This is a genomic window from Aeromonas sp. 603607, assembly GCF_049171595.1.
Classification (GTDB): domain Bacteria; phylum Pseudomonadota; class Gammaproteobacteria; order Enterobacterales; family Aeromonadaceae; genus Aeromonas; species Aeromonas veronii.
In genome coordinates, this window is record NZ_JAAKOV010000020.1 from 1 (window position 1) to 57,671 (window position 57,671).

Consider the following 57,671-nt stretch of genomic DNA (forward strand, 5'->3'; position numbering starts at 1 on the left):
GGGTATCCATGATGGTAGACCTCAAGGTGATGGCCTACTTCAAGATTAGCCTTTCAACACGTAATTGGGACAGAGCCAATAAAAAAGGGGAACCCGGAGGTTCCCCTTTTTCGCGAAATCTGATGGTCGATTAACGACGCAGACCCAGCTTGGCGATCAGAGCAGCATAACGCTCGGAATCTTTACGCTTCAGGTAGTCCAGCAGCTTACGACGCTGGGAAACCATGCGCAGCAGACCGCGACGACCGTGGTGATCCTTGGAGTGCTCCTTGAAGTGACCTTGCAGATGGTTGATCTGGGCAGTCAGCAGGGCAACTTGCACTTCGGGGGAGCCAGTGTCGTTGGCGCAACGAGCGTTGTCAGCAACGATTTGAGCTTTGATCTCAGCATTTAGAGACATGGTAATACTCCAGTAGAGTGTTTAAAGGTTCACAGCCAATCTCTAATTCAGCCGTGAAATGAGGGCGGTATAATAATCGTCCCCGTCCCTTTTCGCAATGATAAAGAGGCGAAACGGGAAAGAGATACCCTATACCGCCAGAGGATCACTCCTCGTCGTGATAACGCACCAGTCGCTTGGGCGCGACACGGCCATCATCATCAATCTCGCCGACACCGATGAACTCGCGCTCCGGGCCGACAGTCATGCGAACCTGACCGCTTTGCGGCGCACCTGCCACCTGCACGGCCTGGCCCTGATTCACATAGGCAGCCACAACAGCCAGCATGTTCACCTCGGGCAGGGATGCCACAGCGGTATCCATCGGCAGCAACAAAGGATCCAGCTGCTCGCGCGGCGGGATGCTCTCGGCCTTGGCCTGCTCGAAGATGCACTCGAGTTGCTCCAGGGTCAGCATCCGCTCGTACGGATAACTGGCCACCTGGGTACGACGCAACTGGGTCACGTGGGCGCCACAGCCCAGCACTTCACCCAGATCATCTACCAGAGAGCGGATATAGGTGCCTTTGCTGCAGTGCACTTCAAGGCGCACTTCATCACCTTCGAAGCTCAGCAGTTTGAGCTCAAATACGGTGATGGGACGGGCTTCACGCTCAATCTCGATACCTTCGCGGGCATATTCATAGAGCGGACGGCCGTTGTGCTTGAGCGCGGAGTACATGGAGGGCACCTGCATGATGGGGCCGCGGAACTGGTCCAGCGCCTCGATCAGGGTACCGACAGCCACGTTCACCGGACGGGTGGAGACCACCTCACCATCGGAGTCGCTGGTGTTGGTGCGCTCGCCCAGTTTGGCGGTCACCTCATAGCGTTTGTCCGCTTCCAGCAGATACTGGGAGAACTTGGTGGCCTCGCCAAGGCAGATCGGCAGCATGCCGGTCGCCAGCGGATCCAGTGCGCCGGTGTGACCGGCCTTGGCGGCATTGTAGATGCGCTTGACCTTCTGCAACACATCGTTGGAGGTCAGGCCGGTCGGCTTGTCCAGCAGCAGAATGCCGTGCACATCACGGCCCTTGAAACGACGTCTTCGGGTCATCTCAGGCTTTATCCTCAGTCGTGTCATCCGGTGCGGATTCAGCTTCTTCGTCACGGCCGGATTCGGCCATGCGGCGCTTGTCTTCACGCACAGTGTTGGTCACCAGGTTGGAGAGACGCATCCCCTCGACCAGGGTCTGGTCGTAGTAGAAACGCAGCTCGGGCACCACGCGCAGACGCATGGCACTGCCCAGCAGACTACGGATATATCCGGCTGCTTCGGTCAGACCCAGCAAGCCTTCCTTGATGCGCTCGGCATCATTTTCCAGCTGCAAGAAGGTGACGTAAATTTTGGCATAGTTGAGGTCACGGGACACTTCCACATCGGAAACGGTCACCATGCCGATGCGCGGGTCTTTCACCTCGCGCTGCAGGATCAGCGCAATTTCACGCTGGATCTGCTGTCCGACCCGACGGGTCCGGCTGAATTCTCTGGCCATATTCTATCCTGCGATAAAAGGGGGCCGCGGCCCCCTATTTTGTCTAACTCTCGGCTTACAGAGTCCGTTGGATTTCAACAGTCTCGTAAACTTCGATCTGGTCGCCTTCGCGCACGTCGTTGTAGTTCTTGACCGCGATACCACACTCGTAGCCGTTGCGAACTTCGTTGACGTCATCCTTGAAGCGGCGCAGGGATTCCAGCTCGCCTTCATAGATAACCACGTTGTCACGCAGAACGCGGATACGGTTGGAACGCTTGACCACACCTTCGGTAACCATACAGCCGGCAACGGCGCCGAACTTCGGAGACTTGAAGACACTACGCACTTCAGCCAGACCGATGATTTCCTGACGATACTCAGGGGCCAGCTTGCCGCTCATGGCCTGCTTCACTTCGTCGATCAGGTCATAGATGACGGAGTAGTAACGCAGATCCAGGCTCTCGGATTCGATGACCTTGCGCGCAGATGCGTCGGCACGGACGTTGAAACCAACCAGGATGGCGCTGGAAGCAGCAGCCAGGGTCGCGTCGGTTTCGGTGATACCACCTACGCCGGAACCCACGATCTTCACCTTCACTTCGTCGGTGGAGAGTTTGACCAGCGCATCGCAGATCGCTTCCACAGAACCTTGTACGTCGGCCTTGATCACCACGTTCACTTCGGACACTTCGCCCTCGGTCATGTTGGCGAACATGTTTTCCAGCTTGGCCTTCTGCTGGCGAGCCAGCTTGACTTCGCGGAACTTGCCCTGACGATAGAGCGCCACTTCACGGGCTTTCTTCTCGTCACGGACAACGGTGGCTTCGTCACCGGCAGAGGGAACACCGGAGAGACCCAGGATTTCCACCGGCAGGGACGGCCCCGCTTCCTTGATCTCGCGACCCAGTTCGTCACGCATGGCGCGAACACGGCCGTACTCGAGACCACACAGAACGATGTCGCCCTGACGCAGAGTACCTTCTTGTACCAGTACGGTAGCAACCGGACCACGACCTTTATCCAGGAAGGATTCGATCACGACGCCGTTGGCCATGCCATCAACCACCGCTTTCAGCTCCAGTACTTCGGCCTGGATCAGGATGGCTTCCAGCAGGTCGTCGATGCCTTCGCCGGACTTGGCGGACACGTGCACGAACTGGCAGTCTCCACCCCAATCTTCGGACATGACGTTGTAACGGGCCAGTTCGGTCTTGACGCGATCCGGATCCGCTTCCGGCTTGTCGATCTTGTTGACTGCCACAACCAGCGGCACACCGGCAGCCTTGGCGTGCTGGATAGCTTCGATGGTTTGCGGCATCACGCCGTCGTCAGCAGCAACGACCAGAACAACGATGTCGGTCGCCTTGGCACCGCGAGCACGCATGGAGGTAAACGCCGCGTGACCCGGAGTATCCAGGAAGGTGATCATGCCGCTATCGGTCTGAACGTGGTAAGCACCGATATGCTGGGTAATACCACCGGCCTCGCCAGCAGCAACCTTGGCTTTACGAATGTAGTCGAGCAGCGAGGTCTTGCCGTGGTCAACGTGACCCATGATGGTCACGACCGGTGCACGGGGCTTGGCTTCGGAGGTCTCGTCACGATCGGACAGTACCGCCTCTTCCAGCTCGTTCTCGCGGCGCAGCACAACCTTGTGACCCATCTCCTCAGCGACCAGCTGAGCGGTCTCTTGGTCGATCACCTGGTTGATGGTGGCCATGGCCCCCATCTTCATCATCGCCTTGATGACTTCAACGCCCTTGACGGCCATCTTGTTGGCCAGCTCGGCCACCGTGATGGTCTCACCGATGACAACGTCGCGGTTCACCACGGCAGCCGGCTTGTTGAAGCCGTGCTTCATGGCGTTCGGGGTAGCGACCTTGCCACGTTTGCCTTTACGGGCACGCGGATCACGGGAGTTGCGATCATTGCGATCATCATCGCGACGACCCGCCTTTTTCGGGGCCTTGACAGCGGCAGCGGCAGTACGACGGCTGGTCTCTTCTTTGCGATCCAGCTCGTCTTCTGCAGCTTGCGCATGCTTGTTGGTTGTCAGGTGATAATCGCTGCTCTCTTTGGCACGAGCGGCTTCTTCTTCAGCCCAGCGGGCTGCGTTCTGTTCCGCCATGATGCGAGCCTCTTCGGCTTTCTTCGCGGCGAGTTCTTCAGCTTTTTTCAAAGCTGTCTGTTCCTGTTGGCGCTTCAGTTCTTCTGCTTCGCGCTTGGCCATCTTTTCTGCCTCTTGCTGAGCTGTGCTACTGGCTGCTTTGGCGGGCTGTTGAGCCTGTCGAGCCTTTTGTTGTGCCTCGATCCGCGCCTTTTCCTCAGCTTCACGACGAGCCTGCTCAGCCTCACGGCGAGCCTTCTCTTCAGCGTCGAGGCGAGCCTTCTCTTCGGCTTCACGACGAGCTTTTTCTTCTGCTTCCAAACGCGCTTTTTCCTCGGCTTCCGCCTGACGCTGTTCTTCTTCCAGCGCCGAGCGTCTTACATAGGTGCGAGATTTGCGAACTTCCACCTGCACTTCTTTGTTCTTGCCGCCGGTTCCCTGAACACTGATGGTGCTCTTGGTCTTGCGCTGCAAAGTCATGCGGGCAGGAGCGGCGACCTCGTCACCTCCATGCTGTTTCTTCAGGTGTGCCAGCAGAGTCTGCTTTTCAGACTCGCTGACCATGTCGTCGGCCTTGCTCTTGCTGATACCGGCATCGACAAACTGCTGGAGAAGACGATCAACCGGTGTGTCGATGTCAGTGGCAAGTTGTTTGACTGATACTTCTGCCATTCATTTTCCTCCGTTTGATCTTACTTAAGACTGCTCTTCTCCGAACCAACAGATATTGCGAGCAGCCATAATGAGCTCACCCGCCTTCTCGGCAGTCAGCCCTTCAATACCAGCAAGGTCATCAATACCTTGCTCAGCCAAATCTTCCAGGGTGCCCACGCCGCGGCCCGCCAGAGCGTATGCCAGTTCACGACTCAGACCGTTCAGATTGAGCAGCTCTTCGGACGGCTCGACGCCATCAAAGGACTCCTCTTTGGCCAGCGCCTGGGTAGTCAGGGCATCTTTGGCACGCTTGCGCAGCTCTTCGACCATGTCTTCATCCAGACCGTCAATAGCCAGCAACTCGTTGACCGGTACGAAGGCGATCTCTTCTAGGGTCGAGAAGCCCTCTTCCATCAGCAGACCGGCGAAATCGTCATCGATATCCAGGGTGCTGGTGAACAGGTTCATGATGCGGTCGTTCTCGGCCTGGTGCTTGGCACGCATGTCCTCAACGGTCATCACGTTCAGCTCCCAACCGGTCAGCTGGGAGGCCAGACGCACGTTCTGACCATTGCGACCGATGGCCTGGGCCAGGTTGGCAGCTTCCACAGCGATATCCATGGTGTGGTTGTCTTCATCAACGATGATGGAGGCCACATCGGCAGGTGCCATGGCATTGATCACGTACTGGGCCGGGTTGTCATCGTACAGCACGATGTCTGCACGCTCACCGCTCAGCTCTGCGGAGACAGCTTGCACACGGGCACCACGCATACCGATACAGGCACCGATCGGGTCGATACGACGATCGTTGGTCTTCACCGCGATCTTGGCGCGGGAACCCGGGTCACGGGCAGCACCCATGATTTCGATCATCTCTTCGCCGATCTCCGGTACTTCAATACGGAACAGCTCTTTCAGGAAGTCCGGGCTGGAACGGCTGACAAACAGCTGGGAACCACGGGCTTCTGGACGTACTGCGTAGAGCAGGCCACGGACACGGTCGCCCGGGCGGAAGGTTTCACGCGGCAGCATGTCATCACGGAAGATCACGGCTTCAGCATTGCTGCCCAGATCCAGAATGACGTTGTCGCGGTTACTCTTCTTGACCACACCACTGATGATGGTGCCTTCTTTATCTTTAAACTGATCAACTACTTGTGAACGCTCGGCTTCGCGCACTTTCTGCACGATAACCTGCTTGGCGGTCTGGGTAGTGATACGGTCGAAGGTCACAGAGTCGATCTGGTCTTCAACATACTCACCGATCTGGATTTCCGGCTGATCAATTTGTGCCGCTTCCAGGGTGATTTCAGCATAGGGGTTCTCCATCGCGGCTTGATCCGCAATGACTACCCAGCGGCGATAAGTGTCGTAGTCACCGGTCTTGCGATCGATTTCGACCCGAACTTCAATCTCGCCTTCATATTTCTTCTTGGTCGCAGTCGCCAGCGCGGTTTCCAGAGCCTGGAAGATCTTCTCGCGGGGTACCGCTTTCTCGTTGGATACTGCGTCAACGACCAGCAAAATCTCTTTATTCATATCCGATAGCCTCGTTAACCAAAGTTCGGCACTATGTTCGCTTTTTGGATATTGGTGAAAGCCAACACGTCGTCCTTACCATCTACTGTCAGGGTGATCATGTCGCCTTGCACAGCTTTGATTACGCCTTTGAACTTGCGGCGGTTGTTTGTTGCCATCCGAAGCGTTACCGCCGCCTCTTGGCCAACGTATTTTTCGAAATGGGCAACCTTGAACAGGGGACGATCCAGGCCGGGGGAGGATACCTCGAGGTAATACTCCTCGGTGATGGGATCTTCGACGTCCATGATGGCGCCAACCTGATGGCTGACCTCAGCACAGTTCTCGACAGTCACACCCTGCTCGCCGTCGATATAGACACGCAAGGTGGAGTGTTTACCCGCGCGGATAAACTCAATACCCCAAAGTTCAAAACCCAAGGCAACGACCGGAGCCTCGAGCAGATCGGTCAAACGTTGTTCCAACGTAGCCAAAGTCACCCTCCGAAAAACAAAAAAAGGGCATAAAGCCCAGATAGAGATCGATTCAGAGTAAATTGCACATAACAAAAAGCCCCGATGTCAAATCGGGGCTTGGCGCTTTACCCTGATTGTCGCCTCGCAGCGACCGCCTTCCTGAGCGTAGGAAATGCGTGAAATTTGGTTGCGGGGGCCGGATTTGAACCGACGACCTTCGGGTTATGAGCCCGACGAGCTACCATGCTGCTCCACCCCGCGTCCGAAATCGTGCGAGATTATAGCCACTTCACTCTCTCGATACAAGACTGACTGGCTATAATACACTCGGTTTCCCGAGCTCACTGCTTAATTGGTGCCGTGGGCGGGACTCGAACCCGCACACCCTAGAGCACTACCCCCTCAAGATAGCGTGTCTACCAATTCCACCACCACGGCAAAACTCTTACTCGGGAACGTCAGTATCTTTCTTCACTGGCGCTTTGGTCTGCTCAACCTGTTGAGTTTGTTGCAGATTTTCCCACTCACTACCCTGCTTGACCTTGTTGCTGGACATAGATCCGAGCACCAGGCTGATAACGAAAAACAGAGTAGCCAAAATTGCTGTTGTTCGGGTCAGGAAACTGCCTGAACCACCGGAGCCGAATACTGTGTTCGATGCCCCTGCGCCGAAGGAGGCGCCCATATCAGCCCCTTTACCTTGCTGAATCATCACCAGACCAATCAGAGCCAGTGAAACCAGCAGATAAACGACTAAAAGAATCTCGTACATTTAACTTGCACCCTTTGCCGCTTCAACAATTCCTAAAAACGCATCGCTATCGAGGCTTGCTCCGCCAATCAGTCCGCCATCAATGTCGGGCTGTGCAAACAAATCTCTCGCGTTGCTCGGCGTTACGCTCCCACCATAGATGATTCTAACTTTCTCACCTATTACCGGAGTATCCTCCGCCAAGCGACCACGTATAAAGGAATGAACCTCTTGTGCCTGCTCGGGTGTGGCGCATTTACCTGTACCTACAGCCCAAATCGGCTCGTAGGCGATGATAGCATTATCGAAAGCCATCGCGCCATTTTTCTCTATGACTATATCCAGCTCTTCAGCGATCACCTCGAAGGCTCTTCTCGCCTGCCTCGCCGCACCTGATTCACCTAAACAGAGGATGGGAATCAAGCCTGCCGCTCTGGCTGCCGCAAACTTCTCTGCGACGATAAAACTGGTCTCACCAAAAAGACGCCTGCGCTCGGAGTGCCCTACCAATACGTAACGACACCCTGCCTCAACCAGCATCTGACACGAGATTTCTCCAGTGTAAGCGCCAGTAGCGTGCTGACTCACATTCTGAGCCCCCAACCTTATTACTTTCTGCTCATTGAGCAGTGAAGCGCTAAAGTCGAGATGCACATGGGAAGGACAGAGAACCACATCTACTTTTCCGTCAACGCCGTTTAGGCACTGACTCGTAAACTGCTCTAACTGCGACCTACTACCGTGCAACTTCCAGTTGGCTGCTACAAACGGCTTGCAATGTCCCATCGGCAACTCCCTTGCGAAAGCGGGGCTGATAATATCCAGAGGATGCTCAGCTGACAAGTGCTATTTTTAAATTTTTGAATCGTTTGAACAAGATACAACCAGGGCGGCTAAAAAGCCGCCCTGGTTGTTCATTAAAACGCCGATTCAACCTGCTTGGCGATGCGCTGAGCCATGTCACGTACCTGCTGTTCATGCTCCCCTTCGACCATGACCCGGATCAGCGGTTCGGTACCTGATTTACGCAACAGTACGCGACCACGACCAGCCAGCTCCTGTTCCACCTTGGCAACCTCAGCCATGACAGCATCCGCGGCCAGCGGATCCTTGCCTTCGGCAAAGCGAACATTCACCAGCACCTGCGGGAACTTGCTCATGCCGGAGCGCAGCTTGGCCAGCGGCATCTCGGCACTGCGCATGGCGGTAAGCACCTGCAAGGCGGCTACGATGCCATCACCCGTAGTGGTCTGATCCAGACAGATAATGTGGCCGGAGTTCTCGCCACCGATGCGCCAGCCCTTCTCTTCCATCATCTCCAGCACATAGCGGTCACCCACCTTGGCACGGGCAAAAGGAATACCCAGGGTTTGCAGCGCCAGCTCCAGACCCATGTTGGCCATTAGGGTGCCGACGACACCGCCTTTGAGGCGACCATTGCGCAGGGCATCGCGCGCGATGATATAGAGCACTTCATCACCGTCGATGAGATAGCCGGTATGGTCAACCATGATCAGACGATCACCATCACCATCAAAGGCAACCCCCAGATCGGCCTTGCACTCCAGCACCTTGGCAACCAGAGCGTCAGGTGCAGTCGAACCGACACCATCGTTGATATTGAGGCCATCCGGAGCACAGCCCATGGTGATCACTTCGGCGCCCAGCTCGCGGAAAACCGACGGCGCAATGTGGTAAGTGGCGCCATGGCCACAGTCGACCACCATTTTCACCCCATCCAGATTCATGTGGGAGGGGAAGGTGCTCTTGCAGAATTCGATATAGCGACCGGCGGCATCATCAATGCGGACCGCTTTGCCAAGTTCGGCAGACTCGACACACTTGAGCTCGTGATCCAGCTCGGCTTCGATAGCCAGCTCGACATCATCGGGCAGCTTGGTGCCATCGGCGGAGAAGAACTTGATGCCGTTGTCGTAGAAGGGGTTGTGGGAAGCGCTGATGACGATGCCAGCTTCGGCACGGAAAGTGCGAGTCAGGTAGGCAACCGCCGGCGTGGGCATGGGCCCCATCAGAATGGCCTTGAGGCCTGCCGCAGAGAGCCCCGCTTCCAGCGCGGATTCCAGCATGTAACCGGAGATGCGGGTATCTTTGCCAATCAGCACCTTTTTGGTGCCCTTCTTGGAGAGCACCTTGCCAGCAGCCCAACCCAACTTCATTACAAAATCAGGGGTGATCGGGTATTCGCCAACCTTGCCGCGCACACCATCGGTACCGAAATACTTTCTTGCCATTGTCTGTTCTCTTTTTTATCTGGAAATGAAATCTTGTCCCGTCATGGCCTGCCAGCCAACCCGCAACGCATCCATGGTCTCCCGCACATCGTGAACCCTGATGATCCTGGCTCCGTGCTGCATGCCGATAAGGGCACAAGCCAGACTGCCAGCAAGACGTTCACCCACAGGGCAGTTCAGCAGGTTGCCTATCATAGACTTTCGCGACATTCCCACCAAGAGCGGAAGACCGTAGTCAAGCAACGCTCGCTGGGCGGCCAGCAGCTGATAGTTGTGTGCCAGCGTCTTGCCAAAACCGTAGCCCGGATCCAGCAGCAGCTGCTCACGGGCTATTCCAGCGGCCAGGCAGGCTGCGATCCGTTCGTCAAAGAAGACTTTCACCTCCCCGACCAAGTCATCATAGTGCGGCTCGACCTGCATGGTTCTCGGCTGCCCCTGCATATGCATCAGGCAAACTGGAACGCGCGCTTCAGCGGCAGCATCAAGCGCTCCCGGCTCCAGCAGCGCCCTCACATCGTTGATCAAATGAGCCCCAGCCTTGCAGCCTTCTCTCATTACTACCGCCTTGGAGGTGTCAAGCGAGAGCATCACATCACATTCGCTCACCAGTCGTTCAACAACCGGGATAACCCTGTCCAGCTCCTCCTGCTCACTCACATCCGGCGCTCCAGGACGGGTTGACTCGCCGCCGATATCGATAAGGGTCGCCCCATCCGCCACCATTTGACGGGCATGGGTCACTGCCCGTTCAATCTGGTTGAAATGGCCGCCATCGGAGAAGGAGTCGGGAGTCACATTGAGGATCCCCATCACATGGGGACGTTCGAGAGAGAGGCTAAGCCCCTTGCTAATCAGCTGCATCTTCACTTCCATTCGCAAAATAAAAACCCCGGGCAAGCCCGGGGTTTTCAACAACAGGATTTATTTAGCCGGGATGTCGTTGGCCTTGTCGATATTAGCATCCGCAACCGGAGCACTCTCGCCCGCAGCCGCCGACTTGGGCTCGGCGGCAACGGTTGATCCGCCTTGTGGCGTATCTCCGTGCTCATCGTGCCAGTTGCTAGGGGCACGAACCTCGCGACGGGCCATCAGATCATCGATCTGCTTGGCATCGATGGTTTCGTACTTCATCAGCGCATCTTTCATGCTGTGCAGTACATCCATGTTATCCAGCAGGATCTGCTTGGCGCGGTCGTAGTTGCGATCAATAACCTGCTTCACCTCGGCATCAATGATGCGAGCAGTGTCGTCTGACATGTGCTTGGCCTTGGCCATACTGCGACCGAGGAACACCTCGCCATCTTCTTCCGCGTAAAGCATCGGGCCGAGACGCTCGGACATACCCCACTGGGTCACCATCTTGCGTGCGATGTCGGTAGCACGCTCGATATCGTTGGAGGCGCCGGTCGATACCTTTTCGGCACCGTAGATCAGCTCTTCCGCCAGACGACCGCCATACAGGCTGGAGATCATGGACTCCAGATGCTGCTTGGAGTGGCTCCAGCGATCCTGCTCAGGCAGGTACATGGTCACACCCAGCGCACGACCGCGCGGAATGATGGAAACCTTGTAGACAGGGTCATGATCCGGCACCACGCGACCGATAATGGCGTGACCCGCTTCGTGATAGGCCGTCATCTCCTTCTCGGACTCTTTCATCACCATGGAGCGACGTTCTGCGCCCATCATGATCTTGTCCTTCGCCTTCTCGAACTCAGCCATGGAGACCACACGGCGACTTTCGCGAGCGGAGAAGAGCGCAGCTTCGTTGACCAGGTTAGCAAGGTCAGCGCCGGAGAAGCCGGGCGTGCCGCGGGCAATCAGCGCCGGGTTGACATCATCTGCCAACGGAACCTTGCGCATGTGTACTTTCAGGATCTGCTCGCGACCACGGACATCCGGCAGACCGACCACAACCTGACGGTCGAAACGGCCCGGACGCAGCAGTGCCGGATCCAGTACGTCAGGACGGTTGGTGGCAGCGATGACGATGATGCCTTCATTGCCTTCAAAGCCATCCATCTCGACCAGCATCTGGTTAAGGGTCTGCTCACGCTCATCGTGACCACCGCCCAGACCGGCGCCACGCTGGCGACCGACCGCATCAATTTCATCGATGAAGATGATGCAGGGGGAGGATTTCTTGGCCTGCTCGAACATGTCACGTACCCGGGAGGCACCGACACCCACGAACATCTCCACGAAATCAGAACCCGAGATGGTGAAGAAGGGCACCTTGGCCTCACCCGCAATGGCCTTGGCCAGCAGGGTTTTACCGGTACCGGGAGGACCTACCAGCAGTACGCCAGTCGGGATCTTGCCACCCAGTTTCTGGAATTTGCTCGGGTCGCGCAGATAGTCGACCAGCTCCTTCACCTCTTCCTTGGCTTCATCGCAACCAGCTACATCGGCAAAGGTAGTCTTGATCTGATCTTCACTCATCAGGCGAGCCTTGCTCTTGCCAAACGACATGGCGCCTTTGCCACCGCCGCCCTGCATCTGACGCATGAAGAAGACCCAGACACCGATCAGCAGCAACATCGGGAACCAGGAGATGAAGATAGAGGTCAGCAAAGACGGCTCTTCCGGCTTCTCGCCCATCACCTTGACGTTGTGATTGAGCATATCGTTGAGCAGCTGGGGATCCGGCGCCGGGATGATGGTGGTGAATCGTTCACCAGTACGCTTGACGCCATTAATGACCTTACCGTCCATCCGCACTTCACGGATCTGATCTTGGGTCACCTCTTTAACGAAGCTGGAATAGTCCAGCTGGCGACTGGTGGTATCGCTGGGGCTGAAGCTATTGAACACCGACATCAATACGACGGCGATGACCAGCCACAGGATTAAGTTTTTCGCCATGTCACTCAAATCAGTAACCTCGCAGACTGACAGTTAACGATGAAGGTTAGGGTACTACAGTTTAAAACCGGTAGCCACAATGTAGACTTCCCGTGATCTGGCGCGGGATGAGTCTGGTTTACGAATTTTAACGGCGGAGAAAAGTTTCCGAATTTCATTCAGATAGGCATCAAAGCCCTCCCCCTGAAACACCTTCACCACAAAACTGCCGTCACTGCGCAATACCTGATGACACATGTCCAGAGCCAACTCGACCAGATACATGGCACGAGCCTGATCCACCTGCTGGGTGCCGCTCATGTTGGGGGCCATGTCGGACATCACGACATCGACCTTGTCGGGTCCGACTCGCTCCAGCAAGGCACCGAGTACAGTTTCCTCCCGAAAGTCCCCCTGCAGGAAATCGACACCGGCAATGGGATCCATAGGCAGAATATCGCAGGCGATGACCCGACCCGATTCGCCAACCTGCTCGACCGCGAATTGGGACCAGCCGCCGGGGGCAGCCCCCAAATCCACTACCGTCATGCCATTTTTCAACAGGCGGTCTTTGCCCTGGATCTCGTCGATCTTGAAAACAGCACGGGAACGCAGCCCCAATTTCTGGGCTTTTTTGACGTATTGATCGTCGAAATGTTCTTTTAACCAGCGGGTGGAGCTGGCGGAACGTTTTTTCTGGGTCATGATAATCGGCTTTAAAAAACCACAAGGGTTATTAGTATTAAGGGCTAAGTGGGGGTAGAATACGCCCCTTTCAACCCTGACTTATGAAGAAATTGCGATGATTCTCAACAATAAACAGAAACAGTACCTCAAGGGCCTTGCCCACAGCCTCAAGCCTGTCGTCCTGCTGGGTCAGCACGGTCTGACCGAAGGTGTACTGGCGGAGATCGATCTGGCGCTGAACCATCACGAGCTGATCAAGGTTAAGGTTGCCTCTGAAGATCGCGAGATGAAACAACTGGTTATGGATGCCATCGTCCGTGAAACAGGCTCTGTAAAAGTACAGAGCATGGGTCATGTGCTGACCATCTATCGTCAGGCCAACGAACCCAAAATCCAGCTGCCTCGCAAGTAAAAGGAAAGAGCATTGCTCTTTCCTTATTTCACTTCTTCCCGAGTCGCTTGCCACAGTAGTCGCCAAGCCCTTAACCTGCGATGAATAGTTTCGGACACGCGCCATGGCTCACCATCCTATTCTGACCGACGATGAACTGACCATGTTGCGGGAGCTGGGATGCTCGGAGGCGACCCACCTTCTGAGCGGACATCTCGACAACCCCATGCTTGGCTTGCTGCAAAAAGCCGAACAGCTGGTATTGGAAGCCCGCTATGCAGGCCATCAGTTGCGATTCCCCCTCACCTTTATCCAGAGAGAAGATGGCTTTGTCGAGCCTCGGCTCGCTGCGCCAGTGATCCGGGAGCTGGGGTTTGCCCAGCCAAGAGCTTGGAGACTTGCCCAGAAAGCGACACTGCAAACAGCTCATGGAGTACTCCAAGTGCTGAGCCTTTCGCTCAATGGCCTCATCGTGGAAGATCTGCCCACAGATATGATGGCGGATACTACCTTGCAGGGAACTCTGCAGATCGCCACAGAGGCGCCATTTCCCTTGCAGGCCAGGCTGGTGAGACGGGTCAAATCTAATGCAGACCGTGCAACCTGGGCACTCAGTTTCCAGATGAGCGAGGCAAACATAGAGCGACTTCGTCACTGGCTGTTTCAGCGCCATCAGGACACCTTCAACGACGCTTACCAACCAGCCTGAAGCGCAACAAACAGGGGAGCAAGTGCTCCCCCGTCTCATCCCGCATTAACTACATCAGATGTAGGCAACGTCCAGGATTTCGTACTCCACATCACCTGCGGGCGTCTTGACGAGCGCCACATCGTCCACTTCCTTGCCAATCAGAGCGCGGGCAATCGGAGAGTTGACAGAGATAAGGTTCTGCTTGATGTCAGCCTCATCGTCACCCACGATGCGGTAGATAACCTCTTCCTCTGTTTCGCTCTTGAGCAGGGTCACGGTGGCACCAAAGATGATGCGACCATTGTTGGTCATCTTGGTGACATCGATCACCTGGGCATTGGAGAGCTTGGCTTCAATTTCCTGAATGCGGCCTTCACAGAACCCCTGCTGCTCACGGGCGGCATGGTATTCGGCATTCTCTTTCAGATCACCGTGCTCACGGGCTTCAGCAATCGCTTCGATAATCTGGGGACGAAGCTCGGTCTTGAGATATTCGAGCTCTTCGCGCAGCTTCTCAGCGCCGCGAACAGTCATCGGAGTATGATTCATAGTCGAAACCTGGGTTGCTTGAAAATAGAAGCTGCGGCTATCTGTCAGGACGCCGCAGCACTCGGTTCGGATGGCGCATCTTAATATGAAGCCAACACAAAATCCATGTCGGCCCCCTGATGCAGATCCCGCTTTATCTGTTGCTCCAAGAAATATTACTTTCCTTCCGGTACCGAAATAGGAGAGGAAATGGTCGGTTTGCCCTGCATGATAGCGATCTCTACCCGTCGGTTCATCCGGCGATTCTCGGGAGTATTGTTGGGCACCAATGGTTGGGAATCGGCCATCCCCTGCACAATCAAGCGTCCCTGATCAAATCCTGGGACCTTGATCATCTGGTGTGCCACAGCCACTGCTCGCTGGGACGAAAGCTCCCAGTTGGACTGAAACAGCTCGTCCTCGGTCGCCACGTTGTCGGTGTGGCCGGATATGGTGATTTCACCCGGTACATCCTTGAGCAGGGTCGCGACCTTGCGAATAACCGGCCAGAACTGGGGTTGCAGAAACGCCGAGCCAGCCGGGAAGGAGGCTTTTTCCCTGATCCGGATAATAATCTGCTGTCCCAACGCCTCGATTTCGATGGCACCATCCTGGATCTGATCTTTCATCTGCTCGGCCAGCGCCTTTGCCAGGGTATTGGACTGCTGCTGCGCCTTCTGAGCATCCTGAGCTGTGTCCCCCCCCGTCTGCTTGCCATCACTCTTGTCCTGACCACCTGCCTGCTCGGCCTCACCGGGCAAAAAATCCAGCTCGGTCTGGGTCATGTCGATAGTCTGCTGCATCACGGTATCAATCGGGGTTGGCTCTGGGCGGCCAGGACGGAACTCCTGGGCAATGACAGAAGTTCCCTTCGGAATATCTTTCACCTCAAGGATATTCTGGACCCCGAATGCCTTCTCCATGGACCCCGCAATCTGCTTGAACTTCTGCACATCCATCTCGGCAAAGGAGAGCAACAACACGAAAAAGCACATCAGCAGCGACATGAGGTCGGCGAAGGTCCCCATATAACCGGGCAGGCCGGGAGGCGGGCATTTGCAATCAGACATAGGGCTCCCTACTCACTGCCGTTGTTGCGTTTGGACTGGTTCAGATAGTTCTGCAGCATGGACTGGATCACCCGCGGGTTTTGGCCATCCTGGATCCCCATGATGGCATCGAGGATCAGCGAACGGCTAAGGCGCTCTTCGCCGCTTCGCAGTTCCAGCTTGTCGGCTATCGGGATGGCCAGCATGTTGGCTTCGATCGCACCATACAGAGTGGTCAAGAGGGCTACAGCCATGGCAGGACCGATAGATTTGGGATCGCTCATATTGGCCAACATGGCCACCAGACCCACCAGCGTACCGATCATCCCCATCGCCGGGCCAAGATCCCCAAGGGTACGGAACACCTTGATCGCAATGACGTGACGTTCGGCAGTCAACTCGATATCCTTTTCCATCACTGCGCGCACTACATCGGCATCATGGCCATCCACCAGCATATCGATCCCTTTTTTCATGAAGGGATTGGGAATCTCGGCCGCTTCAAGCGCCAGAAATCCGCCTTTACGGGCGGCATCGGCAAGCTCAACGGCTTTAACTATGAGGTCTTCCAGCTTGTCGCCCTTGTACATAAAAGCTTTACCAGCGACCTTAAACGCCATCAGAAACTGGCCTAGGTTGAACTTCATCATGGCGATGAAGATGGAGCCCAATACGGTGATGTAGACCGATGGCATGTCGACGTACATGCTCATGGGGCCCCCCAGCAGCATGCCGTACACCACCACCCCGAAACCCAGCACTATCCCTATCAGACTGCCTAGATCCACGTCCCTACTCCTGTCACCGGTTCTTATGCCCAATTATAGTTTGTTGAATTTTCTGCTATTGCGACCCAAGCGGCAAGCATGCATCCACTGAGAATCATGGTTCATTATCGGCCAGTTTATCGAGAGTTTGAGGAGGCAGCGTTTTTCAGCCTCCCCCCGGTGGGCGGTCGATGTTAATATAAGCCGTTTTTTCAATTCCCGAGGATGGACATGGCCAGTAAAAAAATCGACCGTCTGAGTTTTGACGCCACTCTCGAAGAGCTGGAAACCATCGTTCATCAGCTGGAGCAAGGTTCCCTACCGCTGGAGGAGGCCCTCAAACAGTTCGAGCAGGGAATCCATCTGGTGCGGGCTGGCCAACAAAAGCTGGAGCAAGCCGAGCAGAAGATCCAGATCCTGCTGAGCAAGGCCGATGGCAGCGACCAGCTCGCCCCCTTCCAGCCAGAACAAGGAGACGAGTGAGTGGCACTGGTCCATTTTTCCCGTCAGCATCGCCAGCGTATTGATGACTGCCTGTTGGCAAAACTTGAAGCTTTGCCACCCATGGCGCCTCGTCTGCGTGATGCCATGAAATATGGCCTGCTGCTGGGCGGCAAGCGGGTTCGCCCGTTTCTGGTCTACGCAGTCGGCGAAATGCTGGGCGTAAAGAGCGACCTGCTGGACGGCCCTGCGGCTGCCGTGGAGTGCATCCATGCCTACTCCCTGCTGCACGATGACCTGCCAGCCATGGATGACGACGATCTGCGTCGCGGCCAACCAACCGTCCACAAGGCGTTTGATGAGGGCACCGCCATTCTGGCCGGTGATGCGCTGCAGACCCTGGCGTTCTCCATTCTGGCCGATCACCCCATGCCCGACTCCTTGATGGCCAACCGGGTGCGGATGCTGAGTACCCTCGCCCGCGCCTCCGGCTATCTGGGTATGTGTGGCGGTCAAGCGCTGGACCTGCAGGCTGAAGGGCGCCAGATCACGCTTGCCGAACTGGAGCAGGTACACCGCCACAAGACCGGTGCGCTGATTGAGTGCGCCGTGGCGCTCGGCGCCCTGTGCAAAGCCGATGTCGATGACGCAACCCTGATTGCCCTGCAAACCTATGCCGCCGCGATTGGCCTCGCCTTTCAGGTGCAGGATGACATCCTCGACATCACAGGTGATACCGCCACCCTGGGCAAGCCGCAAGGTTCTGACCTGGCGCTGGAGAAAAGTACCTATCCGGCCCTGCTCGGACTCGAAAATGCCCGTGAGCTGGCTCGCGAACTGCATGGGAAAGCCTTAACAGCCCTGCAATCCTTGCCCTACAATACCGACATTCTGGAAGCGTTTGCCGATTACATCATCGAGCGAACCCACTAAACGCTGGATAACAGTAACAACATGAGCGTTGATATTAGCAATTTCCCCAACCTGGCCCTCGCGGACACTCCGGTCGAGCTGCGTTCCTTGCCCAAAGATCGGCTGCCGGTGCTGTGCAACGAGCTGCGCGAATATCTGCTGCGCTCTGTCAGCCGCTCCAGCGGACACTTTGCCTCCGGTCTCGGCACGGTCGAACTGACCGTCGCCCTGCACTACGTCTACAACACCCCGTTCGATCGGCTGATCTGGGATGTGGGCCATCAGGCCTATCCCCACAAGATCCTGACCGGGCGCCGTGATCAGATCCACACCATCCGGCAGAAGGATGGTCTGCACCCCTTCCCCTGGCGTGGCGAGAGTGAATACGACGTGCTCTCCGTCGGCCACTCCAGCACTTCCATTGGTGCGGCGCTCGGTATGGCGGTCGCCGCCGAGAGTGAAGGGCTGGGTCGCAAGGTCGTTGCAGTGATCGGTGATGGTGCCATTACCGCAGGGATGGCCTTTGAAGCGCTCAACCACGCCGGCGATGTCCACAAGGACATGCTGGTGATCCTCAACGACAACGAGATGTCCATCTCAGAGAATGTCGGGGCGCTCAACAACCATCTGGCCCGGGTCATGTCAGGCAAGCTCTACACCACCATCCGCGAAGGCGGCAAGAAGGTGTTAGCAGGTCTGCCACCGGTCAAGGAGCTGGCCAAGCGGGCTGAAGAGCACCTCAAGGGGATGGTGGTACCCGGCACCCTGTTCGAGGAGTTCGGCTTCAACTATATCGGCCCCATCGACGGTCACGATATCGAGGCACTGGTCGAGACCCTGCGCAATATGCGCAACCTCAAGGGGCCTCAGCTGCTGCACGTCAAAACCAAGAAGGGCAAGGGTTACGAGCCGGCGGAGAAAGACCCCATCGGTTATCACGCTGTGCCCAAGTTCAATCCTGACGAGTGTTCCCTGCCGAAAGCGAGCGCCGCCAAACCCACCTTCTCCGCCATCTTTGGCCAATGGCTGTGCGACATGGCCGCCAAAGACGAGAAGCTGGTCGGCATCACCCCTGCCATGCGCGAAGGCTCCGGTCTGGTGAAATTCAGCCAGCAGTATCCGGATCGCTACTTCGATGTGGCCATTGCCGAGCAACATGCAGTCACGTTCGCTGCCGGTCTTGCCATCGCCGACAAGAAGCCGGTGGTGGCCATCTATTCGAGCTTTCTGCAGCGCGCCTACGATCAGGTGATCCACGACGTGGCGCTGCAAGATCTGCCGGTGCTATTCGCCATCGACCGGGCCGGTCTGGTGGGCGCCGACGGCCCGACCCATCAGGGAGCGTTCGACATCAGCTTCCTGCGCACCGTGCCCAACATGGTGGTGATGACGCCATCTGACGAGAACGAGTGCCGCCAGATGCTCTATACCGGCTATCTTCAGCAAGGCCCTGTCGCCGTGCGTTACCCCCGCGGCAGCAGTCTGAGCGATTCCCCCATCTCGTCAGAGATGCAGGCACTGGAGCTCGGCAAGGGACGTATCCTGCGAGAGGGCAAGGGTACCGCTATTCTGGCCTTTGGCACCCTGCTGCACCACGCGAAAACGGCCGCCGAAGCGCTGGATGCCACCCTGGTGGACATGCGCTTTGTCAAACCGATGGATGAGGCGCTGGTGCTGTCGCTGGCGGCCAGCCACGATCACTTCGTCACCATCGAAGACAACGCTATCATGGGCGGCGCCGGTTCGGCGGTGAACGAGCTGCTGATGCGCAATAAACAGTGCAAGCCGGTACTCAACCTCGGCTTGCCGGATCGCTTCGTGGAACAGGGTACCCAGCAGGAGATCTATGCCCTGCTTGGTCTGGACGATGCAGGCATCCAGCGCAGTATCGAAAGCTGGCTGAAAGCCTGATAACGCTTAAAGCTATCAAGCAAAAGAAGGGCGCCTCACTGGCGCCCTTCTTGTTCTTCATAATCTAGAACCTGTTCAAGAACTGTTGCGAGAAGTCCGTCAACAAGGTAAAGAGCAGCGCAGGAACCGGAGTATATGTGAATACATGAGGATTCCGAGCAGCACATGAGCCTTGATCACGGCCTCGCAGTAAGTTCTTGCGCAGGTTATCAACCTTTGTAGATCTTGGGGTTAAACACATCCCGCAGCCAGTCGCCCAGCAGGTTGATGACCAGCACCAGCACCACCAGACAGATTCCCGGGAAGGCGGTGATCCACCAGGAGCCGGAGAAGATGTAGTTGAAGCCGACGCTGATAAGCGAACCGAGCGAGGGCTGATCAACCGGCATTCCCAGACCGAGGAAGGAGAGTGCCGCCTCGCTCATGATGGCGTTGGCCACCTGCACGGTGGAGATCACCAGAATGGGCGACAAACAGTTGGGCAGAATGTGGCGGAACATGATGCGCGGGGCGCGGAATCCCATCACCTTGGCTGCTTCCACATACTCCTTCTTCTTCTCGGCCAGCACCGAGGCGCGCACGGTACGGGCGTACTGCGGCCACTCGGCGATACCGATGATCACCACCAGCATCATGATGGCGAACTTCGAGTAGAACTCGGAGCCAAAGGTTGCCTGAAAGATGGCGGAGATGATGATCGCCACCATCATGGTAGAGAACGACAGCTGCACGTCAGCAAAGCGCATCAGCAGGTTGTCGATACGACCACCGAAGTAACCGGCAATCAGACCGATGACGATACCGAGCACCAGCTGCAGCGCCACCGCAAACAGGCCGATGGTGAGGGAGATACGGGCGCCATAGAGAATGGTGCTCCAGATATCCCGCCCCTGGTTGTCGGTACCGAGCCAGAAGCGCTCCTCGCCGCCTTCAAGCCAAGAGGGGGGCAACTCGGCATCCATCAGATCAAAACTGGTCTGGTCATAGACGTTGTGCGGGGCGAGCCAGGGCGCCAGCAGCGCCGCCAGCACAAATACCACGAACACCGCAAAGCTGAACATGGCTACCTTGTCTCGCAGGAAGTAGTAGACGATGTCAGAGTTCTTGAATCGTGCCCAACGGCTTGGGCTTGCAGTTACAGCATTAGTCATGCGCTTACCCCTTGGCAGTCAGGTTAACGGTCGGGTTGATCAACCCGTAGAGCAGGTCGACCAAGGTATTGGTCACCACGAAGATCAGTCCCACGAAGATGACGTAGGCGGTGATGAGGGGCGTATCGACCCGGTGGATCGCCTCGAGGAACAGGAAGCCGGTGCCCGGCCACTGGAACACGCTCTCGGTCAGGATGGTGTAGGCCACCATGGTGCCGATCTGCACCCCACCGACGGTAATGACCGGCAGCATGGTGTTCTTCAGAGCGTGCTGATAGTAGACCTTGTTGTTATCCAGCCCTTTGGCGCGGGCGAACTTGACGTACTCGGAGGAGAGCTGCTCCAGCATCTCGGAGCGCACCAGGCGGATAAACAGCGGCAGCATGATGGAAGAGAGGGACACCGCCGGCAGGATCAGGTGCAGGATGCCATCCCAGGTGAAGAAGCCCGACTCCCAGCCCAGCAGGTTACGGGTCTCGCCGCGGCCATAGGCTGGCAGCCAGCCCAGCTGGATGGAGAAGAGGTACATCAGCATGATGGCGGTCAAAAATACCGGGATCGAGATACCGATACTGCTCCCCGCCATGATGATCTTGGTGGGAATGCTGCGCGGGCGGATCGCCGAATAGACACCGAGTGGAATGGAGACCACCACGATGATGAGCGCGGCAGCAAACACCAGCTCAAGGGTAGCCACCAGCTTGTCGAGGATCACCTCGAGAGCTGGTCGCTTGAAGAAATAGGAGGTGCCCAAATCCCCATGCACCGCATTTTTCAAAAAGCGGCTGTATTTGATGAGGAAGGGATCGTTAAGGCCCATCTTCTCGCGCAACTCGTGACGCTGGGCTTCGGAGACGGATTGTCCCACCAGCTCGCGCAACGGGTCACCCAGGTTATCCTGGATGGAGAAGGCGACCAGGCTGATGACGAACATCACTATCACGGCCTGATAGAACCGTTTCAGCAGGAATGTAAACATGCTTGTCCTTCTACGTGGCCTGTGTCGTGGCACAGGCTTCTGTTAGTGAGCGGAGTGGCCAGCTGACCACCCCGCCCCGTCCTTCCTTGCGACGTTCTCTTACTTGCTGACCACCAGGTCACCCAGGTAAGGGAAGTTCATCACGTTGACCACCGGCTTGATGTCGACGTTCTTCTTGGCGCCATAGGCCAGATCTTCCCAGTGCAACGGCACGTAGGCAGCATCTTCGATCAGCATGGCTTCGACCTTCTTCAGCATCTCGGCACGCTTGGCCGGATCGGTCTCGGCGTTGGCATCCATCACCAGCTTGTCAGCTTCGGCGTTGGCGTAACCGGCGCAGTTGTACTGACCCATACCGGTCTTGGCGTCCTTGGTGAAGGTCAGGAACTCGAAGAAGTTCGCGGTATCTTCGGTGTCGGAGTGCCAGCCGATCAGCTGCATGTCCGCGGCGCACTTGTCAAACTCGGGCCAGTACTGGGCCACCGGCATGGTCTTCAGATCCACCTTGATGTTGATCTTGGCCAGCATGGCGGAAACCGCCTGGGCAATCTTGACGTCGTTGACGTAGCGGGCGGCCGGGGAGATGAAGGTCATCTTGAAGCCTTTCTCGTAACCGGCCTCCTTCATCAGCTCCTTGGCCTTGGCCAGATCATACTGGGGCACCAGCGCCTCGTTGTGACCGGCATAGCCTTTCGGACTCAGCTGACCAGCAGGGGTACCGAAGCCCTTGTTGATCTTCTCGACGATGCCCACCTGGTTGATGGCGTAGTTGATCGCCTGACGTACACGCTTGTCTTTCAGCGCCGGGTTGGTGTTCTGGTTCAGCTCGATGATGATGGCGCGGGTACCGGACAGGGTGACCAGCTGGGAGTCCTTGCCATTCTTCACGCGCTCCAGATCGTTCGGCGCAACCGGATAGATCATGTCCACGTCGCCACCCAGCAGGGCTGCAACACGGGTCGCATCTTCCTTGATGGGCACCACGGTCAGGTTCTCGACGTTACCCTTGGAGGCCTTGTCCCAATAGTTGGCGTTGCGGGCATAATCGAGCTTCACACCCTGCTCGCGGAACTTGACGGTGAACGGGCCAGTACCGGAGACATTGGTCGAGGCAAAGGAGTCGCCATTCTTGACGATCTCGGCCTTGTCTTTGCCCGCTTCGGTCTTGCCGGTATAGAACTTGGAGTCCATCGGGAAGATGTAGGTGACGGTCTGCAGCACCAGCGGGAAGGGCTTGGCGGTGATCAGATCGACGGTGTAGTCATCGACCTTCTTCACTTCGCTGATGGGATCGAAGATCGCCTTGAAGTCGACGGAGGATTTCAGGCGGTTAACGGTCCACACCACATCATCGGCGGTAAAATCGTTACCGGAATGGAACTTGACCCCCTTGCGCAGGTGGAAGCGGACGGTCTTGTCGTCAATACGCTCATACTTCTCGGCCAGACGGGGCTCGAACTGCAAGTCCTGGGTGTAACGCATCAGGGGATCGAATACCAGGTGCGACATCTCCAGAGTCTGACCGGAAAGCTGCTCCTGCGGATCCAGCGAAGTGGCGTCAGAAGCGACACCCACCTTGATATCAGCGGCTGAGACACTGAAGGCGAAACCGGCGGCAAACAGCGCCAGGGCAATCTTGGACAATCCTTTCTTCATCTTGTTCTCCATGCTTTTGGCTTTCTTATGACACTTTTTTTGACAAGCAGACCGGCGCACCGGCGCTCTCCTAGCTTGCGATTTCCAGCCCCTCGCGGGACATTCCCTTGAACTCCGGCATGAGGGAGATCAGCTTGCGGCTGTACTCATGCTCGGCATTGGTAAAGAGTTTCTCGGTCTCGGCCACTTCCACCAGATGACCGTGCTGCATCACCCCGATGCGGTCGCACATCTGGCGGATCACCGGCAGATCGTGGCTGATAAACAGCATGGTGAGCTTGAGCTCCTGCTGCAGATCCTTGAGCAGGTTGAGGATCTGGGCCTGCACCGACACATCCAGCGCCGAGGTCGGCTCGTCGCAGATCAGGAAGCGCGGGCGAGTGGCCAGGGCGCGGGCAATAGAGATACGCTGGCGCTGACCGCCTGAGAACTCGTGGGGATACTTGACCCCGGCACCACGACCGAGACCCACGTGGTCCAGCAGATCGCCGACAATCCCCTCAATCTGGCTCTCGCTGCTCGCCAGCTGATGGAAGCGGATCGGCTCGGCAATGATGTCGCGCACCTTCATCCGCGGGTTCATCGACGAATAGGGGTTCTGGAACACCATCTGCATCTGGCGACGCAGCGGGCGGCGCTCACGCTCACTCTTGAGCGCGGTGAGATCAATCCCCTCGAAGAAAATCTTGCCGGTATCAGGCGGATAGAGACCGGTGATGGCGCGGGCAATGGTCGATTTGCCGGAGCCGGACTCCCCCACCAGACCGAAGGTTTCACCCTCGAAGATCTCGAAGCTGATGTTGTTGCAGGCGCGCACATACTGGCGGCGGCTCGGGAAGATGGAGTCCTTGGTGACGAACTTCAGATCGACGTTCTCCACCCGCAGCAGCGCCCCTTCATAGGCACGCTCGTCCTGACTCTGGCCGAGCCAGTGGGTCTTGAGGTCAATATTGGTATCCGGCGCACTGGCATCCTCGATATAGGAGACCAGCGGGAAGCGCACCAGCTTCACATCGGAACGGGGGACCGCCGAGATGAGGCTGCGGGTATAGGGGTGATTGGGGCTGCCCAGCACCTGTTCGGTCAGGCCGAACTCCACCAGATCGCCGCGATACATCACCGCCACCTTGTCGGTAACGTTGGAGACCACGCCCATGTCGTGGGTCACCAGCATGCAGCCCACCTGACGCTCTTTGCAGAGGGCGCGGATAAGCTGGAGAATCTGATCCTGAATGGAGACGTCAAGCGCCGTGGTCGGCTCATCGGCGATGATCAGCTCCGGATCGCAGGAGAGCGCAATGGCGATAACCACCCGCTGACGCATGCCACCGGAAAACTGGTGCGGATACTGTTTGATGCGCAGCTCCGGCTGCGGAATACCCACCGCCCCCATCAGCTCCAATGCCTTGGCAAAAGCGGCTTCGCGAGAGAGGTCGGTATTGGCCAGAATGGTCTCCACCAGCTGGTGCTCAACGGTGAACAGCGGGTTGAGGGAGGTCATGGGGTCCTGGAAGATGAACCCGATACGGGAGCCACGGATGGCCCGCATCTCATTCTGGCTCTTGCCGGAGATCAGCTCGCCGTTGAGATAGATATCGCCACGGGCGATGCGACCCGGCGGGCTCAGGAGATCGATAACGGCGTTGCCGATGGTGGACTTGCCGGCGCCGGATTCACCGACCACCCCGACAATCTCACCCTTTTCGATAGAGAAAGAGAGATCCTTCACCGCGGCCAGCACCCCGTAGCGGGAGGGGTACTCGATCCGCAAGTTCTTTACTTCGAGCAAGGACATGTTTACCTCTGCGGGGGACATCCGTCCCAAATAATTCGTCCGTAAATCAGCCGCAGATGCCGGTTGTTACCTTGGGCAATATTTGCTCAATCCATGAGGCAGCGAAACCAGCGATCCGGGCGGGTTTTTTGCATTTTTTTGGAATAACCCGCGAGTAACTTAGACGGTTTGACCACGGGTGTAAATGATTGAGTTATACAATTCCGCAATGTTTTGTGCAGATAACCACCAATTCGGCAGAGATAAATGATGATTTTCATCACAAAAATGGCCGGTGCGTCCGTACATCTATTGGTATCATTACTTTAATTTCAACAACAACGCAACAAGCAGCATTTATCACTATTTCAAAAACGATCACGAGCCCCGAATGAGTAGTGAATATTTATGTGAAATGGATGATAAACGGCAGCATATGCCGATGAATGAAAATTAAGCAGATATAAATCGGGGGATGCCAGAACGGTCATCCCCCGGAAGATGGCTCTCAACCGAGCCAGAATGCCAGTAATTGCATACAAAACAGGGCGAACAGGCCAGCGATCAGATCGTCCAGCATGATGCCGAAGCCACCGTGGATACGGCGGTCGAACCAGGAGATGGGCCAGGGCTTGAGCACGTCGAACAGGCGAAACAGCGCGAAGCCCGCCACCACCCACTCCCAACCGGCTGGCGCGGCGATCATAGTGACGCCAAAGCCGATCACCTCGTCCCAGACGATGGCGCCGTGATCCGGCATGCCGATGGCATCGGTGGCGCTCTGGCAGATACGGATCCCCACAACAAAACCCACCGCCAGCAAGGCGATAAACCAATAGGTCGGCAGCCCGCTCACCAGCAGGTAGAGCGGGATGGCGGCGATCGTTCCCATGGTGCCCGGCGCTTTGGGGGAGAGACCGGAGCCAAAGCCCACCGCCAGAAAGTGGAGCGGATTCTTCAGATCCAGTCGTTTCAGCTCGGGCTTTATCGTGAACAGACTCATGCGAAATGATCCCACCCTTTCAGTTGCAGCTCGACCGGCTGCTCGCCACGCAGGTACTCGATGCCCGGTTCACCCGCCACGATGCGGCCGATGCGGCTGAACTTGACCCCGCTGTGGGCCAGCGCCGTATCGAGCGCACCGCGGTGCTCCTCCGGCACGGTAAAGCAGAGCTCGTAGTCATCGCCACCGGCCAGCGCAAGTTGCCACGCCTCCTGCTCGCTCACCGCATCCTGCAGCACCGGCGAGAGCGGCAGCAGATCGAGATCGATCTGGGCCCGCACGCCGGAGGCCTTGAGGATATGGCCGAGATCCGATGCCAGCCCGTCGGAGAGATCCAGTGCACTGCCCGCCAGCCCGCGCAGGGCCTGACCGGCCAGAATGCGGGGGTGGGGGTGGTCGAGCCGTGGCAGCACAGCAGCCAGCTGGTTCTCATTGAGGATGCGTTTGCCCAGCAGGTGGGAAAGCGCCAGCGCGGCATCTCCCAGAGTGCCGGTGACATAGATGCCGTCACCGGCTTTGGCACCGCTGCGCATCAGGGCACGTCCGGCAGGCACAGATCCCTTCACCGAGATGGTGATGGAGAGCGGCCCGCGGGTCATGTCCCCGCCCACCAGCGCCACGTTGTAGTACTCGGCGAGCTCCAGGAACCCTTCGGCAAAACCGGCGACCCAGCCTTCGTTGATGGCAGGCAGGGTCAGTGCCAGCGACACCCAGCGCGGCTCGGCCCCCATGGCGGCGAGATCGGAGAGATTGACCGCCAGCGCCTTGTAGCCGAGATCCACCGGATCCATGTCGGGAAAGAAGTGTACGCCGCTCACCAGAGTGTCGGTGCTCACCGCCAGCTGGGTATCGGGGGGCAGGGTCAGCAGGGCACAGTCATCTCCGGGGCCCATCACCACATCCTTGCGGGCGTGGGGGACCTTGAAGTACTTATCAATCAGCTCAAATTCACCCATACAGTAAAAAGCCAGCAATAAGCTGGCTCCTCTCTTAGATGCTGACGGACAGCAGGATCAACGCTTGTTCAGCGACTTGATCACCTTGTCCAGTACACCGTTGACAAACTTGTGGCTGTCATCGGCAGCAAAAGCTTTGGCCAGCTCGATCGCTTCGTTGATCACCACGCGCGGCGGCACATCATCACGACGGGTCAGCTCGTAGGTCGCCAGACGCAGGATCGCCTTGTCCACCATGTCCACTTCTTCCAGCGGACGGGAGAGGAAAGGTGCAAACACCTTGTCCAGCTCGCTGCAGTGGAGGGCTACCCCGAACAGCAGATCGCGGAAATAGTTCAGGTCTACACCCTTGGTGTCCTGATCGATCTTGAACTGCTCTTCGATGTCACCCACGTTAGCCTTGGTCATCTGCCACTGGTAGATGGCCTGGGTGGCGCAATGGCGGGCTTTACGGCGCTCAGACGGTTTCAATGTACTTCTCCTCGTTACACGTCCAGTTCTTTCAGGACGTTGATCATTTCGAGCGCTGCCAGTGCAGCCTCTGCACCCTTGTTACCCGCCTTGGTACCTGCACGCTCGATGGCTTGTTCAATGTTTTCAGTGGTCAGCACACCGAAGGCAACGGGAATTTCATATTCCATCATTACCTGGGCCATGCCCTTGCTGTTCTCGTTTGCCACCAGGTCGAAGTGGTAGGTGCCGCCACGGATGACAGTACCGACCGCCACGATGGCATCGTATTGACCACTCTTGGCCAGCTTCTTGATGACCAATGGCATTTCAACCGCGCCCGGCACTTTTACCAGTGTCAGGTTGCTGTCCTGCACTTGACCTTGACGCTTCAGTACGTCCACCGCGCCGTTCACCAGACTGTCGTTGATGAAGCTGTTGAAACGGGCAACAACAATAGCAACGCGCGCCTCAGGAGCGGCGATATTTCCTTCGATAACCTTCATTGGAAATCCTGTATCTGTGCAATCAAAAGGGCCGGAGTCAAAAGTGCGCACATTCTAGCACAACAGACCCACGACAAAAACCATGGCCGCAATAGACGGCCATGATCGCGATTTAACCAGTCCGGCGCGCTTACTCGCCGGTAAATTCCACGACTTCCAGACCGAAACCGCCCGGAAGGGGATGGTACTTCTCTGGTAGAACGTTACTCGCCGATGTACTCAACCACTTCCAGACCGAAACCACCCGGAAGGGGATGGTACTTCTCTGGTAGAGCTTTACTCGCCGACGTACTCAACCACTTCCAGACCGAAACCACCCGGAAGGGGATGGTACTTCTCTGGTGGAGCTTTACTCGCCGACGTACTCAACCACTTCCAGACCGAAACCACCGAGGGCATGGTACTTCTTCGGTGAGCTCAAAAGGCGCATCTTGCTCACGCCAAGGGCCTTGAGGATCTGGGAACCGACACCCACCCGGCGCGAGGTGCCCTGCCACTTGGCTCCTTCCGGTGCCAACCCCTTGTCGGCGGCTTCAAAACCCTTGACCCTAGCCAGCAGCTCGGCGCCATGGGATTCCGCCCCCAAAATCACCAGCACGCCGCCCTCGTCAGCAATGCGGGCCATGGATTTGGGCAGCGGCCAGCTGCGGGCAGCATGGCGGTCGGTCAGCAGCAGATCGCTCAGCACATCGTGCAGATGGACGCGCACCAGAGTCGGCTGGTCAGCCTGTACCTCACCCTTTTTCAGGGCGAAGTGAACCTGATTGTCGATGGTATCGCGGAAGGTGATGAGGTCGAACTCGCCAAACTCGGTGGGCAGCTTGCACTCGGCCACCTTCTCGACCGTGGTCTCGTGCTGGTTGCGGTACTCGATAAGGTCGGCGATGGTGCCGAGCTTGATGCCGTGCTCCTCGGCAAAGATCTCCAGGTCAGGACGGCGCGCCATGGTGCCATCTTCGTTGAGGATCTCGACGATGACGGCGGCAGGCTCGAAACCGGCTAGACGAGCCAGATCGCAGCCCGCTTCGGTGTGACCGGCACGGGTCAGCACGCCGCCATCCTGCGCCATCAGCGGGAAGATATGGCCCGGCTGCACCAGATCGGCCGCCTTGGCATTGGGCGCCACAGCGGCCTGCACGGTCACCGCGCGATCCGCGGCTGAGATACCTGTGGTCACCCCTTCTGCCGCTTCGATGGAGACGGTAAAGGCGGTGGAAAACTGGGCATTGTTGCGATCCACCATCAGCGGCAGCGCCAATTGCTTGCAGCGATCCCGGGTCAGGGTCAGGCAGATGAGGCCACGGCCGTAGCGGGCCATGAAGTTGATATCCTCCGGACGGACGCAGGAGGCGGCCATGATGAGGTCCCCTTCGTTCTCCCTGTCTTCGTCATCCATCAGGATCACCATCTTGCCAGCCTTGATATCGGCAATGATTTCCTGGGTTGTGCTCAGCGCCATGGGCTACTCCATCAGTGTGCTTGGGGGTTGAGCCCGCAGGCTCAACGCAAATGCGTGTGTATGTTGCTCTAGATTGGGGCTAGCGGCTCCATTTCAATCAGAGCGGGATCACAGAAAATCGTTTTGGTGGGCAGATTTAGCGCACACCGTCAGAGAAAACCGGCCTTGGCCAGCGTCTCCATGGTCAGGGTCGAGGCGCTGCTCTCCTGACTTTTCCCCATCATCAGCCGCTCCAGATAGCGGGCGATCTGATCCACCTCGAGGTTGACCTTGTGGCCCGGCTTCCAGCTGGCGATGGTGGTCTCCTGGGCGGTATGAGGCACGATGGTCAGGCGAAACAGGTCCCCCTGCACCGCGTTGACGGTGAGGCTGATGCCATCCACCGCAATGGAGCCTTTCTCGGCGATATAGCGGGAGAGTTCCCCCGGCGCCTTGATCCAGTACTCGATGGCGCGGCCGCTGCTGGAGACGCTTTTCACTTCCCCTACCCCGTCTACGTGGCCGGAGACCAGATGGCCGCCGAGGCGGGAGGTGGGCATCAGCGCCTTCTCCAGGTTGACCCGATCGCCCACTCTGGCGGCGGCAAAGCCGGTACGGGAGAGGGTTTCCAGCGACACGTCGGCGGTATAGCTCTTGTCACCAAGAGCAACCACGGTGAGGCAGACGCCGTTGGTGGCAATGGAGTCACCCAGTTTGACGTCGCTAAAATCCAGACCTGGTGCGTGGACGGTGAGGGCCATGTCATCGCCCTGACGGCGAAGCTCGGCCAGGGTTCCCACCGCTTCGATAATTCCGGTAAACATGCAGATCACCTTGCTGATGACGGGGGCTGATTATGCCCCCTTGAACATTGATAAATCAGGCTATTTTGGCGGTAATGCGAATATCCTGGCCGACCATGCGCACATCCTTGATGGCGAGCTTGGGTGCCTGGAACAAGCGTGTCAGGGCCGGCAGATGGAACAGCCCGCGTCCCTCGTCGCCCATCAGTTTGGGTGCCTGATAGAGCACCAGCTCATCCACCAGCCCCTTCTCCAGCAGGGCGCCGCACAGCCGTGGCCCCGCCTCGATGAGTACCGAGTTGACGTTCTGCTTGGCCAACAGCATGAAGAGGCTGACCAGATCCAGCTTGCCACCCAGCAGCGGCAGCTCCAGCTGCTGCACCCACGAAGGCCACTCGCCAGCTGCCTTGTGGCGGGCCAGCAGCACCGGACTCTCGCTCTGGAATAGCGGCAGATCGGGGGTAAGCCGGTTTTGCGAATCGACGATGACCCGCAGCGGCTGGCGCAGGGTCTCCTTGGGATAGCTCGCCTTCACCGAGGGGGGCAGCTCGTCCCAGCGCACGGTCAGGGAGGCACCATCGGCCAGCACGGTTTCAGCGCTGGAGAGCACCGCATCGTGACGGGCCCGCAGCCGCTGCACGTCGCGGCGCGCATCCGGGGAGGTGATCCACTGGCTCTCGCCGCTCGCCATGGCGGTGCGGCCATCGAGGCTGGCCCCCAACTTGACGGTCACCCGCGGGAAGGCAGTACGCATCCGCTTGAAAAAGCCCGGGTTGAGCGCTTCGGCTTCACTCGCCAACAGGCCGAAATCTGTCTTGATCCCCGCTTCGGAGAGCATCCGCAGGCCACGCCCACCCACCTGGGGATTGGGATCGACCATGGCCGCCACCACCCGCGCTACGCCAGCATTGATCAGCGCCTCGGCGCAGGGGGGAGTACGACCGTGATGGGAGCAGGGTTCGAGAGTCACATAGGCGGTAGCTCCACGGGCGTTGTCACCGGCGGCGCGCAGGGCGTAGACCTCGGCATGGGGTTCACCCGCCTTCTGATGCCACCCTTCGCCAACCACCACGCCATCTTTGACCAGCACGGCGCCGACGCAGGGGTTGGGGGCCGTGGTGTAGCGGCCGCGGCGGGCCAGTTCGAGGGCCCGACTCATCCATTGGTAATCATCTTGACTAAACATTCGGGCTCCTTTGACAACACATCTCGACTTTACGCAGTATCGTAGGTTCGATTAGCGCAGCGTAATCGGACGCGGCAACATGGGTGAGAATGGCGGTTTACTTCTCCAGCTTGGCAATCTCTTCGCCGAACTCGCGAATATCTTCGAAGCTGCGATAGACGGAGGCAAAGCGGATATAGGCCACCTTGTCCAATCCCTTGAGCTCGTCCATCACCAGATTGCCCACCAGCTGGGAGGCAACTTCCCGCTCGCCGGTGGCACGCAGGCGTGACTTGATGTGGTTGACCGCTTTTTCGATGGCCTCCATGCTCACCGGCCGCTTCTCCAGCGCCCGCAGGATGCCGGCGCGCAGCTTGTCTTCGTTGAACGGCTCGCGGGAACCGTTGGACTTGATGACGCGGGGCATCACCAGCTCGGCCATCTCGAAGGTGGTAAAACGCTCGTGACAGAGCAGACACTCACGACGGCGGCGCACCTGATGGCCTTCTGCCACCAGACGAGAATCGATCACCTTGGTATCAACCGCACTACAGAATGGGCAATGCATCGGACCTCCGGCGTTAATGGAACAGGGACCGGCCCGGCGGGCCAGGATCTAGGTCGGCCAGTGTAGCACGGCCATCTAAAACCGGTAAAAGCCAGAAAAAACAATGCCACCCGCAGGTGGCATTGGTCTCAAACCGAACGGTCTGGCTTATCAGCCATAAACCGGGAAGCGGCGGCAGATATCCAGCACCTTCTCGCGTACGGTGGCCAGCACGGCATCGTTGTCGTGGTTGTCCAGTACGTCGCAGATCCAGTGGGTCAGCTCGATGGACTCGGCTTCCTTGAAACCGCGGCGGGTGATGGCCGGGGTACCGATACGCACACCGGAGGTGACGAATGGGGAGCGCGGGTCGTTGGGCACCGAGTTCTTGTTGACTGTGATGTTGGCTTTGCCCAGTGCAGCGTCAGCATCCTTACCGGTCAGCTCGCGGCCGATCAGGTCAACCAGCATCAGATGGTTGTCGGTACCGCCGGAGACGATCTTGTAACCGCGCTCGATAAAGGTAGCCGCCATCGCCTTGGCGTTTTTGACGACCTGAGCCTGATAGGTCTTGAACTCCGGCTCCAGCGCCTCTTTGAAGGCAACGGCTTTACCGGCGATGACGTGCATCAGCGGGCCACCCTGACCACCCGGGAAGACGGCGGAGTTGAGCTTCTTGTAAAGCTCCTCGTCGTCAGCGGCGGAGAGGATCAGACCACCGCGCGGACCGGCCAGGGTCTTGTGGGTGGTGGAGGTGACCACGTGAGCGTGGGGCACCGGGTTCGGGTAGACGCCAGCGGCAATCAGACCAGCCACGTGGGCCATGTCGACGAACAGGTAGGCACCGACCTTGTCGGCGATTTCGCGCATGCGGGCCCAGTCAACGATGCCGGAGTAGGCGGAGAAGCCACCGATCATCATCTTCGGCTTGTGCTCGACAGCCTGACGTTCCATGTCGTCGTAGTCGATCTTGCCGGACTCATCGATACCGTAAGGCACGATGTTGTAGAGCTTGCCGGAGAAGTTGACCGGAGAGCCGTGGGTCAGGTGACCGCCGTGGGCCAGGTTCATGCCCAGTACGGTGTCACCCGGCTGCAGCAGGGCCATGTAGACGGCGCTGTTGGCCTGGGAGCCGGAGTGCGGCTGCACGTTGGCGTAGGTGGCACCGAACAGCTCTTTGGCGCGCTCGATAGCCAGGGTTTCGACCACATCCACATACTCGCAACCACCATAGTAACGCTTGGAGGGGTAACCTTCGGCGTACTTGTTGGTCAGCTGGGAGCCCTGGGCTTCCATGACACGGGGGCTGGTGTAGTTCTCAGACGCAATCAGCTCGATATGCTCTTCCTGACGACGGGTTTCGTCTGTGATGGCCTGCCACAATTGCGGATCATAATTGGCGATGGTCATGTCACGTTTCAACATCCGTTTCTCTCCTGAAAATCGTTTGCGCGTTAGGTGAAGTGGGCGCGGGCATTGTAACGTGAGCTGGATCAAAGAGACAGTCCAACCACCTAAAAAAATGTTGAATTTATGTTGTAAAAAGCAAGATTCCCTCCCCGTTCAATACCCTGGCCGCTCCGCCAAACGACACATTTTTCATCCCGCTGCGGACGGGCAAAACCCGAAGGGGATCACAACGCCCTCTTTATCCATCCTGTAACATATTCATTCGAAACAAATTTAATGATGATGGAGCTGATTGCAGCCATGCATCCGAGGGGCTGCACCTAACCGGAGGAGTTCAAGATGGACCATCTGCTGACATTCGTGATCCTGGCTGTCTTTTTTCTGTTCTACTGGGTCTACTACACCAGCCAACGCAAGCATGTCCCCACCACCTCGTGGGAGCAACTCCCCACCAAAGCCGACTATCTGGCGGCCCACCCTGAATCAGTCGATGGCGACATCATCTTCTGTTATCACTGCGGCCACCACGAGTTGCTGGAGGTTGGCATGGTGCACCTGACCGATTTTCGCCGGGAATGGGTCTGCGCCAAGTGCAAGCAGGTGCTGTTTCGCGAGATCAAATAACGGCGCAGGAACTGGCCCCCTCCCTAAACGTCGTGCATCGCCAGCAGGGATCAGGGCTGCGCATCCCTGTTTGCCACCAGCCACTGCTGCAACCCGCTCACCGCCGCGTCAAATTGCGCCCCGATTGCCGCAGGCTCACCGCATCCCGCCTCAAGAGCCGCACAGTGGCTGGCAAATTCGGTCAACCCCAGCGCCAGCGCACTCCCCTTGAGCTTGTGCGCCAGCTGACGTTGCTCACTCCCCTCACCCTGAGCCAACTTATCCACCAACACCCGCCCTTGCGACTCAAACAGCGCGACCAGCTGGCGGATCCGCGCCATGCCGAGCAGGGGCAGATCGGCGTCCAGCACCGGATTGGTCCACTCGGGCTGGTTAGTTGGGGGCGCGGCTGCAGGTAATTGCACCTGTGGCTCGATAGAAGCGCCCTCTTGCCGAAACAGCTGATCGATGGCGTTCGCCAGCACCGCCAGCCGCACCGGCTTGCCGACAAAATCGACGAAGCCGGCGGCAAGGCAGTGGCGGATATCCTCCGGATACATCTGGGCCGAGATGGCGATGGCGGGCAGCGACCGCTCATGCATCTCCTCGCTGATGGCGGCCAGATCCTCGCGCAGGCTCATGCCGTCCATATCGGGCAGATTGATATCGAGCAGCGCCAGCTCGAAGGGGCGCTCGGTCACCAGCGCCAGCGCGCTGCGGCCATCCTCCGCCAGGGTGACGCGATGGCCGAGGCGGGTCAGCATGCCGTGCGCCACCAACCGGTTGATCTCGTTATCCTCCACCAGCAGGATGTCACGGGACTGGCCAAGGTGCAGCGGTTGCGCCTCGGCGGGCAGCTGGGCACTCGAGCGTTGCAAGGGCAGGCTGAAGCTGAATTCACACCCCTTGCCCGGTTCGCTGACAAGGCTCAGCTCGCCCCCCATGGCGGCCACCAGCTTGCGGCTGATCGCCAGTCCCAGCCCGGTGCCGCCCTGATGGCCTATATCACGCTTGCGCTGGCGAAACGCCTCGAACACCGCATCCTGCTCATCGGCCGGAATGCCGGGGCCGGTATCGCGCACCACGAAGCGGATACAGGGCTCGGCGCAAGGGCCTTGGCAGACAAGGGGCGCCACCGTCAGGGTAATCTGGCCATGGGCGGTAAACTTGACCGCATTGCCGAGCAAGTTGCCGAGCACTTGCCGCAGCTTGCCCAGATCCCCCTCGACCACAGGCGCCAGCCCGGGCGCATATTCCAGCGCCAGAGTGACCCCCTTGGCCGCTGCCTTTGGCCGAAACAACGCGCAGAGCTCATCCACCAACAGGAACAGGGGGAAGGGCTCACGGCGCGCCTCCACATGGCCAGCTTCTATCTTGGAGTAGTCGAGAATGTCGTTGAGGATCTCCAGCAGGGATTCGCCACTGTGCTCGATGGCGGCCAGATATCGCTGCTGGGTATCGCTCAGGTGGGTATCTTCCAGCAGTGTCAGACCGCCCAGAATGCCGTTCATGGGGGTGCGGATCTCGTGGCTCATGGTGGCGAGAAACACCGATTTGGCGCGGTTGGCCTGTTCTGCCTCGGCGCGGGCCTGCCGCTGCTTCTCCACCTCCTCATTGAGCCGCTCGTTGGCGTGGCTGAGCTGGCCAGTGCGCTCCTCGACCCGCGACTCCAGCTCGCGCTGATAACGGCCCAGCTCAACCGCATTGTCACGAAACACCTGCAGGGCCCGCCCCAACTCCGCCAGCTCATCGCGCCCGGTGCTGGCGATCGGCTCAAGGGGGGCCAGATCCCCGCGCGCCAACCGGCTCATCCCCGCCACCGCCCGTTGCAGCGGCCAGACGATCCGGCCGTAGACCATGCGCCACATCAGCAGCATCAGCAGTAGCAGGGTGAGCAGGCCAATGGCCATCAACGCCTGCTCCAGCAGCCTGAGGCGCTGGCTTAGCGCCTGCTGGCTCTGCCCCAACGAATCGCGGGCACGGCTGACCAGCTCACCGACCTGCTGGTTGAGGCTGCTCATCAGGGCTTCGTTGGCATTGGCCAGCACCCGCAGCGCCTCCCCCTTGCCGAGCCAGTCGCTGCGCAGTTGCACCAGCTTGTCGCTTTGCGCCAGCACGGTCAGCGCCTGCTCCACCGCCTGCCGGCGGGCAGGATCGGTCACCGCCCCGGCCCGCAATTGCAAGATAGCCAGCTCCCGCTGCCCCTCTTGCAATAGCGTTTGCAATCGTTCCTGCCGTTCGCTGCGCCACATCTCTTCGATGCGCTGCTGCTGCATCAGGGTGCGATGGCGCAGCTCGGTCATCTGCTCCAGCCAGTCGAGATCCTGCTCCAGCAGGCGGTCCAGCGTCCGGGCCGCCTGCGCGCCTTGCTGTTGGTAGAGGGAACCCAATCCTGCCACCATCACGGTTTCGGCGTTCTCCATCTGGCTGCGCGCCAGCTCGGCGATCTGTCCGGCTGCCGCCACCAGACGGGCACGCTGCGCCTCCCCCTGTGCCATCAGGGTCAACCGTTCCCCCACCAGCCAACCCTGCTGACCCAGATTGCCGATGATGCTCTGACTGAGCTGATCGAGGCTTGTTGAACCCTGCCCACGGCCGAGTTGCGCCAGCACCTGTTGCAGCTGTTGCCCCTGCAGAGTGAGCAAGCGTCCCTGATGCTCCCGCTCCTGCTCGCTGGTCGCGGTGGCCAGCAGTCGCGACGCGCTCTGGATCTCGCCGCTGAGGCGAGAGAGCGTGCGGGCCAGCTCCTGATCGGCCAGAGTCTGCTGCACCCCTTGCTCCAGCTGGCGCAGATGGCTAAGCCCCACCCAGCCCAGCAGGGAGGCACTCAGGGTCAGCAACGCCATCAAGGAGAAGGCCAGCAGCAACTTGCCACCCAGGCCGGAAAAGATTCTCACGCGAAGTCCCTTGGTTGTGGTCGGCTTTGACCGGATAATATGGCCCAACACTTTAACAAAACCCCTGACCATGCGAAGCGTCTATCTCTCCCCGTTGTTGCTGATCTGGTTGCTAATGCTTCCCCGCGCCACCCTCGCATTTGCAGTCGATATCTGGCCCGGCGGCGAATTCAGCGGCCAGCCGGTGCGCCAGCAGTGGCCGGAACCCGCCGCCGCAACCAAATCGCTGACCCTCTGTGCCCTCTACCCCCATCTGCGCGACGCCTACTGGCTTTCGGTCAATCAGGGCATGGTGGACGAAGCGAAGCGGCTGGGAGTCAAGTTGCAGATCCACGAAGCAGGGGGCTATGGCGCCCTCGCCGAGCAGCGCCAGCAGTTGCAGCGCTGCGTGCAGGAAGGGAGCGACGCCATCTTGCTCGGCGCGGTGAGCTATCAGGGCTTGCGCGAGGCCATCAAGGCCACGCAGCAGCCAGTCTTTGGGTTGGTCAACGATCTGCCCAGCGGTCTGGTGCACGCCAAAGTGGGGGTCTCCTGGTACCAGATGGGCTGGCAAATTGGCCACTGGCTGGCGCAGCGTCACCCCGCCGGCAGCAAGCCGGTCTCGGTCGCCCTCTTCCCCGGCCCGCAGGCGAGTGGCGGCAACAACTTTGTCGAGCCAGGCTTTGCCGATGCCATCAAGGGGAGCGCCATCAAGCTGGTCACCACAGAGCGCGGCGACAACAGCCGGGAAATCCAGCGCACGCTGGTGCAGCAGACGCTGGCCCGCTATCCCGACCTCGACTATCTGGTGGGGGGCGCCATCGCCGCCGAAGTGGCAGTCAACGAGCTGGCGCAGCGCCATCTCGACAGACCCCGGGTGCTGAGCACCTACTTCAGCCACGGGGTACAGCGGGGCCTGCGCCGGGGCAAGATCCTGGCCGCCAACAGCGATCAGATGCGGCTGCAGGGGCGCCTTGCGGTCGTTCAGGCGGTCTGCCTGCTGCAACACCCTGATGCCAATGCCGAGCAGTGCCCGCGGGTGATGGGGCCACCCATTCTGACGCTGTCTGCGCCGCTGGCCGACCCCGCCGATTCCCTCTCGGATGGCGCTTTTCGTCCCGTCTATCGGGTCGAATAGCCGTTCCAAATCCGATCAGCCCACTCAAGGAGAAGAGATGAAAGAGTTACATGCAAGCTGCCTGTGCGGCGCCGTCGCCCTGACCCTGCCGGATCAGTTCGACTATATGGGGAACTGCCACTGCAGCGAATGCCGCAAGTTTTCAGGGGGAGATTACGCCTCGGTCGGCGGACTGGATGGCAACAAGGTCACCATAGTGAAAGGGGAAGAGGCCATCGGCCGCTACCGGAAATCGGCAGAGACCACCCTGGCCTTCTGTCGTCACTGCGGCTCCAGCCTGTTCAGCCAGAAGAGCAGCAGCGGCAAGATCAACCTGCGCCTCGGGGTACTGGACGATGTGCCGAGCCAGCGACCCGCGTTTCACATCTTCGTCGGATCCAAGGCGCCCTGGCACCAGATTGGCGACGACTGCCCGCAATTTGATACCCGCCCGCCGGTCTGATACCCGGTCAAACAGGTCAAGGCCACCGTAACGGGCTCAGGAGGCTATCTCACCGGCAAACAGATAGCCTTCACCATGGACGGTGACAAACAGCTGGGGATCCCGCGGATCCGCTTCCATCTTGCCGCGCAGCCGCCGGATCAGTACGTCTATGGTGCGATCGCTCGGGCCATCGCCGCGATGGCTGATGAGGGTCAGGATCCGCTCCCGACTGAGCACCCGCCCGGCATGGGCGACAAAGGCCACCAGCACTTCGTATTCCGCCTTGGTCAGACGCACCGGCACTCCGTCCTTGCTGAGCTGGCGACGGGGAATGTCAAAACGCCAGGGGCCAAAGCGCACCGCATCGTCAGCCACCGCAGGCTCGCTCGGCGCGGCGGCCGCCAGCGAGATCCGCCACAGCAGATTCTTGACCCGCACCAGCAGTTCCCTGAGCTCGAACGGCTTGGTGACATAGTCATCGGCCCCCATCTCGAGGCCGACAATCCGGTCCACCGCATCGCTGCGGCCGGTGACCAGGATGATCCCCACCGTGCTGCGCGCCCGCAGTTCACGGGTCAGCAGCAGACCATCTTCCCCCGGCAGATTGATATCCAGCATCACCAGATCGACCGTCTGCTCCGCCAGCACGGCGCGCATCTCCTGGCCGTTTTCGACCGCCGTCACCCGATAGCCCTCCCGCTCGAAATAGCCGGTCAGCTTCTCGCGGGTAACCGCATCATCTTCAACAACCAGAATGTGGTAGCTCATGGGCAGGGTTCACGATGGTCGACAAGGGAGGATTATTCTATTCACATTTTGTCATAAATACCCCTATTTCATTAATTTGTGGCGGCAGCCCTGTTCACAACGCCTCCCTATCATGGCTCCCATCAAAAAAGTGATGTGAGAGAGCATGATGAAAAAACTGTGGCACTTCCTGCGCACCCCCAGCCGTCGCTGGTCGGTACTGGCGCTGCTTCTGGTGGGCGTCGGCGTCACCCTCGCGGGCACCGTCGGCCTGCACTACGGCTTTGAGAAAACCAGCAGCCTCGAATTCTGTATCTCCTGCCACTCCATGAAAGACACCGTCTATCCGGAGTACAAGGAGTCCATCCACTTCAAGAATGCCTCAGGGGTACAGGCGGTCTGTACCGACTGTCACCAGCCGAAGGACTTTGTCGGCAAGGTGGCCCGCAAGATGGAGGCGGCCAACGACCTCTATCAGGAGTACATAGGCCACAGCATCGACACCCAGGAGAAGTTCGAGGACCGGCGCCTGCATCTGGCCGAGAAGGTGTGGGCACGGATGAGCAGCCAGAACTCCAAGACCTGCAAGTCCTGCCACAGCTACGACAACATGGATCACGCCAAGCAGTCCCCGGCGGCAGCGCTGGCGATGAAGGATGCCGCCGCCAAGAACATGAACTGCATCGAGTGCCACAAAGGCATCGCCCACGAACTGCCCAACATGGCGGGCGGCTTCCGGGCCACTTACGCCACCCTGGTCAACGACGCGCAAGAGGCGCCAGCCACCGAGACCCTCTACAACCTGGGTGAAAAAGATCTCTATGCCAGCGAACAGAGCACCGACCCGGTCGGCAAACTGCTGCCCGCCTCCCGCATCGACGTCGTGGACCGCAGCGGCGATCGCCTCAAGGTGACCATCGAAGGGTGGCGCGAGAGCGATGGCAAGGGCCGGGTGCTGAGCGAATACATGGGCAAGCGGGTCTTCGTCGCCACCATCCGTGACGAACTGAAAGCGAGCGAGAAAGTGCTCAAGCAGGAGACCGACAGCGCCACCCATATCAAGTGGGAACAGGTTCAGGTGCAGGCCTGGGTCGATGGCAAGGGCTTTGAGTCCTCGCTCAAGCCGATCTGGGATTACGCCGGCGAGATGTACAAGTCCACCTGCAACTCCTGCCACGGCGCGCCGGATCCCGCTCACTTCACTGCCAACGGCTGGATTTCGGGACTCAAGGCGATGTCTGCCTACTATCGCCTGAGCAAGGAAGAGGAGCGCACCCTGCTCAAATACCTGCAAAACCATGCCGCCGATACCGGTGGTCAGGGCAGCCACTAAGTCCGGATTCGAAAGAGGAATAACAAGATGATCAATATTTCCCGTCGTGGTTTTCTGGGTGGCTTGCTGGCCAGCGGTGCCTCTGCCCTGATCGGCCCCTCCCTGCTCGGTCGCGCCGTGATGGCCGCCGAGTCCGGCGAAAAACTGGTGCAGTCCGGCTCCCACTGGGGCGCCTTCCGGGCCCGGGTGGTCGATGGCCGCTGGGTCGAGACCCTGCCGTTCGAGCATGACAAGCACCCCACCGACATGCTCAAGACCTTGAGTGAAGTGGTCTACAACCCCTCCCGCATCCGCTACCCCATGGTGCGACTAGACTGGCTACGCAAGGGCCACCAGTCCGACACCAGCGAACGCGGCCAGAACCGCTTCGTGCGGGTCACCTGGTCCCAGGCGCTCGATTTTTTCTATCACGAGCTGGAGCGGGTGCAGAAAACCTATGGTCCGAGCGCCCTCTATGCCGGTCACTCCGGCTGGCAGTCAGTGGGCAAGCTGCATTCCGCTGGCGCCATGCTGGGGCGTGCCATGAACCTGCACGGCACCTATCTGGCCAAGGCCGGTGACTACTCCACCGGTGCCGCCCAGGTGATCCTGCCCCACGTGGCGGGCGCCATGGAGGTGTATGAGCAGCAAACCTCCTGGCCGCTGGTGCTGGAACACAGCAAGACTATCGTCATCTGGGGCTCCGATCCCATCAAGAACCTGCAGGTGGGCTGGCTGGTGCCGGATCACAGCGTCTACGACTACTGGGCACAGCTGAAAGAGAAGGTAGCCAAGGGCGAGATCCGGGTGATCAGTGTCGATCCGGTCAAATCCAAGACCCAGAAGTACCTCAATTGCGATCAGGTGACTCTGAATCCGCAGACCGACGTACCGCTGATGCTGGGCATCGCCCACACCCTCTACAGCGAGAAGCGCCACGACGAAGCGTTCCTGAAGAACTACACCACAGGTTTTGACAAGTTCCTGCCCTACCTGCTGGGCACCAGCGATGGTCAGGTGAAGGACGCCGAGTGGGCCGCCGCCATCTGTGGCGTCCCTGCAGAGACCATCCGCGAGCTGGCCCGCGCCATGAGCAGTGGCCGTACCCAGCTTATCGGCGGCTGGTGTGTACAGCGCATGCACCACGGCGAACAGTACGCCTGGATGCTGGTGGTACTGGCCTCGATGATTGGCCAGATCGGCCTGCCGGGGGGCGGTTACGGCTTTGGCTGGCACTACAACGGGGCGGGCACCATCACCTCCAGCGGCCCAATCATGTCCGGTTTCAGCTCGGTCATCCCCGGGGTCAAGCCGCTCCATGACGGCGACTGGAAGGGCTACTCCAAATACATTCCGGTGGCCCGCTTCGTCGACTGCATCCTCAATCCGGGCAAGCAGATCGCCTTCAATGGCCAGACCATCACCTACCCCCACATGAAGATGGCGGTGTTCTGCGGCAACAACCCGTTCCACCACCAGCAGGATCGCAACAAGATGGTCGCGGCCTGGAGCAAGCTGGAAACCGTGGTCAGCATCGATCACCAGTGGACCGCCAGCTGCCGCTTCGCCGATATCGTGCTGCCCGCCACCACCACCTATGAGCGCGATGACATCGAACAGTGGGGTTCTCACTCCAATGCGGGCATTCTGGCCATGTACAAGGTGGTGGAGCCGCTGTTCGAGGCGCGCGATGACTACGACATCTTCGCCGATCTTTGCCGTCGCTTCGGTCGTGAGGCCGAGTTCACCGGCGGCAAGAGCAAGCTGGAGTGGATCCAGAGCATCTATGACGATGCCCGCCTGCAGGGTCGCGGCATCGGCATCCGTCTGCCCCGTTTCAGCCAGTTCTGGCATGGCGAGGGCTTCGTCACCTTCCCGGCAGGCCAACCCTGGGTGCGCCACGAGTCGTTCCGTCAGGAGCCGGATCTGGAACCGCTCGGTACCCCGTCCGGCCTTATCGAGATCTACTCCAAGACCATCGCCGACTACGGCTATGGGGATTGCCCGGGCCACCCGGTCTGGATTGAACCCTACGAGCGCTCCCACGGCGGGCCGGGCAGCAAACAGTACCCGCTGCACCTGCAATCCTGCCACCCGGACAAGCGGCTGCACAGCCAGCTCTGCTCCTCCGACAACTACCGCGCCACCTACACGGTGCAGGGTCGCGAACCTGTCTATATGAATCCGCAGGATGCCAAATCCCGCGGCCTCAAGGACGGCGATCTGGTGCGGGTGTTCAACGGCCGCGGTCAGGTATTGGCCGGTCTGGTGGTGAGCGATGACTACGCCCCTGGCGTGGTGCGCATTCAGGAAGGTGCCTGGTATGGTCCGCAAGAGGGCGGCAAGGTGGGTACGCTCTGTACCTACGGCGATCCCAACGTGCTGACCGCCGACATCGGCTCCTCCAGCCTGGCGCAGGCCACCACGGCCCATACCGCGCTGGTGGAGATCGAGAAGTTCCGCGGGCAGGCACCTGCCGTCACTGCCTTCGGCGCGCCGGAATCGGCAAAGGGCATCGACCCCATGTTCCCGGCACTCTGACCCCGGGGGGACGAAAGCGCCCCCTTGAGTTTCCTTTATTTTTAAAGTCGTTAGAATCGGGAGCCATCAAGGCTCCCGATTGCCATCCACGGAGGAAAAATGCAGGAATTTATGGCTACCAGCGAACGCCGGGCCGAACTCTACTGGTGGTTCTCCACCCTGTTCGCCGCCGAACTCAGTGATGAGCAGATCGCCGAATATGACACCTATGACGTGCGAAGCTTCCTGAAAAGCCTCTCCACCCTGGATCCGATGCGTGAAGCCGTGGCCGAACTCAACGATGCCATCGCCCGCCTGCTGGTGCGCCCGGATCGCCAACTGGAACTCGCCGCCGACTTCGCCGGCCTGTTTCTGGTCGATCCCAAACAGGGCGCGCTGCCCTACGAATCGCTCTATCGTGGCGATGCCAAGCTGCTGATGCAGGCCCCGATGGCCGAGATGCAGGCCCGCCTCGATCGCCTCGGCATCAATGTCAGCGATAAATACAAAGAGCCTGCCGACCATCTGGCCATCGAGCTGGATCTGATGGGCAATCTCATCATCCGTGCGGCGGAAGCCAAGAGCGCGGCCGAGCGGGAACGCTGGCTCGACGAGCAGGAAGCGCTGCTGCACGGCCATCTGCTGGGCTGGTTCGACAAGTTCGAAAGCGCCTGTCGCGCCGCCGACCGGTTTGGCTTCTACGGCGCCAGTGCCCGTCTGCTGGGGGTCTTCCTCAAGATGGATGCCAACTACCTCTCTCTGGTCAAACCGGCACCATCCGCCGACTGAGGCCGCAATGAAGACAGCCCTGCTTCTGATTGCATGCTGGCTGCTGGCCCTGATCCCGCTGGATCAGGGCATTACTCCCCTGATTGCGCTGCTGTTCAACCCGGATCGCGAGCTATACGGCACCGCCCAGCTCACCGGCTTTGCCGGCATCCTGCTCACCCTCTACCTTGCCAATCTCGGCGTCGAGGTGGTGTTGCGCCGCCGCTTCCAGATCGCCGGCATGCTGGCGCTGCTGGCCGCCTGGATCGACTTCATCAACAGCAGCGGCAGCGAGTCGCACTTCCTGCTGCTCTATCTGCTTGCCCTCCCCTTCCATCTGATCGGCTGGCTGGTACTGGTGCGCGGTATTCAGGCATTTGGCCGAGAGAAAGGCTAAAAAATAGCCAATAATATTGCAAATCATGACAGCCAGGTCAGGCACTTCCCAGTCATTACAAGCACATCGGTACAGCTCCCCGTAATATTTGCTTACATTCAGCTCCCGTTCAGTTTTACAAAAGCCGATATAGTGCCGCTCCTTTCGCCACACTACACAGGAGCAATCGTATGCCTCCACAGGATGCGCGCATCACAGGCCTCGATCTGTTGCGCGGGCTTGTCATCTTCATGGCCGTCTTCGAGCACTACACCGGTTACCTCAACTACTGGTACATCGATTTCTTCAATCGGGAACATGCCTTGTGGGACAGCTTCTATGTATCACACAAGGCAATGGCGGGACACCTGCTCCCCATGGATCAGCTGACAGCACACGCATCAGCCTGGTTAATCCCCTGGGTCAGCCAGATCTACCTGGCCTTGGCCGCATTCAACCTGAGCCGCCGCGATCAGGCCAGCTTCAAGCCGCAGCTGGGCAGCAAGCTGGCCCTGTTTGCCAGCATCATACTGATGCTCTATGTCGAAGGGTTGGTCATCGCCCCCAACTTCGGCGAGGCCATCTCGTTCTACCCGGTCATGCTCTGGATGTGCCTGCTGGCGCTCTTCTCCATGGTGTATGCCAGGTTCGGCATCCGCGGCATGCTCCTGCTGACCCTTCTAAGCCTGCTACTGGATCAACTCGGCGTACAGGATCTGCTCGGCCATATCGACAGCTGGATGAAGCTGCACGTTCACCCCGACTATGAGCTGGATGCCCGTCTCGACCTCTTCATGGCCAGTGGCTGTTTCGGCTTTCTCTATGGCTGGTGCTGGCATCAGCGCCCACAATGGCGAGATCGCCTCAACCGTCTGGTACTGACGCTGTCGCTGGTGGCGCTGGCCATCTATCTCATGTTCGGCGAGACAAGCACGGTCGAGCTCAACGACATCTACGCCAACGAACACGAACTGGCGCTGGACATGATCGGCCGAGCCGGGATCTGGGGTATGGAGTTTCTGGTGAGCGGTACCGTGCTCTGGCTACACCAACACAATATCCGTCTCTGCTGGCGACCACTCAACTGGATCGGCATGTACTCGCTGACCGTCTTCATCTTCCACAAGAGCATCTTCGTGCACCTGTGGGGCCCCTTGCTACTGTGGTGGACCGCCCGTCAGGGCACCATACTGCCCAACAGTTTTGGCCTTATCATGTTGCTCTGCACCGCCAGCATACTGCTTATTTATGCTTTCCAGCGCTCCGGCATCATCTGTCATCTGATGGGAATGCATCAGGATCGGGACTGGGCGCGGCTATATGGCAAATAAGTATTGGCTGTCGCTGCTAATACTGGTAACGCTACCATTGCAAGCAAAGGAGTTGTTACTCGGCAGCAGCTGGCAACTGGACAGTAACCAGGCCAGTAGTAACGCAACCCAGCACAGCCAACTCTGGTGGGGTTATGAACGGGAGACCCAGGTTGGGCTCCTTTTCACTAACGGAAGCAGTGCCGGGCTGGCACTACCTCTCTATGAAAAGAGTTTTATCGCCTTGGGAGTTGGATCCATGCCAGTGGTTGATAGTACCCGTTTCAGTGCTATGTGGCGCCTGGGATGGCAGCTGGATGATGACCATCAATTGACGTTGTCCCAGCTCGTCGACCTCACTGGCCGTTATGGCCAGCTCTGGTACATGGAGCACAGCCTGCCGCTGCCGGCCGGGCTCTCCCTCAACCTCTGGCTGACCCGGGGCAGTCAGGCACACATGGCCGCTTATGATGCTCATGAAGGTTGGCGAGACTGGGGGCTAACCCTGGAGCACAGTTGGGCTTGGCAAAAGTGGCAACTCGACGCAGAAGCGGGTGCCAAGCAGTGGCTCATCAAGGATCGCGATTGGCAACCCGTCGTGAACCTGACCCTGAGCTATCGCTTCAGCTGGTAACACTCACACCACAGGCAACTTCCACGTTTACCAGCGCCCACCTATCTTGGGTCCAGCCAAATGAAAACGCACAGACAGTCAAACCCATCGCATCATTAGGCTCTACAATGCAACTGCTTCCTGCAATCAGGGGGATATCCTGTTGCTGCGCACTCCAGGTTTCCTGACCAAATGGCAACATGCCAACCATGTTGCCAAATTCCATTACAACAGAGTCAATCATCGTCAGCCCTCTTTGCCAGCAAGCCGCACAGCTCAAGCACTAACGCTCTGATCGCGCATGATAAACATCCTCTGTTAGCGACATAACGCTCTCTCGGGATGTCAAAAGGACCACGGTAGCAAGGGCTTGCAACTCAGGCTGAACATCTGTGCCCACAAGCCCTTAACAGGGGAAGAAGGGATTATCTATTGGTACGCAACGTCAGGTCGACTGCGTTCATCAAAGGATGATGATGTCATTGGTGCCGCAGGGGAAAATCCCCTGGCGATAGATATGACTATCTGCCAAACGTCAGGGTGGGAACACCACCATCATCCCGCTCATTGAGCATGCGTGTGAGCGGGGAGTCGCCCGAATAACGGGATCCAGGCTCACTGAGGGAAAATTTGGCCCCCGGTTTTTTTGCCTGCCATGCGTTGCCAAGCTCATCGGCAACCCGATCCCGCACTGTCTGTGACGGCTCCTGATGCGTAATCACAAACTCTTTGGGGGGCTTGTCTGCCAGAACAGGCACATCAAACTGCCAGAGGGATGCACAGAGCAATAGAGAGAACATAACTACCTCCATCCATCAAAGTCCTCCTTTTTACCCACTCACCACCTGAGTGTCACCCATTACCCTGTAACCAAATGTTGCTGTCTATCCAAAAGTCTAATTGCCCCCATCAGCCAAAGGTATAAGTTGTTACTTAATTATTAAAAGTATGTATTCAAAGGAGTGAGTGATGAGCGAGAGCAAGGTCTATCCGGTCAAACCCCACATCAGCAGCAATGCCCTGCTTGACAAGGGCGACTACGCTGCCATGTATCAGGCCTCCATCGAGGATCCCGAGACCTTCTGGGGTGAACAGGGAAAAATCCTCGACTGGATGAAGCCCTACAGCCGAGTCAAGAACACCTCCTACGATCCGGGCCATGTCTCCATCAAGTGGTTTGAAGATGGCCAGCTCAACGTCTCCGCCAACTGCCTCGATCGCCATCTCGCCGAACGGGGTGACAAGGTCGCCATCATCTGGGAAGGGGACAACCCCGCCGAAGATCGCAAACTCACCTACCGCGAGCTGCACAGCGAAGTGTGCAAGTTTGCCAACGTCTTGAAAGCTCAGGGGGTTCATCGCGGCGACGTGGTCTGCCTCTATATGCCCATGGTGCCCGAAGCCGCCATCGCCATGCTGGCCTGTACCCGCATCGGCGCGGTGCACAGCATCGTCTTTGGCGGCTTCTCGCCGGAAGCACTGGCCGGTCGCATCATCGACTCGGGCTCGCGCATCGTGATCACCGCCGACGAGGGACTGCGCGGTGGCCGTCCGGTGCCACTCAAGAAAAACGTGGATGAAGCGCTCACCAACCCGGATACCCAGGTTAACAAGGTGATCGTGCTCAAGCGCACCGGCGGCAATGTCGCCTGGCACAACCACCGCGACATCTGGTGGCATGAAGCGACCGCCACCGTCAGCAGCGACTGCCCGCCCGAGGCGATGAACGCCGAAGATCCGCTCTTTATCCTCTATACCTCCGGCTCCACCGGCAAACCCAAGGGGGTGCTGCACACCACCGGCGGCTATCTGGTCTATGCCACCCTCACCTTCAAATATGTGTTCGACTACCACGAAGAGGACATCTACTGGTGTACCGCCGATGTGGGCTGGGTCACTGGTCACTCCTATCTGGTCTACGGGCCGCTCGCCAACGGCGCCACCACCATCATGTTCGAAGGGGTGCCCAACTACCCGGCCACCAACCGCATGAGTCAGGTGGTGGACAAGCACCAGGTCACCATCCTCTATACCGCCCCCACTGCCATCCGCGCCCTGATGGCCAAGGGCAACGAAGCTGTCACCGGCACCTCGCGCCAGAGCCTGCGCATCATGGGCTCGGTGGGTGAACCGATCAACCCGGAAGCCTGGGAGTGGTACTACCGCACCATTGGCGATGAGCGCTGCCCCATTGTCGATACCTGGTGGCAGACCGAAACCGGCGGCATCCTGATTACGCCGCTGCCCGGCGTCACCGACCTGAAACCGGGCTCGGCGACTCGTCCCTTCTTCGGGGTGCAACCGGCGCTGGTCGACAACATGGGCGAACCGCTGGAGGGGGCTACCGAGGGCAACCTGGTGATCACCGACTCCTGGCCGGGTCAGATGCGCACCGTGTTCGGCGATCACGAGCGGTTCGAGCAGACCTACTTCTCCACCTTCCCGGGCCGCTACTTCACCGGCGACGGAGCCCGTCGCGACGAGGACGGCTACTACTGGATCACCGGTCGGGTGGATGATGTACTGAACGTCTCCGGTCACCGCATGGGTACCGCCGAAATTGAATCGGCGCTGGTGGCCCATCCCAAGATCGCCGAAGCCGCGGTGGTGGGGGTTCCTCACGAGATCAAGGGTCAGGGCATCTATGCCTATGTCACCCTGATCGCCGGGGAAGAGCCAAGCCGCGAGCTGCACAAAGAGGTGAAGGAGTGGGTGCGCAAGGAGATCGGTGCCATCGCAACACCAGACGTGATCCACTGGGCGGAGGGGTTGCCGAAGACCCGTTCCGGCAAGATCATGCGCCGCATCTTGCGCAAGATCGCCACCGGCGAGACCGACAGCTTGGGGGATATCTCCACCCTGGCGGACCCGGGGGTAGTAGACAAACTCATCCGCGAGAAGTCGGAAGCAGCCTGATCCCGCTTCGTTTGTTGCTCGACAAAGCCGGCCCTGTGCCGGCTTTGCTGTTTCTACAGCGGTACAAACGGCCTGAGCGGCTGAAACTGGGCGCACAGGGAGGTGGTACTCAATAAATAGCCAGATGTAGAGATTAGACCAGTAAAATGCTGCTAATTTTCACGAAATCAATATAATTGCGAAATCTGTGTGCCAGGGCACACCGATTTGCGCAGAAAATGGCTAGATTTCAGGTAGTCCACAAGATAGCTGACAGATAGCAGCATGATCATCGAGGATGCACTCAATATGTCGCAACATCGCCGAATTCTCCTGCTCAACGGTCCAAACCTGAATCTGCTGGGCAAACGGGAACCGGGTATCTACGGCAGCAAGACGCTCGATGAGATCGTCGCCGATCTGAAGCTCAACGCCAGCGAACTCGGTGTCACTCTGGAACATCTGCAATCCAACGCCGAACATGAGTTGGTCAGCCGCATCCATCAGGCCATGGGTCAGGTGGATTTCATCATCATCAATCCGGCCGCCTTCACCCACACCAGCGTCGCCATCCGCGATGCGCTGCTGGGTGTCGCCATCCCCTTTATCGAGGTTCACCTGTCAAACGTTCATGCCAGGGAGCCGTTTCGTCATCACTCCTATCTGTCTGATGTCGCCAAAGGGGTCATTTGTGGTCTGGGGGCCGATGGCTATCAATTCGCTTTAACCGCGGCCGTGCGCCATCTGCACGCGGCTTGATAATCACTGATCAGATAAAGAAGAAAGAGAATGCTAATGGATATCCGCAAAATCAAGAAGCTGATTGAACTGGTTGAAGAGTCCGGCATCGCCGAACTGGAGATCTCCGAAGGTGAAGAGTCCGTTCGCATCAGCCGCAACTTCGCAGGCCAGGTCACTGCCGCACCGCAGATGATCATGCAGCAAGCAGCCGCTCCGGTTGCCGCTCCAGCCGCCGCCCCGGTTGCCGCTGCGCCGGCCGCAGATGCCGCACCGAGCGGTCACCTGATGCGCTCTCCCATGGTTGGCTCCTTCTACCGCTCCTCCAGCCCGGAAGCCAAGCCGTTCGTGGAAGTGGGTCAGCAAGTTAATGTCGGCGATACCCTGTGCATCGTCGAAGCCATGAAAATGATGAACCAAATCGAGTCTGACAAGGCCGGTGTGATCAAAGCGATCCTGGTTGAAAATGGTCAGGCCGTCGAATTTGACGAGCCGCTGTTCATCATCGAATAAGGGAAATCGCCACCCATGTTGGACAAAGTAGTCATCGCCAACCGCGGTGAAATTGCCCTGCGGATCCTGCGCGCCTGCAAAGAGCTCGGGATAAAGACAGTGGCCGTTCACTCCACCGCCGACCGGGAGCTCAAACATGTGCTGCTGGCCGACGAATCCATCTGTATCGGCAAACCAGCCAGTACCGACTCCTACCTCAACGTTCCGGCCATCATCGCCGCCGCCGAGGTGACCGGTGCCGTGGCCATCCACCCGGGTTACGGCTTCCTTTCCGAGAACGCCGATTTTGCCGAAGTGGTCGAAAAATCCGGCTTCATCTTCATCGGCCCGCGCGCCGAGACCATCCGCCTGATGGGTGACAAAGTCTCCGCCATCGAAGCGATGAAGAAGGCAGGCGTACCGTGTGTACCGGGCTCTGACGGTCCGGTGGACAACGACACCAAGCGCAACGCCGCCATTGCCAAGCGCATCGGCTATCCGGTGATCATCAAGGCCGCCGGTGGCGGCGGTGGTCGTGGCATGCGCGTGGTACGCAGCGAGGCCGAGCTAGCCTCCGCCATTGCCCTAACCAAATCCGAAGCAGGCCAGTTCTTCAAGAACGACATGGTCTACATGGAGAAGTACCTGGAAAACCCGCGCCACATCGAAATTCAGGTGTTGGCAGACGGCCAGGGCAACGCCCTCTATCTGGGCGAGCGTGACTGCTCCATGCAGCGTCGCCACCAGAAAGTGGTGGAAGAGGCGCCGGCACCCGGCATCACCGCCGAAATGCGCAAGTTCATCGGCGAGCGCTGTGTGCGCGCCTGTATCGAGATCGGCTACCGCGGTGCGGGTACTTTCGAGTTCCTGTACGAGAACGGCGAGTTCTATTTCATCGAAATGAACACCCGTATCCAGGTTGAGCATCCGGTCACCGAGATGGTCACCGGTATCGATCTGATCAAGGAGCAGCTGCGCATCGCCGCCGGTCAGCCCCTGTCGATCACCCAGCAGGATATCCGCATCCGTGGTCATGCCATCGAGTGCCGGATCAACGCCGAAGATCCGGCCACCTTCATGCCCTCTCCGGGTCTGGTGCAGCGCTTCCACGCACCGGGTGGTCTGGGCGTGCGTTGGGACTCCCACATCTATGCCGGTTACAAGGTACCGCCCCACTATGATTCGATGATCGGCAAGCTGATCTGCTACGGCGAGAATCGTGACATTGCCATCGCCCGCATGCGCCATGCGCTGGACGAGCTGGTAGTGGAAGGGATCAAGACCAACGTACCGCTGCAAAAAGAGATCATGAAAGACGAAAACTTCCAGCACGGTGGCACCAATATCCACTACCTGCACAAGAAGTTAGGTCTGTAAGGATCGCTGATAGAGACCCGATGACATTGCACGGTGGCAGTACCAACGCCCACTATCTGCACAAGATGTTGGGTCTGTAAGGATCTCTGATAGAGACCGGACTTCCGGTGGAAGTCTGCTCCGCAAGGAGCCTCTGCTGAAAAAGGGCCATGGCGACATGGCCCTTTTTTGTTATCCTTGCGCCCCTCAAAATTGTCGGAGGCCAAGGTGAACCGTTTTGCTCTCGCCCGCCGGGAAGCAGCTTTCTGCCTGCTGCTGACCCTACTCTATTTTCTTGCCTGGTATGGCACGGCTTATCTGATCCCGGAAGAGATCGAATGCTGGGACATTCCCCTTTGGTTCCTGCTCAGTTGCGTGGCGATGCCACTGCTGTTCATCGCACTATGTGCCCTGATGGTGGATCGACTGTTTGTGGATATCCCCCTCGATACCCCAGCCCCTTCCGGCAAGGAGTCATCCCATGAATCTTGAGCTGATGCTGCCGCTCTTCATCTATCTGGTGCTGGTGCTGGGGGTGGGTTTCTGGGCCAGCCGTCATAGAGCTGAAGGCAACTTCGTGCAGGAGTACTTCATCGGCAACCGCAGCATGGGCGGGCTGGTGCTGGCGATGACGCTAGTGGCCACCTACACCTCGGCCTCCTCCTTTATCGGTGGGCCGGGCGCGGCCTACAAGATCGGTCTGGGCTGGGTGTTGCTGGCGATGATCCAGCTGCCCACCGTCTGGCTCACTCTGGGGGTGCTTGGCAAGAAGTTCGCCATCATCGCCCGCCGGGTCAATGCGGTGACCATCAACGACATGCTGTGGGCCCGCTATCAGAGCAAGGCAGTGGTGATCCTCGGCTCCGTTACTATCATCCTCGCCTTTATCGCGACCATGGTGGTGCAGTTTATCGGCGGTGCCCGCCTGCTGGAGACCGCCACCGGGCTCTCCTACCAGCAGGGGTTGATGCTGTTTGCCAGCTGTGTGCTGCTCTACACCATCATCGGCGGCTTCCGCGCCGTGGTGATGACTGATGCCCTGCAGGGGATCATCATGCTGATCGGCACCGGCGCCCTGCTGGCAGGAATTCTGATTGCCGGTGACGGCCTGCCGAACCTCATCCACCAGCTCAGGGAGATCGATCCCAAGCTGGTAAGCCCGCAAGGGGCCGGCGACATGCTGACCCAGCCCTTTATGCTGAGCTTCTGGATCCTGGTCTGTGTCGGGGTGGTGGGGCTGCCCCACTCGGCATTGCGCTGTTTTGGCTATCGCGACAGCAAGGCGCTCCATCGTGGCATTCTGATCGGCACCGTGGTCAGCGCCCTGCTGATGTTCGGCATGCATCTGGCTGGCGCCCTCGGCCGCGCCATCCTGCCCGGCATGGACAGCCCGGACAAGATCATGCCCTCCCTGATGATGGAAGTGCTGCCCCCCTGGCTGGCCGGGGTCTTCCTGGCTGCGCCGATGGCGGCCATCATGTCCACCATCGACTCCCAGCTGATCCAGGCTTCCGCCACTCTGGTGAAGGATCTCTACCTCAACTATCTGAGTCCAAAGCAGGAGAAGCTGGAAGTGCGCATTCCCCGCCTCTCTCTGCTCTGCACCCTGATCTTGGGCACTCTGGTGCTGCTAGCGGCGTTGCAACCGCCCGAGATGATCATCTGGCTCAACCTGCTCGCCTTTGGCGGCCTGCAGGCGGTGTTCCTCTGGCCGCTGGTGCTCGGTCTCTACTGGTCACGGGCCAACGGCCCGGGCGCGCTGGCCAGCATGGTCAGCGGCATCGTCTGCTATGGGGTACTCAGTCAGTGGGGGATCAAGCTGGCTGGCCTGCACGCCATCGTGCCAAGCCTCACGCTGGCGCTGGTGGTCTTTATCACGGTGAGCCTGCTGACGGCACCGCCCTCGCGGGAAGTGCGCGAGCTTTTCGGGCAGAAATAATAAAAATATAAATTAGGGGTTCCAAAACTATCCCCAAATAGGTGTTTTCCGGTTAAACTGTGCGCCAAGTCACAGAACGTAGCCGCTGTATGCCCGTTAAAGCCACTCGACAAGTCGTTACTCAAGCCCTGCAGCGGCTCGGTTATGCCCTGCTGCTGCCCGTCTCCATCCTGCCGATGGCGGCGCTGATCTACCGGCTTGGCCAACCCGACGTGCTCGATTTGGCGGTGCTCTCCCTCACCGGTCAGGCGATCTTCAGCCAGATGCCGCTTATCTATGCGGTGGCGATCGCCTTTGGCCTGAGTCGGCAGGAGCTGGGCGGACAGACGTTGGCGGGGGCGGTCAACTTCCTGCTGCTCAGCACCGCCTTCAATACGCTGGCCCCCAACCTGCACGCCGACATGATCTGCGGTCTGCTGGCGGGGCTCACCACTGCCATCATCTATCCCTGGGTTCACCAGCAAACGCTGCCCCGCTGGCTGCAGATCGCCAGGGGGGAGTTTCCCAGCCTGCTGGTGTCGGCCTTGGCCTGCCTGCTGATCGCTATCCCCCTCTCGCTGCTGTGGCCACCGCTGGAGCGCGGGCTGACCCTGCTCACCTCGGAGCTGCTTACCACACCGTTTGGCGCCTTCTGCTACGGCACCCTCAACCGCTTGTTAATCCCGCTCGGGCTCCATCAGGTATTGGGCAGCGTCATCGGCCTTGGCGAGAGCAACCTGCAGGCGCTGGCCACCGCCCAGCCCCTTCATGAAGGATATGTAGCCGGTCTTTACCCCATCATCATGTTCGGCCTGCCGGGCGCCTGTTTTGCCATCTGGCTGCACCGCCAGCGGATGCAGCGGCTGCCACAGGGCGGGCTGCTGCTCACCCTGGCGCTCACCTCGGCACTGGTGGGTATCACAGAGCCTATCGAATTTCTGTTCGCCTTTACCGCCCCCTGGCTGTTTCTCGCCCACGCCCTGCTGACCGGACTGTCGCTGGCGGTCTGTAGCGGGCTGGGGATCAAGGTGGGCAGTTACTTCTCCGCCGGTCTGCTGGATCTGGTGCTGAGCTATCAGGCAGGGGAGCACAGCTTCTGGCTCATCCCGGTCGGTATCCTGTTTTTCGTCGCCTACACCCTGCTGTTCTATCAGCTGCTGGAGCGTGCCCCCCTCAGCATGCCGAGCAAGCCCATCGCGGTGGAGCATCCGCGCCTTGCCAGCGTTGCCCCCTCAGACCCGCAGATGCTGGCGATCCAGTACCTCAAGGTGCTGGGCGGGATGGACAATCTGGTGGCGATGAGTGTCTGTATCACCCGCCTCAGCCTGCGGGTGCGCGATATTTCACTGGTGGATGAATCCCGCCTGCTGGGTCTGGGCTGCCTCTCCTGGATCCAGCTCAACGACCACCAGCTGGTGCTGGTGCTGGGCCCCAGCGCCAGCCTGATTGAAGGGCAGATCCGCATGCTGGCGGAGCGCCAGTCGGTCCCCCTCGGCCTCAAACCCAATCAGGAGTCGGCCAGCCAGAGCAGCTGGTAACTCAGGCGAACGGCAACCGCTCGGCCACGAAATCCATCAGGGTGCGCAGGGCGGGAGCCAGATGCTCCCGACTCGGATAGATAAGGTAAAACGGGTTGGCCGGAATGGGCTGATCCGGCAACACCTTCTGCAGCCGCCCCGCCGCCAAATCCCCTTCACAGACATGGTGGGGCAACAGGGCAATCCCCCCGTCATGAAGCGCCATCTCCCGCAGCGCCAGCAAGCTGTTGCTGACACAGGCCCCCTGCGGCCGCCAGCCCCCCTCCAGCAATGGCCACACCGGCATGGCCGAGTGCACCAGACAGGCATAGCGGCCCAGCTCGCTCAACTGTTGCGGCATGCCGTGGGCCGCCAGATAGGCTGGGGCCGCAACCAGATGGCGCGCCACCTGACCGATACGCCGGCAGATGAGACTGGAGTCTTTCAGCGGCGCCGCCCGCAGCGCCAGATCGTAACCCTCGCCCACCAGATCAAGCTGCTCATCGCTCAGGGTCAGCTCCAGTACCACCTCGGGGTAAAGCGCACGAAACTCGGCCAGGATCCGGCCAAGCAGCAGGGTGCCGGTCGCCTCGGGGGCGGTGATCCGCACCCGCCCCGCCGGGGCCGAGCGCAGCCGTGCCATCGCCAGATTGGCACTGCGGGCCAGTGCCAGCAGCCCCTGACAGTGCTCCACATAGAGCTCCCCCTGCGGGGTCAGGCTCAACCTGCGGGTGGTGCGCTGCAACAGCCGCACCCCGAGCTGGGATTCGAGCCGCGAGATCTTCTGGCTCACCGATGACTTGGGCATACCGAGCAGCTCGGCGGCTCGGGTAAAGCTTCCCTGCTCCACCACGGTGGCAAACAGTCCCATCAACTCCAGATCGACATTGTTCATATATTCAAACAGTCTTTACCGATTACCCATCTTAATCTTGATAATCAACCAGACTAGAGTGAGTGGCAATCCCGAACACAGCGATTTGAAAGGAAAAACCATGAAAGCCATTGCCCTGACTCACTATCTGCCAAGCGACCACCCCGACTGCTTCATCGCCGCCAACCTGCCCGATCCGGTTCCGGGTCCGCGGGATCTGCTGGTGCGGGTCACCGCCACCTCCGTCAATCCGGTGGATACCAAGGTGCGCTCCCCCAAGGCCAAAATTGAAAGCTCGCCCCGGGTGCTGGGCTGGGATGCGGTGGGGGAAGTGATCGCCACCGGCAGCGAAGTAACCCTGTTCAAGGCAGGCGACCGGGTCTGGTATGCCGGCGATATCAGCCGTCCGGGCAGCAACAGCGCCCTGCAACTGGTGGATGAGCGCATCGCCGCCATCGCCCCCACCAGCTTGAGCGATGTGGAGGCCGCCGCCCTGCCGCTCACCGCCATCACCGCCTGGGAGACCCTGTTCGAGCGCTTCGCCCTCACCCGCGAGAGCCGTGGCAAACTGCTGATCATCGGCGGCGCCGGTGGCGTGGGCTCCATCGCCATCCAGCTGGCTCGCCAGCTCACCGGCATGGAGGTGATTGCGACCGCCTCCCGCCCCGAGAGCCGTGAGTGGTGCCTCGAGATGGGCGCCCATCAGGTCGTAAACCACCACAAGTTGCAGGAGGAGCTGACCGTCCTTGGCATCACCCAGGTCGATGCCATCTTCTGCACCAACGCCACCGCCGAGCACTGGGCCACCATGGCAGGGCTGATCCGCCCGTTTGGCCATATCTGCACCATCGCCGAATCGAGCGAGCCGTGGGATCTCTCCTTGCTCAAGAGCAAGAGCGTCACCTTCAGCCAGGAGTTCATGTTCACCCGCTCCCTGTTCCAGACGCCGGACATGATCGAACAGCACCGCCTGCTCGGCCGGGTGGCGGCACTGGTCGATGAAGGGGTATTGCAGACTACCCTGACCAGAACCATCCCGTCACTGACCCCGGTCACGCTGGCTCAGGCCCATGCCGAGGTCGAGGCGGGACGCATGGTAGGCAAGCTGGTGATCGACATGAGCGGCTTTGCCAACTAAGCCCTCAAACGCACCATGATGGGATAAGTTCACCAAGGAGATGCCCCAAACGGGCACAACCAGCGGCACTCATGACTGCCTGTGGCAGGCCAACGTCCGACAATCAGCCAAAAAAGAGGCCATTTCGCGAGAAATGGCCTGAATACCTGAACATTGGGGTAACAATCACACACATATCCTTATGCAGGACATATTAGTCTTTGCATCTGGCGTGCCAACAGCAGCATGAATGCGCCAAAACGGCGTCAGCCCGTCCTTGAGCAAGGTACCGACCTTGCTCTTTTTTTGTCTGGCAGACTGTTTACCAGGCAAACAAGTG

At 59.0% G+C, this 57,671-nt stretch carries 55 protein-coding genes and 2 tRNA genes; 22 read left to right on the top strand and 35 right to left on the bottom strand.

Annotated features, from left to right (window positions below; translation table 11 throughout):
• Positions 1–130: 130 nt before the first annotated feature.
• The 14 genes from rpsO to rlmE form a co-directional block, all read right to left on the bottom strand.
• The gene (gene rpsO / locus G5315_RS17450) at positions 131–400 is read right to left on the bottom strand and encodes a 30S ribosomal protein S15 (protein ID WP_005338797.1); all 270 of its coding nucleotides are present in this window, start codon (positions 398–400) and stop codon (positions 131–133) included.
• Between the two features lie 145 nt (positions 401–545).
• Entirely contained in the window at positions 546–1,496 is a 951-nt protein-coding gene (truB, locus tag G5315_RS17455) for a tRNA pseudouridine(55) synthase TruB (protein ID WP_005338798.1), read from the bottom strand.
• A 1-nt stretch (position 1,497) separates the two neighbouring features.
• Positions 1,498–1,935 (bottom strand): 30S ribosome-binding factor RbfA, encoded by a 438-nt coding sequence (gene rbfA, locus G5315_RS17460; protein WP_042060105.1) that lies wholly within the window; start codon positions 1,933–1,935, stop codon positions 1,498–1,500.
• A gap of 55 nt (positions 1,936–1,990) precedes the next feature.
• Entirely contained in the window at positions 1,991–4,696 is a 2,706-nt protein-coding gene (gene infB, locus G5315_RS17465; protein ID WP_421333558.1) for a translation initiation factor IF-2, read from the bottom strand.
• A gap of 24 nt (positions 4,697–4,720) precedes the next feature.
• A complete protein-coding gene (gene nusA / locus G5315_RS17470; protein WP_421205885.1) occupies positions 4,721–6,220 on the bottom strand; it encodes a transcription termination factor NusA in 1,500 nt (499 codons plus the stop codon).
• 14 nt (positions 6,221–6,234) lie between these two features.
• The gene (gene rimP, locus G5315_RS17475; RefSeq protein WP_005338809.1) at positions 6,235–6,693 is read right to left on the bottom strand and encodes a ribosome maturation factor RimP; all 459 of its coding nucleotides are present in this window, start codon (positions 6,691–6,693) and stop codon (positions 6,235–6,237) included.
• A gap of 166 nt (positions 6,694–6,859) precedes the next feature.
• Positions 6,860–6,936, bottom strand: a tRNA-Met gene (locus G5315_RS17480).
• A 92-nt stretch (positions 6,937–7,028) separates the two neighbouring features.
• Positions 7,029–7,113 (bottom strand) — tRNA-Leu (locus G5315_RS17485).
• Between the two features lie 7 nt (positions 7,114–7,120).
• The gene (secG, locus tag G5315_RS17490) at positions 7,121–7,447 is read right to left on the bottom strand and encodes a preprotein translocase subunit SecG (RefSeq protein WP_005338811.1); all 327 of its coding nucleotides are present in this window, start codon (positions 7,445–7,447) and stop codon (positions 7,121–7,123) included.
• Positions 7,448–8,212 (bottom strand): triose-phosphate isomerase, encoded by a 765-nt coding sequence (gene tpiA / locus G5315_RS17495; protein ID WP_421333560.1) that lies wholly within the window; start codon positions 8,210–8,212, stop codon positions 7,448–7,450.
• A gap of 131 nt (positions 8,213–8,343) precedes the next feature.
• A complete protein-coding gene (gene glmM, locus G5315_RS17500) occupies positions 8,344–9,678 on the bottom strand; it encodes a phosphoglucosamine mutase (protein ID WP_005338823.1) in 1,335 nt (444 codons plus the stop codon).
• 15 nt (positions 9,679–9,693) lie between these two features.
• Positions 9,694–10,539, bottom strand: coding sequence for a dihydropteroate synthase (gene folP / locus G5315_RS17505; protein ID WP_421333562.1), 846 nt, complete (start codon positions 10,537–10,539; stop codon positions 9,694–9,696).
• A gap of 60 nt (positions 10,540–10,599) precedes the next feature.
• Positions 10,600–12,552: an ATP-dependent zinc metalloprotease FtsH gene (gene ftsH, locus G5315_RS17510; RefSeq protein ID WP_421258725.1), complete on the bottom strand. Its 1,953-nt coding sequence runs from the start codon at positions 12,550–12,552 to the stop codon at positions 10,600–10,602.
• A gap of 45 nt (positions 12,553–12,597) precedes the next feature.
• Positions 12,598–13,227: a 23S rRNA (uridine(2552)-2'-O)-methyltransferase RlmE gene (gene rlmE, locus G5315_RS17515; RefSeq protein WP_216951950.1), complete on the bottom strand. Its 630-nt coding sequence runs from the start codon at positions 13,225–13,227 to the stop codon at positions 12,598–12,600.
• Positions 13,228–13,324: 97 nt separating this feature from the next.
• On the opposite strand from rlmE, the gene yhbY reads away from it, so the two are divergent.
• Both yhbY and G5315_RS17525 read left to right on the top strand, forming a co-directional pair.
• Positions 13,325–13,621, top strand: coding sequence for a ribosome assembly RNA-binding protein YhbY (yhbY, locus tag G5315_RS17520; protein WP_033114153.1), 297 nt, complete (start codon positions 13,325–13,327; stop codon positions 13,619–13,621).
• A 103-nt stretch (positions 13,622–13,724) separates the two neighbouring features.
• Positions 13,725–14,309: a PilZ domain-containing protein gene (locus G5315_RS17525; RefSeq protein ID WP_421258724.1), complete on the top strand. Its 585-nt coding sequence runs from the start codon at positions 13,725–13,727 to the stop codon at positions 14,307–14,309.
• Between the two features lie 54 nt (positions 14,310–14,363).
• On the opposite strand, the gene greA is transcribed toward G5315_RS17525, so the two are convergent.
• From greA to pomA, 3 genes are all read right to left on the bottom strand, one after another.
• A complete protein-coding gene (gene greA, locus G5315_RS17530) occupies positions 14,364–14,840 on the bottom strand; it encodes a transcription elongation factor GreA (RefSeq protein ID WP_216951952.1) in 477 nt (158 codons plus the stop codon).
• A gap of 155 nt (positions 14,841–14,995) precedes the next feature.
• The gene (locus tag G5315_RS17535) at positions 14,996–15,889 is read right to left on the bottom strand and encodes a flagellar motor protein MotB (RefSeq protein ID WP_421333565.1); all 894 of its coding nucleotides are present in this window, start codon (positions 15,887–15,889) and stop codon (positions 14,996–14,998) included.
• A gap of 8 nt (positions 15,890–15,897) precedes the next feature.
• On the bottom strand, positions 15,898–16,656 hold the full coding sequence (gene pomA / locus G5315_RS17540; RefSeq protein ID WP_216951954.1) for a flagellar motor protein PomA: 759 nt from the start codon (positions 16,654–16,656) through the stop codon (positions 15,898–15,900).
• 210 nt (positions 16,657–16,866) lie between these two features.
• Between pomA and xseB the strand changes: the two genes are divergently transcribed.
• Genes xseB through dxs form a run of 3 tightly spaced genes read left to right on the top strand, consistent with a single transcriptional unit; the run spans position 16,867 to position 19,899 of the window.
• Positions 16,867–17,118: an exodeoxyribonuclease VII small subunit gene (gene xseB, locus G5315_RS17545; RefSeq protein ID WP_421258723.1), complete on the top strand. Its 252-nt coding sequence runs from the start codon at positions 16,867–16,869 to the stop codon at positions 17,116–17,118.
• The gene (ispA, locus tag G5315_RS17550; protein ID WP_216951956.1) at positions 17,119–18,009 is read left to right on the top strand and encodes a (2E,6E)-farnesyl diphosphate synthase; all 891 of its coding nucleotides are present in this window, start codon (positions 17,119–17,121) and stop codon (positions 18,007–18,009) included.
• Between the two features lie 21 nt (positions 18,010–18,030).
• A complete protein-coding gene (gene dxs / locus G5315_RS17555) occupies positions 18,031–19,899 on the top strand; it encodes a 1-deoxy-D-xylulose-5-phosphate synthase (RefSeq protein WP_421205879.1) in 1,869 nt (622 codons plus the stop codon).
• A gap of 209 nt (positions 19,900–20,108) precedes the next feature.
• On the opposite strand, the gene G5315_RS17560 is transcribed toward dxs, so the two are convergent.
• The 13 genes from G5315_RS17560 to glyA form a co-directional block, all read right to left on the bottom strand.
• The gene (locus G5315_RS17560) at positions 20,109–21,050 is read right to left on the bottom strand and encodes an ABC transporter permease (protein WP_019445927.1); all 942 of its coding nucleotides are present in this window, start codon (positions 21,048–21,050) and stop codon (positions 20,109–20,111) included.
• Positions 21,051–21,054: 4 nt separating this feature from the next.
• On the bottom strand, positions 21,055–22,029 hold the full coding sequence (locus G5315_RS17565; RefSeq protein WP_005349514.1) for an ABC transporter permease: 975 nt from the start codon (positions 22,027–22,029) through the stop codon (positions 21,055–21,057).
• Between the two features lie 99 nt (positions 22,030–22,128).
• The gene (locus tag G5315_RS17570; RefSeq protein ID WP_040068616.1) at positions 22,129–23,685 is read right to left on the bottom strand and encodes an ABC transporter substrate-binding protein; all 1,557 of its coding nucleotides are present in this window, start codon (positions 23,683–23,685) and stop codon (positions 22,129–22,131) included.
• Positions 23,686–23,755: 70 nt separating this feature from the next.
• The gene (locus tag G5315_RS17575; RefSeq protein WP_005358467.1) at positions 23,756–25,480 is read right to left on the bottom strand and encodes a dipeptide ABC transporter ATP-binding protein; all 1,725 of its coding nucleotides are present in this window, start codon (positions 25,478–25,480) and stop codon (positions 23,756–23,758) included.
• Between the two features lie 487 nt (positions 25,481–25,967).
• Positions 25,968–26,462: a phosphatidylglycerophosphatase A gene (locus tag G5315_RS17580; RefSeq protein WP_421333566.1), complete on the bottom strand. Its 495-nt coding sequence runs from the start codon at positions 26,460–26,462 to the stop codon at positions 25,968–25,970.
• Positions 26,459–27,418, bottom strand: a complete 960-nt coding sequence (thiL, locus tag G5315_RS17585; protein WP_421333568.1) for a thiamine-phosphate kinase — start codon at positions 27,416–27,418, stop codon at positions 26,459–26,461. Before thiL ends, G5315_RS17580 begins: the two co-directional genes overlap by 4 nt.
• A 57-nt stretch (positions 27,419–27,475) precedes the next feature.
• On the bottom strand, positions 27,476–27,889 hold the full coding sequence (gene nusB, locus G5315_RS17590; RefSeq protein WP_005343514.1) for a transcription antitermination factor NusB: 414 nt from the start codon (positions 27,887–27,889) through the stop codon (positions 27,476–27,478).
• 14 nt (positions 27,890–27,903) lie between these two features.
• Entirely contained in the window at positions 27,904–28,374 is a 471-nt protein-coding gene (gene ribE, locus G5315_RS17595; protein ID WP_005338866.1) for a 6,7-dimethyl-8-ribityllumazine synthase, read from the bottom strand.
• Positions 28,375–28,723: 349 nt separating this feature from the next.
• Complete coding sequence (gene ribBA, locus G5315_RS17600) at positions 28,724–29,833, bottom strand: bifunctional 3,4-dihydroxy-2-butanone-4-phosphate synthase/GTP cyclohydrolase II (protein ID WP_108613925.1); 1,110 nt, start codon at positions 29,831–29,833, stop codon at positions 28,724–28,726.
• A 149-nt stretch (positions 29,834–29,982) separates the two neighbouring features.
• Positions 29,983–30,636, bottom strand: a complete 654-nt coding sequence (locus G5315_RS17605) for a riboflavin synthase (RefSeq protein ID WP_005349507.1) — start codon at positions 30,634–30,636, stop codon at positions 29,983–29,985.
• A gap of 55 nt (positions 30,637–30,691) precedes the next feature.
• Positions 30,692–31,801 carry a bifunctional diaminohydroxyphosphoribosylaminopyrimidine deaminase/5-amino-6-(5-phosphoribosylamino)uracil reductase RibD gene (gene ribD, locus G5315_RS17610; protein ID WP_421333570.1) on the bottom strand — a complete coding sequence of 370 codons (1,110 nt, stop codon included), beginning with the start codon at positions 31,799–31,801 and terminating at the stop codon, positions 30,692–30,694.
• A gap of 97 nt (positions 31,802–31,898) precedes the next feature.
• A complete protein-coding gene (gene nrdR / locus G5315_RS17615) occupies positions 31,899–32,348 on the bottom strand; it encodes a transcriptional regulator NrdR (protein WP_033114135.1) in 450 nt (149 codons plus the stop codon).
• 150 nt (positions 32,349–32,498) lie between these two features.
• Positions 32,499–33,752, bottom strand: coding sequence for a serine hydroxymethyltransferase (glyA, locus tag G5315_RS17620; protein WP_005338884.1), 1,254 nt, complete (start codon positions 33,750–33,752; stop codon positions 32,499–32,501).
• Between the two features lie 324 nt (positions 33,753–34,076).
• On the opposite strand from glyA, the gene G5315_RS17625 reads away from it, so the two are divergent.
• A complete protein-coding gene (locus G5315_RS17625) occupies positions 34,077–34,361 on the top strand; it encodes a hypothetical protein (protein WP_421333572.1) in 285 nt (94 codons plus the stop codon).
• A 50-nt stretch (positions 34,362–34,411) separates the two neighbouring features.
• Here the strand turns inward: G5315_RS17625 and torS are convergent, their stop codons facing one another.
• Positions 34,412–37,237, bottom strand: a complete 2,826-nt coding sequence (torS, locus tag G5315_RS17630) for a TMAO reductase system sensor histidine kinase/response regulator TorS (RefSeq protein ID WP_421333574.1) — start codon at positions 37,235–37,237, stop codon at positions 34,412–34,414.
• 70 nt (positions 37,238–37,307) lie between these two features.
• Here torS and torT point away from each other — a divergent pair, with 70 nt between their 5' ends.
• Complete coding sequence (torT, locus tag G5315_RS17635; RefSeq protein WP_421333575.1) at positions 37,308–38,354, top strand: TMAO reductase system periplasmic protein TorT; 1,047 nt, start codon at positions 37,308–37,310, stop codon at positions 38,352–38,354.
• A 37-nt stretch (positions 38,355–38,391) separates the two neighbouring features.
• Positions 38,392–38,796, top strand: coding sequence for a GFA family protein (locus tag G5315_RS17640; protein ID WP_005338893.1), 405 nt, complete (start codon positions 38,392–38,394; stop codon positions 38,794–38,796).
• A 36-nt stretch (positions 38,797–38,832) separates the two neighbouring features.
• Here the strand turns inward: G5315_RS17640 and torR are convergent, their stop codons facing one another.
• On the bottom strand, positions 38,833–39,546 hold the full coding sequence (gene torR / locus G5315_RS17645; RefSeq protein WP_042080622.1) for a two-component system response regulator TorR: 714 nt from the start codon (positions 39,544–39,546) through the stop codon (positions 38,833–38,835).
• A gap of 145 nt (positions 39,547–39,691) precedes the next feature.
• Between torR and torC the strand changes: the two genes are divergently transcribed.
• The 6 genes from torC to G5315_RS17675 all read left to right on the top strand — a co-directional run bounded on the left by torC (position 39,692) and on the right by G5315_RS17675 (position 46,445).
• A complete protein-coding gene (gene torC / locus G5315_RS17650) occupies positions 39,692–40,858 on the top strand; it encodes a pentaheme c-type cytochrome TorC (protein ID WP_005358429.1) in 1,167 nt (388 codons plus the stop codon).
• Between the two features lie 27 nt (positions 40,859–40,885).
• Positions 40,886–43,378, top strand: coding sequence for a trimethylamine-N-oxide reductase TorA (torA, locus tag G5315_RS17655; protein WP_421333577.1), 2,493 nt, complete (start codon positions 40,886–40,888; stop codon positions 43,376–43,378).
• A 99-nt stretch (positions 43,379–43,477) separates the two neighbouring features.
• The gene (gene torD, locus G5315_RS17660; protein ID WP_005358423.1) at positions 43,478–44,146 is read left to right on the top strand and encodes a molecular chaperone TorD; all 669 of its coding nucleotides are present in this window, start codon (positions 43,478–43,480) and stop codon (positions 44,144–44,146) included.
• A 7-nt stretch (positions 44,147–44,153) separates the two neighbouring features.
• Positions 44,154–44,522: a hypothetical protein gene (locus G5315_RS17665; RefSeq protein ID WP_421333579.1), complete on the top strand. Its 369-nt coding sequence runs from the start codon at positions 44,154–44,156 to the stop codon at positions 44,520–44,522.
• Between the two features lie 170 nt (positions 44,523–44,692).
• Positions 44,693–45,832, top strand: coding sequence for a hypothetical protein (locus tag G5315_RS17670; protein WP_421333580.1), 1,140 nt, complete (start codon positions 44,693–44,695; stop codon positions 45,830–45,832).
• Complete coding sequence (locus tag G5315_RS17675) at positions 45,822–46,445, top strand: MipA/OmpV family protein (RefSeq protein WP_216951967.1); 624 nt, start codon at positions 45,822–45,824, stop codon at positions 46,443–46,445. Before G5315_RS17670 ends, G5315_RS17675 begins: the two co-directional genes overlap by 11 nt.
• On the opposite strand, the gene G5315_RS17680 is transcribed toward G5315_RS17675, so the two are convergent.
• Positions 46,435–46,668 carry a hypothetical protein gene (locus tag G5315_RS17680; RefSeq protein WP_216951968.1) on the bottom strand — a complete coding sequence of 78 codons (234 nt, stop codon included), beginning with the start codon at positions 46,666–46,668 and terminating at the stop codon, positions 46,435–46,437. The genes G5315_RS17675 and G5315_RS17680 overlap by 11 nt on opposite strands.
• 277 nt (positions 46,669–46,945) lie before the next feature.
• Positions 46,946–47,224, bottom strand: coding sequence for a hypothetical protein (locus G5315_RS17685; RefSeq protein ID WP_266134183.1), 279 nt, complete (start codon positions 47,222–47,224; stop codon positions 46,946–46,948).
• A 169-nt stretch (positions 47,225–47,393) separates the two neighbouring features.
• Between G5315_RS17685 and acs the strand changes: the two genes are divergently transcribed.
• The 7 genes from acs to G5315_RS17720 all read left to right on the top strand — a co-directional run bounded on the left by acs (position 47,394) and on the right by G5315_RS17720 (position 55,361).
• Positions 47,394–49,340, top strand: coding sequence for an acetate--CoA ligase (gene acs, locus G5315_RS17690; RefSeq protein WP_204481133.1), 1,947 nt, complete (start codon positions 47,394–47,396; stop codon positions 49,338–49,340).
• 288 nt (positions 49,341–49,628) lie between these two features.
• Positions 49,629–50,078 carry a type II 3-dehydroquinate dehydratase gene (aroQ, locus tag G5315_RS17695; RefSeq protein WP_139743401.1) on the top strand — a complete coding sequence of 150 codons (450 nt, stop codon included), beginning with the start codon at positions 49,629–49,631 and terminating at the stop codon, positions 50,076–50,078.
• Positions 50,079–50,114: 36 nt separating this feature from the next.
• Positions 50,115–50,570: an acetyl-CoA carboxylase biotin carboxyl carrier protein gene (gene accB, locus G5315_RS17700; RefSeq protein WP_216951971.1), complete on the top strand. Its 456-nt coding sequence runs from the start codon at positions 50,115–50,117 to the stop codon at positions 50,568–50,570.
• A gap of 15 nt (positions 50,571–50,585) precedes the next feature.
• Positions 50,586–51,926, top strand: a complete 1,341-nt coding sequence (gene accC / locus G5315_RS17705; RefSeq protein WP_216951972.1) for an acetyl-CoA carboxylase biotin carboxylase subunit — start codon at positions 50,586–50,588, stop codon at positions 51,924–51,926.
• A 207-nt stretch (positions 51,927–52,133) separates the two neighbouring features.
• On the top strand, positions 52,134–52,397 hold the full coding sequence (locus G5315_RS17710; RefSeq protein WP_254204220.1) for a DUF997 family protein: 264 nt from the start codon (positions 52,134–52,136) through the stop codon (positions 52,395–52,397).
• On the top strand, positions 52,387–53,844 hold the full coding sequence (panF, locus tag G5315_RS17715; RefSeq protein ID WP_216979392.1) for a sodium/pantothenate symporter: 1,458 nt from the start codon (positions 52,387–52,389) through the stop codon (positions 53,842–53,844). Before G5315_RS17710 ends, panF begins: the two co-directional genes overlap by 11 nt.
• An 89-nt stretch (positions 53,845–53,933) precedes the next feature.
• Positions 53,934–55,361 carry a PTS transporter subunit EIIC gene (locus tag G5315_RS17720; RefSeq protein ID WP_042080616.1) on the top strand — a complete coding sequence of 476 codons (1,428 nt, stop codon included), beginning with the start codon at positions 53,934–53,936 and terminating at the stop codon, positions 55,359–55,361.
• A gap of 1 nt (position 55,362) precedes the next feature.
• Here the strand turns inward: G5315_RS17720 and G5315_RS17725 are convergent, their stop codons facing one another.
• The gene (locus G5315_RS17725) at positions 55,363–56,235 is read right to left on the bottom strand and encodes a LysR family transcriptional regulator (protein WP_075115403.1); all 873 of its coding nucleotides are present in this window, start codon (positions 56,233–56,235) and stop codon (positions 55,363–55,365) included.
• 100 nt (positions 56,236–56,335) lie between these two features.
• On the opposite strand from G5315_RS17725, the gene G5315_RS17730 reads away from it, so the two are divergent.
• Positions 56,336–57,352 (top strand): zinc-binding alcohol dehydrogenase family protein, encoded by a 1,017-nt coding sequence (locus G5315_RS17730; RefSeq protein ID WP_421333581.1) that lies wholly within the window; start codon positions 56,336–56,338, stop codon positions 57,350–57,352.
• Positions 57,353–57,671: the final 319 nt, after the last annotated feature.

Coding starts and splice junctions, on each gene's coding strand:
- rpsO (WP_005338797.1), bottom strand. CDS start 400: ATGTCTCTAAATGCTGAGATCAAAGCTCAAATCGTTGCTGACAACGCT.
- truB (WP_005338798.1), bottom strand. CDS start 1,496: ATGACCCGAAGACGTCGTTTCAAGGGCCGTGATGTGCACGGCATTCTG.
- rbfA (WP_042060105.1), bottom strand. CDS start 1,935: ATGGCCAGAGAATTCAGCCGGACCCGTCGGGTCGGACAGCAGATCCAG.
- infB (WP_421333558.1), bottom strand. CDS start 4,696: ATGGCAGAAGTATCAGTCAAACAACTTGCCACTGACATCGACACACCG.
- nusA (WP_421205885.1), bottom strand. CDS start 6,220: ATGAATAAAGAGATTTTGCTGGTCGTTGACGCAGTATCCAACGAGAAA.
- secG (WP_005338811.1), bottom strand. CDS start 7,447: ATGTACGAGATTCTTTTAGTCGTTTATCTGCTGGTTTCACTGGCTCTG.
- tpiA (WP_421333560.1), bottom strand. CDS start 8,212: ATGGGACATTGCAAGCCGTTTGTAGCAGCCAACTGGAAGTTGCACGGT.
- glmM (WP_005338823.1), bottom strand. CDS start 9,678: ATGGCAAGAAAGTATTTCGGTACCGATGGTGTGCGCGGCAAGGTTGGC.
- folP (WP_421333562.1), bottom strand. CDS start 10,539: ATGCAGCTGATTAGCAAGGGGCTTAGCCTCTCTCTCGAACGTCCCCAT.
- rlmE (WP_216951950.1), bottom strand. CDS start 13,227: ATGACCCAGAAAAAACGTTCCGCCAGCTCCACCCGCTGGTTAAAAGAA.
- yhbY (WP_033114153.1), top strand. CDS start 13,325: ATGATTCTCAACAATAAACAGAAACAGTACCTCAAGGGCCTTGCCCAC.
- G5315_RS17525 (WP_421258724.1), top strand. CDS start 13,725: ATGGCTCACCATCCTATTCTGACCGACGATGAACTGACCATGTTGCGG.
- greA (WP_216951952.1), bottom strand. CDS start 14,840: ATGAATCATACTCCGATGACTGTTCGCGGCGCTGAGAAGCTGCGCGAA.
- G5315_RS17535 (WP_421333565.1), bottom strand. CDS start 15,889: ATGTCTGATTGCAAATGCCCGCCTCCCGGCCTGCCCGGTTATATGGGG.
- xseB (WP_421258723.1), top strand. CDS start 16,867: ATGGCCAGTAAAAAAATCGACCGTCTGAGTTTTGACGCCACTCTCGAA.
- dxs (WP_421205879.1), top strand. CDS start 18,031: ATGAGCGTTGATATTAGCAATTTCCCCAACCTGGCCCTCGCGGACACT.
- G5315_RS17560 (WP_019445927.1), bottom strand. CDS start 21,050: ATGACTAATGCTGTAACTGCAAGCCCAAGCCGTTGGGCACGATTCAAG.
- G5315_RS17565 (WP_005349514.1), bottom strand. CDS start 22,029: ATGTTTACATTCCTGCTGAAACGGTTCTATCAGGCCGTGATAGTGATG.
- G5315_RS17570 (WP_040068616.1), bottom strand. CDS start 23,685: ATGAAGAAAGGATTGTCCAAGATTGCCCTGGCGCTGTTTGCCGCCGGT.
- G5315_RS17575 (WP_005358467.1), bottom strand. CDS start 25,480: ATGTCCTTGCTCGAAGTAAAGAACTTGCGGATCGAGTACCCCTCCCGC.
- G5315_RS17580 (WP_421333566.1), bottom strand. CDS start 26,462: ATGAGTCTGTTCACGATAAAGCCCGAGCTGAAACGACTGGATCTGAAG.
- thiL (WP_421333568.1), bottom strand. CDS start 27,418: ATGGGTGAATTTGAGCTGATTGATAAGTACTTCAAGGTCCCCCACGCC.
- ribE (WP_005338866.1), bottom strand. CDS start 28,374: ATGAAGGTTATCGAAGGAAATATCGCCGCTCCTGAGGCGCGCGTTGCT.
- ribBA (WP_108613925.1), bottom strand. CDS start 29,833: ATGGCGCTGAGCACAACCCAGGAAATCATTGCCGATATCAAGGCTGGC.
- G5315_RS17605 (WP_005349507.1), bottom strand. CDS start 30,636: ATGTTTACCGGAATTATCGAAGCGGTGGGAACCCTGGCCGAGCTTCGC.
- ribD (WP_421333570.1), bottom strand. CDS start 31,801: ATGTTTAGTCAAGATGATTACCAATGGATGAGTCGGGCCCTCGAACTG.
- nrdR (WP_033114135.1), bottom strand. CDS start 32,348: ATGCATTGCCCATTCTGTAGTGCGGTTGATACCAAGGTGATCGATTCT.
- glyA (WP_005338884.1), bottom strand. CDS start 33,752: ATGTTGAAACGTGACATGACCATCGCCAATTATGATCCGCAATTGTGG.
- G5315_RS17625 (WP_421333572.1), top strand. CDS start 34,077: ATGGACCATCTGCTGACATTCGTGATCCTGGCTGTCTTTTTTCTGTTC.
- torT (WP_421333575.1), top strand. CDS start 37,308: ATGCGAAGCGTCTATCTCTCCCCGTTGTTGCTGATCTGGTTGCTAATG.
- G5315_RS17640 (WP_005338893.1), top strand. CDS start 38,392: ATGAAAGAGTTACATGCAAGCTGCCTGTGCGGCGCCGTCGCCCTGACC.
- torR (WP_042080622.1), bottom strand. CDS start 39,546: ATGAGCTACCACATTCTGGTTGTTGAAGATGATGCGGTTACCCGCGAG.
- torC (WP_005358429.1), top strand. CDS start 39,692: ATGATGAAAAAACTGTGGCACTTCCTGCGCACCCCCAGCCGTCGCTGG.
- torA (WP_421333577.1), top strand. CDS start 40,886: ATGATCAATATTTCCCGTCGTGGTTTTCTGGGTGGCTTGCTGGCCAGC.
- torD (WP_005358423.1), top strand. CDS start 43,478: ATGCAGGAATTTATGGCTACCAGCGAACGCCGGGCCGAACTCTACTGG.
- G5315_RS17665 (WP_421333579.1), top strand. CDS start 44,154: ATGAAGACAGCCCTGCTTCTGATTGCATGCTGGCTGCTGGCCCTGATC.
- G5315_RS17670 (WP_421333580.1), top strand. CDS start 44,693: ATGCCTCCACAGGATGCGCGCATCACAGGCCTCGATCTGTTGCGCGGG.
- G5315_RS17675 (WP_216951967.1), top strand. CDS start 45,822: ATGGCAAATAAGTATTGGCTGTCGCTGCTAATACTGGTAACGCTACCA.
- G5315_RS17680 (WP_216951968.1), bottom strand. CDS start 46,668: ATGATTGACTCTGTTGTAATGGAATTTGGCAACATGGTTGGCATGTTG.
- G5315_RS17685 (WP_266134183.1), bottom strand. CDS start 47,224: ATGTTCTCTCTATTGCTCTGTGCATCCCTCTGGCAGTTTGATGTGCCT.
- acs (WP_204481133.1), top strand. CDS start 47,394: ATGAGCGAGAGCAAGGTCTATCCGGTCAAACCCCACATCAGCAGCAAT.
- aroQ (WP_139743401.1), top strand. CDS start 49,629: ATGTCGCAACATCGCCGAATTCTCCTGCTCAACGGTCCAAACCTGAAT.
- accB (WP_216951971.1), top strand. CDS start 50,115: ATGGATATCCGCAAAATCAAGAAGCTGATTGAACTGGTTGAAGAGTCC.
- accC (WP_216951972.1), top strand. CDS start 50,586: ATGTTGGACAAAGTAGTCATCGCCAACCGCGGTGAAATTGCCCTGCGG.
- panF (WP_216979392.1), top strand. CDS start 52,387: ATGAATCTTGAGCTGATGCTGCCGCTCTTCATCTATCTGGTGCTGGTG.
- G5315_RS17720 (WP_042080616.1), top strand. CDS start 53,934: ATGCCCGTTAAAGCCACTCGACAAGTCGTTACTCAAGCCCTGCAGCGG.
- G5315_RS17725 (WP_075115403.1), bottom strand. CDS start 56,235: ATGAACAATGTCGATCTGGAGTTGATGGGACTGTTTGCCACCGTGGTG.
- G5315_RS17730 (WP_421333581.1), top strand. CDS start 56,336: ATGAAAGCCATTGCCCTGACTCACTATCTGCCAAGCGACCACCCCGAC.